Below are 55610 nucleotides of genomic sequence, written 5' to 3'. Positions count from 1 at the left end.
TCGAGCAGGATGCAGTCGACGTCGTCGGTGAGCAGCCGGCCGGCCTCGGTGAGATTGCGTGCGGTACGGACGCGGACCCGTGCACCCGCGGTGGACGACAGCTCGGGGACGGCGATGGTGCCCGCAGGGTCGTCCTCGATCACCAGGAGTGTGAGGTCGGCGCCATGAGTGGTCTCCGCAGCGGGAACGGCACGTTGCTGCGGTACGGGTACGGGCATCGGTTCGGGTTTCCTTCCCTCCCCCCGAGGGCGCGGCGGATCGACGAACGACGAACCGCCGACGGGGACGATAGCGGTCCGCGGCGGAGGAACGGAATGGCGTCGGGCGATCATCGTCCGTCATATGCGCGGCCATAAGCCGCGTCCCGCCACGGATCCGGCGTGATGGGTGCGCGCGAATCGGACATGAGGTCATGACGAACATCACGCGACGGACACGCGTTGCGCACATTCCCCGGGACGCGTCCGGCGAGCTCTGCGGTGTGCGTCACGTGCACCCCGTCGCGGGGTGCCGTTCGCCGGGTTTCTCCGGCCGGGAGTCGCCGGCCGGGGGTCACCGAGCGCGTGCCTCCGGCCGGGTGTCCCGTCTCCGGGCGGCGGGTCCCGGGTCCTCGTCCGGGCGTGCCTACTTGTCCGGCCGGACCACGCCCAGGATCTGCATCGACCCCGCGCCCGCCAGCGTGACGTTCCGGCCGGGCCGCGGCGCGTGCACGATCTGCCCGTCGCCGACGTACATCCCGACATGGCTGGCGTCGCCGTGGTAGATGATCAGGTCGCCGGGGCGCATGTCCTGGACGGGGATGCGGGGCAGTTGCCGCCACTGCTCCTGGGAGGTCCGGGGGATCGGCCGCTTCGCCGCCGCCCAGGCCTGCGAGGTCAGTCCGGAGCAGTCGTACGAACCGGGACCCTCGGCTCCCCATACGTACGGCTTGCCTATCTGACCGGTCGCGAAGGCCACCGCCTGCTTTCCGGCGGCGCTCGCCTCGCGGTTGATGTCCTTCAGCGCGCCGGAGGAGAGCCATGCGGTCTGCGCCGTGTACGCGGCGTTCTGTTCCAGCTCCAGGAGTCTGGCCCGCTCCTCCTTGGCCATCTGCGACTCGAGCTTCTCCGCCGCCTCGATCTTCCCGTCGATGTTCTTCTTGGCCTTGGCCTGCTTGACGCGATTGGCCTCGATCTTCTCCCAGTTGAGGTTGGCGTCCTTGGTGTACGTCTCCAAGTCCTCCTGGGCCTGCTCCAGTTCGGTCAGCATGCCCTTGGTGGCCTGCTGGCCCTGCCTGGCCTGGTTGACGCCGTCCATGAAGAGATCCGGGTCGCCGCTCAGCACCAGCTGGGCACCCGGGGGGAGTCCGCCGTTGCGGTACTGCTCGCGGGCCTGGGCGCCGGCCCTGTCCTTCAGTTCGGCGATCTTCGCCTGGCCGTCGGCGATCGACTTGGTCAGCCGGACGATCTCGCCGGACTGCTTCTTCGCCTGCTCCTCGGCGAGGTTGTACGCGTCCGTGGCCGCCCCGGCCATGCGGTAGAGGGTGTCGATCTCCTGGCGTACCTCGTCGAGGCTCTTGCCCGCGGCGGCGGGCGCGGTGCTTGTCGGGCCGGGCTCCGGTATCGGAGCGGCCATGGCCTGGACCGGCGCGGTCAGCAGGGCCAGAGCGCAGACCAGAGTGATCGCGGCAGTGGCACAGTGGCGTCGGTTCACAAGCTCCCCCTCCGGGCGAAAGGCGCGAAAGCCGTATCGCGGAATTCTGACTTACCGTCAGTAACGTTTGTGTGACGACGCGATCGTGCCATGTCGTCCCGTAAAGCAACAGAGGTTCGCGCCACCCTCCCCGTCACACAGGGGGACGAACGGTGATCCTCCGCCGTTCCCGGATTCTCGACGTTCCCCTTACCCAGCGGTGTCTCATCACCGGGTCCGCGCGGTGCCCGCTCAGCCCGTCGCGGGCCGCAGGGCCGACCAGCGCACCGTGATCTCGCCCTGCCGCCACCGGCGTACGCCGTCCGTCAGGGGCCAGTCGGCCGAGACCGCGCGGGCCGCCGCGATCCAGCGCTGGCGTGCGCCCAGGGACGCGTAAGGGGAGGCCGTGGCCCACGCGCGGTCGAGGTCCCGCAGGAAGGCGTGCACCGGTTCGCCCGGCACGTTGCGGTGGATCAGGGCCTTCGGGAGGCGTTCGGCGAGGTCCGAGGGCCGCTGCAGTGACCCGAGCCGGGTCGCGAAGGTGACGGTGCGCGGACCCTCCGGGCCGAGGGCGACCCAGACGTGCCGGCGCCCGATCTCGTCGCAGGTGCCCTCCACCAGCAGTCCTCCGGGGGCGAGCCGGGCGCACAGCCGCTGCCAGACCGCGGTGACCTCGCCCTCGTCGTACTGGCGCAGGACGTTCGCGGCCCGGATGAGGGCAGGCCGGCCGGCCGTGGGGATCTCGAAGCCGCCGTGCACGAAGGTGAGGCCCTCACGCTCGTACGGCTGGGCCGCCGCGACCCGGCCGGGGTCGATCTCGACGCCCACGACCTCTGTCCGCGGCTCGACGGCACGCAGTCGCTCCAGCAGTTCGACGGCCGTCCAGGGCGCGGCGCCGTAACCGAGGTCCACCGCGACGGGCGAGTCGCTGCGGCGCAGGGCGGGGCCGTGGGTGGCGGCGATCCAGCGGTCCATGCGGCGCAGTCGATTGGGGTTGGTCGTCCCGCGGGTCGCGGTGCCGATGGGGCGCTGGTGCATGAAAGGGAGCGTATGCGACGCACCGGCGGGCAGATGCCGAGCGCAGTGGAGGCCTCGGTGCCCTCCGGCACGCCCGTGAGCATCGCAATGATTTGGCAAAGTGGAAATGAAAGGCTGAGTTCCGCTGTTCTGGAGCTTCGAAGGGGCCGTGTGCCCCGTACGTGTCATGCCCTGAGCGAGGAGGAGCGGACCCGTGAGCCAGTACGTCTCCCGGCTCGGCAGCAGCCGTGCGGCACCCCGTATCCGCTTCCCGGGCGGTTTCGCCGGAAACCGCAAGCCGCGCCGTGTGGCGATGCTCTCCGTGCACACCTCTCCGCTGCACCAGCCCGGTACCGGCGACGCCGGTGGCATGAACGTCTACATCGTCGAGCTGGCCAAGTGCCTCGCCGCCATCGGCATCGAGGTCGAGATCTTCACCCGGGCCACCACCGGCGGACTTCCCCCCACGGTCGATCTGGCGCCCGGGGTGCTCGTGCGGCACGTCGACGCGGGGCCGTACGAGGGTCTCGCCAAGGAGGAGCTGCCCGCTCAGCTCTGCGCCTTCACCCACGGCGTGATGCAGGCATGGGCAGGCCAGCGCCCCGGTTACTACGACCTGGTCCACTCCCACTACTGGCTTTCCGGCCAGGTCGGCTGGCTCGCCGCGCAGCGCTGGGGCGTCCCCCTCGTGCACGCCATGCACACCATGGCGAAGGTCAAGAACGCTGCGCTCGCCGAGGGCGACACCCCGGAGCCCGCCGCCCGCGTCATCGGCGAGACGCAGATCGTGCACGCCTCCGACCGCCTGATCGCGAACACCGCCGGAGAGGCGGAGGAACTCATCCGCTTCTACGAGGCGGATCCGGCGTCCGTCGCCGTCGTGCACCCGGGGGTCAATCTGGACCGGTTCCGCCCCGGCGACGGCCGCGCCGCCGCGCGGGCCCGCCTCGGTCTGCCGCAGGACGCGCTGATCCCCCTGTTCGCGGGCCGTATCCAGCCGCTCAAGGCCCCGGACGTGCTGCTGCGGGCCGTCGCCGTGCTGCTGGACCGTGATCCCTCGCTGCGCTCCCGCATCCTCGTGCCCGTCGTCGGAGGCCCCAGCGGCAGCGGGCTCGCCAAGCCGGAGGGGCTGCAGAAGCTGGCCGCGCGCCTGGGCATCGCCGACGTCGTGCGGTTCCACCCGCCGGTCGGGCAGGACCAGCTCGCGGACTGGTTCCGGGCGGCGTCCGTGCTGGTCATGCCGTCGTACAGCGAGTCCTTCGGGCTCGTCGCCATCGAGGCGCAGGCGGCCGGTACGCCGGTCGTCGCGGCTGCGGTGGGCGGCCTTCCGGTCGCCGTGCGGGACGGAGTCAGCGGCTTCCTGATCCCCGGCCACGAACCGGAGGCGTACGCGCAGGCCCTGGGCCGTTTCGCGGACAGCGCGGAACTCGCCGGCCGGATGGGCGAGGCCGCGGCCGCGCACGCCCAGTCGTTCGGCTGGGACACGGCGGCGTCGGCCACCGCCGACGTGTACACGGCTGCGATGCACGACCACCGGCGCCGGGCCCGCACGCACCACGGCTGACGATCCGGCCCGCACCACGGCCGTTCAGCCCTCCGCACCACGGCCGTCGAGCGCCTGCACCACGGTTGTCGAGCGCCTGGACCACGGCTGTGGAGCCCCCGGCGGCCCGGCCCCCGTGGCCGCACCCCGGCTGAGTGCCCGGGCGGGCTGTCGTACGCTCGCACCATGGCTGACGTATCCGACGAGGCAGCAGCGGCGCAGGTCATCGAGGCGGCGCTGAACGACGCGGAGCTCGAATGGGAGAGCCCCGGGCCCGGCAACTACGTCGTGAAGCTGCCCGGCACCCGCAAGCTGTCCACGACCTGTTCCCTGATCGTCGGGCAGCACTCCCTGTCCCTGAACGCGTTCGTCATCCGGCACCCGGACGAGAACGAAGCCGCCGTGCACCGATGGCTGCTGGAGCACAACCTCCGCCTCTTCGGGGTGAGTTACGCCATCGACCAGCTCGGCGACATCTATCTCGTCGGCAGGCTGCCGCTCTCGGTCGTCACCCCCGCGGAGCTCGACCGGCTGCTGGGGTCGGTCCTGGAGGCGGCGGACGGCGCCTTCAACCCGCTGCTGGAGCTGGGCTTCGCGAGCGCGATCCGCAAGGAGTACGCCTGGCGGACGGAGCGCGGCGAGTCGACCCGCAACCTCGACGCCTTCACGCATCTGACGCAGCGGCCTTCCTGACGTCGACGGCACCGGCCGGCTCGCCGGTGCCGACCGGTTTGCCGGCGCCGGCCGGCTACAGCTCGTCCAGAGCATTGACGAGCCGCGGTGCCACCGCCTCCCACGTCCGGGCCAGAGCCTCGGGGCCGTGACCCCGGGGCACGGTCTCCGTCAGCATGATCAGGTAGAGGTAGCTGCGGTACAGGTCGAGTCTCCGCCGCACCGACGGCGTGAACACGAACGGTGTGCCGGCGGCCGCCGCGTGACCGGCCAGGAAGTCCTCGTCCGCCTCCGGGTCGCCGAACAGGGACGTGGAGACGAGATCGGCGACCGGGTCCCCCCAGAACATCCGCTCACCGTCGACGATCCCCCCGATGCGCCGCGCCCCGGGCCGGCCGGTCACGAGGACGTTCCCCTGCCACAGGTCGAAGTGGACCAGGGCGGGCCGGGTCACCTCGTCCAGCACCTCCGACGCCCCGGCGAGCACCTCACGTATCCGCTCCGCCGGGCGCGGCAGTCGCGCTCGGTACCTCTCGGCGTCCGCGAGCACCGCGTCCGTCATCACGGTGAACGCCTCGCGCCAGGTGGGGGAGAGCGCCCCGAGGGCTCCGCCCGGATATCCGAAGCCGGACGGGCCCGTCACACCGTGCAGGCGGCCGACGAGGGCTCCGAACCCGGCACGCAGCGCCCGTGTCTCGTCGACCGTCAGCTCGCCGGCGACCGTACTCCAGGGGCGCCCCGGACGCGCCGTCATGACGACGTACGCCCCTGCCGGCCCGGCCGGGGCGAACTCGCTGTGCACGACCTGCGGGATCGTGTCGCCGGCTCCGATCGCGGCGTCGTAGAAGGTGACCTCGTTGACGAGCAGGCGCTGTTCGTAGCTCAGTCCGGTGGCGTGCGCCGGAGGGATCTTCACCACCCAGTCCCTGCCGTCCCCGAACGTCACGCGGGTGACGGTGTTGTAGGTGCCGCCGGCGAGTGGTTCGAGAGAGGCGGGCTCGCCCGCCCCGACGGCTTCCAGCACGGAGTGGACCGCGTCGACGGACAAGGGCGGGCTCCCATGGCTGAGCTGCGGAGTCGATCGCCTCACAGGCGCTTCACAGGGTGATCACGACGGAGTCACGATCACATCCCCGGGCCGTCCGGGGCAATCGTCGGACAGGTGACCGATCGTAGAGTGTGGCGGACTGCGACAGCCCCACCGTGCCCGGCCGAATCTGGTGCCGGAGCCGCGCTGTTGCTCCTTTCGTACGGAGAGATGAACCCACCATGCGCGCCACCGTCGTACGTCGTACCGCCCTCGCCGCAGCCGCGGCCTCCCTGACCCTGCTCGCCACCGCCTGCAGCGGCTCGGACTCCGACGCCAAGGGTGACGGCGGCGCCTCGGGGGCCAAGGACGACGCCTCCGCCAAGCCCTCGGCGGTCAAGGCGCTGTCGTCGGCCGAGCTGGAGAAGGTGTCGCTGGAGCAGGGCGACGTCGCCGGCCACAAGGTCACGAAGACCGGCCCTGCGGACATCGCCAAGCCCGGCGAGGTCACCGTGGACAAGAAGGAGTGCGAGCCCATCGGGTTCGCCTTCTACGGCGTGGAGCGCGGAAGCCCGGTCGGCAACGCCGGGCGCAAGGCCGTCCAGGAGCCGAAGAAGGACGAGTCCGCCGACCCCGAGGACCTGCTCGCCGGAATGCTCGACGTGACGTCGTCGCTGGTCACGCTCGCCTCGTACGACGGCGACGGTGCGCAGAAGAGCCTCGCCGAGCTCCGCGAGTCCGCCGCCAAGTGCGCGACCGGTGGGTTCACCCTGTCCATGAAGGGCTCGAAGCAGAAGGTCACCAAGCTCACCGAGGAGAAGGTGACCGGCGGCGAGGAGGCCCTCGCCTGGCGCGTGCAGATGGGTGAGGGGGACGAGGCGGCTCCCTTCAAGCTGGTGAGCCTGCGTCAGGGCGGAACGGTCGCCACGTTCTTCTCCTTCAACCTCGGCAAGACGGGCGCGGACGCCGACTTCGCCCTCCCGACCGCGCTGATCGACGCGCAGGTCAAGAAGCTCGGCTGAGTCGTGCGGGGTGGCGTGTCCGGGCGGGGCGTCCGGGTCACGACGCACGGCTGAACGGCTCGCGGCGTGAGGGCGGGGGCGGGGAGACCCGCTCCCGCCCTTTCCTTGCCCGGGGGAGCGCGAGGGCCACGGCGACGACGACCGTCAGCGCGCCGGCGAGCTGGACCGGGGACAGGGTCTCGCCCAGGAACACGTAACCGAGCGCCATCGCCGCGAGCGGTGAGGCGAATCCTAGTACGGACACGGTCAGTGCCGGCAGCCGCTCAACTCCCCGGAACCACACGGCGTAGGCGAGCAGCGCGCCGACAAGGCCGAGGTACGCGAAGCCTGCGACGTTCCGCCCGTCCACCGAACCGGGCAGGCCCTCGCCGAGCAGCGTGACGGGCAGCAGCAGGAGCCCGCCGGCGGTCAACTGCCACCCGGTGAAAGTCAGAAGCCCCACCCCGGACGGGCGGCCCCAGCGTTTGGTCAGCACGACACCGGTGGCCATGCTCACGGCACCCAGGAGCCCTGCGCCGACGCCCACGGCGTCCAGACCCGCACCGGGGGTCAGGGCGAGCAGACCGACCCCCACGATCCCGAGGGCGCAGGCGGCGGCGTGCGACCTGGTGATGCGCTCCTTCAGCAGCAGCGCCGACAGGACGAGGACGATCGTGGGCTGCACGGCCATCACCAGGGCGGCCACTCCGCCGGGCAGGTGGTAGGCGGCGACGAAGAGCAGATAGAGGAACGCGCCGATGTTCAGCGTCCCGAGGACGGCGGCGCGCCACCACCAGCCGCCGCGTGGCAGGGTCCTGCCGATGGCGAGCAGGATCAGACCGGCGGGCAGTGCCCGGAGGGTCGCGGCGAGCAAGGGGCGGTCCGGCGGCAGCAGTTCGGTGGTGACGAGGTAGGTCGAACCCCAGACCAGCGGCGCGAGCACGGTGAGCGCGGAGTCGGCCGCGATCCGATCGCCCTTCATCGGGTCCCGCCCCTGGGCAGGTGGTGGCGGATGGTGCGGCGTACGCGGATGGTGACGGCCTGCGGCGCGGTCGTGGTGTCTGAGTCAGGGTCCTGCGGCATGGCTGGACCGTAGCGTTATTGCTTAGCGCTAAGCAAGTAGGTATCTCAGCTCTAAGATTCTCACTTCTAAGACAAAGATATGCTGGCGCCCATGAGTGACCATGTGGACCACGTGCTGGCGCAGTGGGCCGAGCAGTGCCCCGAACTGGACTCCTCGTCGATGGCGGTGATCGGCCGCATCAAGCGGCTCGCCCGGATCGTCGAGGCGGAGCAGCGCGTGGTCTTCGGCGCGCACGATCTCGACCCGGCGGCGTTCGACGTCCTCGCCACCTTGCGACGTAGCCCCGCACCCCACCGGCTGACCCCCGCGGAGCTGATGCGGTCCGCCATGGTCACGTCCGGCGCGATCACCCAGCGGCTGGACCGGCTGGAGGAACGGGACCTCGTCGTACGCACCCGACGGGCGGAGGACGGCCGCAGCGTGCACGTCTCCCTCACCCAGGCGGGCAGGGAACTGATCGACCGGGCGCTGGTGGATCACGTGGCCAACCAGAACCGTCTGCTGTCGGGCCTCACGGAGGAGGAGCGGACCCGGGTCGCGGACGACCTGCGCGGACTGCTGGAGTCCCTCGGGGACAACGGCCGCCAGGTCAGACTCGGCTGACCGGCCGCCTCACGATGCGGAGGGCAGGACCGGCGGTGGGCGCTTCACGGTGCGGAGGGCCGGACCGGCGGCGGGTGCCTTACGGCAGTGGTACGAGCCTGACCACGGTGACCGTCAGCACGGACCCGGAGACGTAGTAGAGGACGATGGCCCCGTACACCGTCGCCTCACGCCGGTCGCGTTCACTCTTCACGGGGGTCGAGGCATGTCCGTACGGATCCGAGCCCAAGGTGCGCGCCATCTCGTCGCGGAACGAGTCGGCGTCGCGCATCTTGGCGAGGGTGTCGTCGGCGGGCGGCGCGAAGGAGATGCGGAAACTCAAGCGACGTTCCGCCTCTCGGCCTCGTCCTGGGCGAGCCGGTCCAGGATCCGCTCGGCCTCGGGATCGGGTACGGCCTCGAGCATCCAGTGCCGCATGACGGCCTGGATCTCGTGCACCCCGGCCTCGTTGATCGCGTGGTCGAACTCCTCGCGTCTCTCCTCGGGCAGAGCGGCACGGATCGCGGGAATGCTGTTCGGCACCTCGACCTCGGTACCGCCGACGAAGGTCTTCAGAGACTCGCCCATGATCGCTCTCCCCGATCTCCTTGCTCTCCACACCCCGCCGGCCCGAGCCGCGAGAGGTGCGCCCCGGGGTAACAGGCAGGTGTAAGGCTCACGTTAGCGGTTGCCGCTGCCTTCGTCGCCCGCCTGCGCCCGGCACTTCAGGGCCGGATGGACATCGAGTCCGGCGCCCCGGCCGGCCGGCAGAGCCGGATCACCTCGCCAACAGGGCCGCACATGAACTTCGTTGAGCTCCAACGCGACTTGCCGGTAGCCCGTCAGGTGCAGGATCGTACGACCATGGCTGAGGCTCCTGACGTCGAGACCGCGTGGACATGGCTGCTTGAACGCCGACCGGGGACCCGAGGCTGGTTCGACGACACATTGCCGCCCGTCGCGGCTGCCGCCTACGCGAAGCCCGTGCTGCGCGGCCTGTTCCCCTTCCACACCCACGGCACGCTCAAGTTCATCCGTGAGGCACCTCCGTGGCACGAGCCGCCGATCGACGATCTGCCGTACGTCGTGCTGGGCGAGCCGCCGTACAGTGTCCACACGGCGGGTCGCGCAACCCGCCTCGGCGAGGCGGAGACGGCCGAGGACGCCATCGACCTGGTGATGGCCCACCTGCCCCCGGAACTGAGCGGCGACGCGGCAGGCCGGCATCTCTGAACCCCGGCGTGGCCCCAGGCCGGGATCCAGCTGAAGGACGCCCATCGACTAGGGCCACCCGGGCCGGGTATCCGTCTGGGCATGCTCGCTCTGACCTACACCTCGCGCAGCACTTCAACGACGCTGTGGGCCTTCGCGGTAAGCACCCTCATCGTGCTGGCAGTGGCTTGGTACGTCCGACGACGGAGGTAGGTTCGACGCCCACTTCGGGGCTTTGATCTGAGCGCGTTCCTGCAACTGCGGCTCCACGCCTGCCTCGTGCAGGACACGAGGGTTGAGGACTCGTACGCTCCGAAGCCGAGGGGGAGATGGGCATGGCGGACGACTACTTCCTGCTGGTGTGCGACGACGTGCCCCATGACGTCGTGCTCACCGGCCCCGGGATTCGCGTGCTGGACGTCGCGCAGGTCGTGCGCCGGCTGACCGGCCTGAGTCTCTGGCGGAGCAAAGTCCTGGCGACGCAGGTTCCCGCTCTGATCCTCGACGGCGTACATCGGGCAGACGCTGAGGCGGCTGCCACGAATCTGCGGGCGGCGGGCGCACTGGCCCAGGTGAGGGCACAGCCGGAACCGGACTTCCTCAAGCCTTGAGGCGGAGCCGATCGACCGGCCGACAGCCCACAAAACGGCCCAGCGCACCAAAAAGCCCCCCACCACGCGGAGAACCCGCAGGTGGGGGGCCAGTCCAGCTCTGCTTACTTCTTCTTGCCCTGGTTCTTCACGGCCTCGATCGCAGCCTTCGCCGCGTCCGGGTCCAGGTACGTGCCGCCCGGCTTCAGGGGGCGGAAGTCGGCGTCCAGCTCGTAGGCGAGCGGGATGCCGGTCGGGATGTTGAGGCCCGAGATGGCGTCGTCGGAGATGCCGTCCAGGTGCTTCACCAGGCCGCGCAGGCTGTTGCCATGGGCGGCGACCAGGACGGTCTTGCCGTCGAGTAGGTCCGGGACGATGCCGTCGTACCAGTACGGCAGCATGCGGATGACGACGTCCTTGAGGCACTCCGTGCGCGGGCGCAGCTCCGGCGGGATCGTCGCGTAGCGCGGGTCGGCGCTCTGCGAGAACTCGGTGCCGTCCTCGAGCGCCGGCGGCGGGGTGTCGTACGAGCGGCGCCAGAGCATGAACTGCTCCTCGCCGAACTCGGCGAGCGTCTGGGCCTTGTCCTTGCCCTGGAGCGCGCCGTAGTGGCGCTCGTTCAGGCGCCAGGAGCGGTGCACGGGGATCCAGTGGCGGTCGGCGGCCTCCAGCCCGAGCTGGGCGGTGCGGATCGCGCGCTTCTGGAGCGAGGTGTGTACGACGTCGGGGAGCAGGCCGGCGTCCTTGAGCAGCTCACCGCCGCGGACCGCCTCCTTCTCGCCCTTGTCCGTGAGGTCTACGTCCACCCATCCGGTGAACAGGTTCTTCGCGTTCCATTCGCTCTCGCCGTGGCGGAGGAGGATCAGCTTGTACGGTGCGTCGGCCATGGGTCCGAGCGTAATCGAACCCGCGCGGCCGCCGCGCGCCTGGCCAAGGGGCGGACCGGGACCCGGGCCGGGGGTGCGGCCGGGACCCGACGATTGACGGGGGGCGTCAATTGGGTGGCGACCGGGGAATTCCTCTTCGTAATGTTCGGACCGTCGCCGGGCCACTTACGCAGGACAGGCCGGCGCTCATTCCGTACACGCACGTCGCCCCGGGGGGAACCCATGTCTGTCGCCGGTCTCAGAAAGGCGGCACACGAGACGGTCGCAGGTCTCCCCAGGGAGTTCTGGTGGCTGTGGACCAGCACGCTGGTCAACCGCCTCGGTGCCTTCGTCGCCACCTTCATGGCGCTCTATCTGACCCTGGACCGCGGCTACTCCGCCTCGTACGCCGGTCTCGTCGCGTCCCTCCACGGGCTCGGCGGGGTCGTGTCCTCCCTGGGGGCCGGGGTGATGACGGACCGGCTCGGGCGCCGTCCGACGATGCTGATCGCCCAGCTCTCGACCGCCGTCTCCGTGGCCGTGCTCGGCTTCATGGTCCATCCGGTGGCCATCGCGGGTGTGGCCTTCGTCGTGGGTATGGCCAGCAACGCGTCCCGGCCGGCCGTGCAGGCGATGATGGCCGACATCGTCCGGCCCGAGGACCGGGTCAGGGCCTTCTCGCTCAACTACTGGGCCATCAACCTGGGGTTCGCCGTCTCGTCCGCCGCGGCCGGGTTCATCGCCGAGTACAGCTACCTCGCCGGCTTCATGGGCGAGGCCGCCCTGACGCTGCTCTGCGCGGTCGTCGTCTTCCTCAAGGTGCCCGAGTCCCGGCCCGAGGTTGCACCCCGGGCAGCCGGTACCCCCGCGCCGGACGACGTGAAGCTGACCACGGTCCTGCGCGACGGGCGCTACATGGGGGTCGTCGGGCTGTCGTTCCTGGTCGCGCTGATCTTTCAGCAGGGGTACGTGGGCCTGCCGGTCGCCATGGGCGCGGACGGGCTGTCCAGCTCGGACTTCGGTACGGCGATCGCCGTCAACGGTGTGCTGATCGTGGCCCTGCAGATCCCCGTCACCCGGTTCATCCAGCATCGCGATCCGCGCCTGCTGCTGATCCTCTCGTCCCTGATCGCGGGCTGCGGCTTCGGGCTGACGGCCTTCGCCGGGTCGGTCGGGGTGTACGCGCTGACGGTGTGCGTCTGGACCCTCGCCGAGATCGTCAACGCGCCGACGCAGACGGGCATCGTCGTACAGCTGTCACCGGCCCACGGCCGGGGCCGCTACCAGGGCATGTACACGATGTCCTGGTCGGTCGCGGCGCTCGTCGCCCCGCTGATGTCCGGCTTCGTGATCGACCACTACGGGGCGGCCTGGCTCTGGGGGACCTGCGCGGTCCTGGGCACCGTGGCCGCGTTCGGCTACTGGCTGCTGATGCGGAAACTGGATCTTCCGGAACCGGTCGTCGCCGCGTCGGCGTCGGTCGCCCCCGAGGAGCGGGCGGTCGCAGAGCCCACCGTCTGACGTGCGGAGGGCGGGCGCCGGCCCGCCCTCGCCCGACGTGCGGCGAACAGCTGCAGGCCTTACGCCGCACGGGAGGCGCAGGACGTCGGTGCCCCGGGACGAACACGCGTCCGTCGTGGGGCACCGACGCCCGCCACGGGCTCAGGCCGCTCTCAGCCGCCGCACTGGCAGGGCGCGCCGGACTGGCAGCCGCACCCGCAGCCCGAGCCGCAGCCGCAGGCGCCCAGCAGGGGCAGGTGCACCACTTCGGTCGGGGTCTCCTGCTGGGGTTCGGTCATGGGTGAATCGGCCATGGTTCCTCCTCAGGGCGTACGACTCGACGGCGTACAGCACATGCGTGGGCACACATGCCGACGACGGGGGCCGCGGACATGCCGCAGCGCCCCCGCACCCCTTGCATGCCCAGCAGGGAGGGCGCATCAACGGCGCACAGGCGCTGGAGCTGAGGTGCGGCCGTCGTGACGACTGCGCCCCATGCGCCCCTGCACCGGTGCCGCCCCTTGATCAGGCCCTGTACCGGTGCCACTGCTCCGGCAGGCCCTGGGCCGTTGCCGCCGCCCTGATCAGGCGCCCCGCCGGTACGGCCGTCCCGGTCAGGCGCCCTCCACCGGTGCCGCCGCCTGGATCTCGTCCGCGTGCTCACCCGTGACCAGGTAGACGACCCGCTTGGCGACCGACACGGCGTGGTCGGCGAAGCGCTCGTAGTAGCGGCCGAGCAGGGTGACGTCGACAGCGGTCTCGATGCCGTGCTTCCAGCGGTCGTCCATCAGGTGCTGGAACAGCGTCCGGTGCAGCAGGTCCATCTCGTCGTCGTCCTGCTCCAGCTGGAGCGCCAGGTCGACGTCCTTCGTGATGATCACCTCGGCGGCCTTCGCCATGAGCCGCTGGGCGAGCTGTCCCATCTCCAGGATGGTCGCGTGCAGGTCGTGCGGCACCGCCGACTCGGGGAAGCGCAGCCTGGCCAGCTTGGCCACGTGCTGGGCGAGGTCGCCCGAGCGCTCCAGGTCGGCACTCATCCGCAGGGAGGTGACCACGATCCGCAGATCGGTGGCGACCGGCTGCTGGCGGGCCAGCAGCGCGATGGCGCGGGCCTCCAGGTCGTGCTGCAGGTCGTCGACCTTCTGGTCCGCGGCGATCACGCTCTCGGCGAGCTTGAGATCGGCGTCGAGCATGGACGTCGTGGCCCGTCCGATCGCCGAGCCGACGAGCCGGGCCATCTCGACCAGGCCCTCGCCGATCGAATCGAGTTCCTCGTGATAAGCGTCGCGCATGGAAGTCCCTCTCCAGATCCTTGCTGAGGCCGGGGTCTCTTGGGGCCGACCCCCACGTTGCCACGGTGGGGGGCCAACGCGTCGGGATCCGGCCCCCGAAGTGAACCGTCACTATCCCCTTGGTGAACTCTGGGCGACGAGTGTTCGAGATGGCACCCGGATGGCTGGGAGAGTGTCGGCGAGCCCGCATAACCTTGAAGCATGGACGTGAACGCGGCGGTCGCCGCAGCTGCCGCGATCGCCGGGCTCTGCACCGGTGTGATCGCCATGCTGGCGTTCCGCTGGAGCGAACGCGAGCAGAAGCGCCCGACACGTACCTCCCTGCGCCCCGACGGCAACGCCGCGCTCCCCCCGGGCGTGGACACGGTCCTCTCCGTGCTCAGCTCCTCCGCCGTCGTGCTCGACGAGAGCGACAGCGTGGTCAAGGCCAGCTCCGCCGCGTACGCGCTGGGGCTGGTCCGGGGCGGGCGCCTGGCGGTCGAGCCCATGCTGCACATGGCCAGGGACACCCGGCGTGACGGTGAGATACGACAGGTCGAGCTGGACCTCCCGCGCCGCGGGACGGGCCGGGGCGAGGCGCTGGCCGTCTCCGCCCGGGTCGCCCCGCTGGGCTCACGCCTGGTCCTGCTGCTCGTCGAGGACCTCACGGAGGCCCGCCGCATAGAGGCGGTACGGCGCGACTTCGTCGCCAACGTCAGCCATGAGCTCAAGACCCCGGTCGGCGCGCTCTCCCTGCTCTCCGAGGCCGTCATGGATGCTTCCGACGACCCGGAGGCGGTGCAGCGGTTCGCCGGCCGCATGGAGATCGAGGCGACCCGGCTGACCAACCTCGTGCAGGAGCTCATCGACCTCTCCCGGGTGCAGAACGACGACCCGCTGGAGGACGCCGAGCCCGTACGGGTGGAGGAGCTGGTCGACGAGGCCATCGACCGGTGCCGCCAGCAGGCCGGTTCGAAGCAGATCACCATGGCCTCGGGCGGTACCGCGGACCTCTTCGTCTGGGGGAACCGGAGCCAGCTCGCGGCCGCCCTCGGCAATCTGGTGGAGAATGCCGTCAACTACAGCCCCGCCCGCACCCGTGTCGGCATCGCCGCGCGGAAGATGGCCGCACCCGGCGGGGATCTGATCGAGATAGCCGTGACCGACCAGGGCTTCGGCATCTCCGAGAAGGACCGTGAACGCGTCTTCGAGCGGTTCTACCGCGTCGACCCGGCCCGCTCACGGGCCACCGGTGGCACCGGTCTCGGCCTCGCCATCGTCAAGCACGTGGCCGCCTCGCACGGCGGGGAGGTCACCGTATGGAGCTCTGAGGGACAGGGCTCCACGTTCACCCTGCGGCTGCCCGAGTCGGGCGTCGTACGGGGTCGTACCACCGGCGGACCCCTGGTCGTCAACGACGCTGTTGACGGCGACGGGCCGTACGAGACCGATTCTTTTGAACCATTCCCCGCCCCGGAGGCTCTTCCGTGACCCGAGTGCTTGTCGTCGAGGATGAGGAATCCTTCAGCGACGCCCTGTCCTACATGCTCCGCAAGGAAGGCTTCGAGGTGGCCATCGCGGCCACCGGCCCGGACGGCCTCGACGAGTTCGAGCGCAACGGTGCCGACCTCGTGCTGCTCGACCTGATGCTGCCGGGCCTGCCCGGTACGGAGGTCTGCCGGCAGCTGCGCGTCCGGTCCAACGTCCCGGTGATCATGGTGACCGCCAAGGACAGCGAGATCGACAAGGTCGTCGGCCTGGAAATAGGAGCCGACGACTACGTGACCAAGCCCTTCTCCTCGCGGGAGCTGGTGGCCCGCATCCGTGCGGTCCTGCGCCGCCGCGGGGAGCCCGAGGAGGTCACCCCCGCCGCTCTGGAGGCCGGCCCGGTCCGGATGGACGTGGACCGCCACGTCGTCACGGTCTCCGGCGGCAAGGTCGACCTCCCGCTGAAGGAGTTCGACCTTCTCGAGATGCTCCTGCGCAACGCGGGGCGCGTGCTGACGCGCATGCAGCTGATCGACCGGGTCTGGGGCGCCGACTACGTGGGCGACACCAAGACCCTGGACGTGCACGTCAAGCGGCTGCGCGCCAAGATCGAGCCCGACCCGGGAGCACCGCGCTACCTGGTGACGGTGCGCGGCCTGGGCTACAAGTTCGAGCCGTAGGCCGCGAGCCGCGAGCAACGTGGGGGTGCCTCCGTCGGAGGCACCCCCACGCGCGCGACGTACGTGATCAGCCGGTGGTGGCTTCGCCGGTCGGCGTGGCCGTGCCCGAGGGGCTCTCCGACCCTTCGCCCGGCGTCTCGGAGGCTTCACCCGGCGTCTCCGAGGCGGAGTCCGACGCGGACGTGGAGGGCGTGGGCTTCGGCGACGGCAGCGCGCTCGGGCCGAAGCCCTCGAAGAAGCTGGTCGCCGGGACGATGGCGGCGCCGAGCTCGATGTCGCCCGTCTCGCTGAACGTGAAGGCGACGGCCTGGACGTTGCCGTTGGCCCCGGCCTTGCGGCCGTCCTCGATCACCGCCGAGGCGTTGTTCTTGCCGCCGATGACGACCCGTCCGCCGGCCGGGACCACGAGCGGTCCCTTGCCCTTGGCGGCCTGCAGCTTCACCGTGGTGCCGGTGCCGGGGAGGGCGATCTTCTCCACGACCTCCTGCTTCGTGCCGTCGTTGAAGAGGGTCGCGGCGACGACCGCCGGGCCTTCGGCGTCCGCCTCGGGCTGGGTGATGATGTTCAGGTTCTGGATCTTGATGTTGTCGACAGCGGTGGCTGCGTTGTCCGGCCTGACCTGAAGCGTCTGCGCGTCGTTGCCGGCACTGCACGCGGACAGTGCGGCGATCGGGAACACGAGGGCAGTGGCGGCGAGGGCGCCGTGTCGAAGGCTGCGGCTCACGGCGGCGGCAACTCCTTGAACGTTCGGACTGCGGACTTCGGACTCTGCGGACAGGAGGCCCGAGCGGCCGTAAAGCCGCCCTAAGTGTGTGTCAGCGGGCTCAGGTTACCGAGCCGTCGTCCCGGGCCCGCACCCGACCCGCCCCCTGGCGTCCTCCGACCTGTGGACCGGCACCGTCCGCCGGCGGTTCGGACATCGCTCCGTCGCGTCACGGCCGTCCTTCCCACGGTGCGGATTCGCGCCGCGTTCACAAAACGCGGCTGATCAGTGTGTTGATCGGCCGATGATCGATTTCCGGACCGCGGCGTATTTCCCGCGCATAATCCACCCGCTCCGGCCGTTGATCAATTTCATTGGCCATCGACGCTTAGGGCCGTACGAGTGATCGACGTCCGAACGGAGTACGGAAAGTTCACCACGCGGAAACCGACAAAACGGGACGTTCAGCCCCTTCTGGAGGTCTTCCGGCATGTGTGACGCGTGTGTTTCGGGGTGGCCACGCGCCCGCTCCGACCTGCGAATATCGCCTTCCGGAAGCCTCTCGCAGCACGTTCGTGTCGCAGTTGTCAAGCCCCGAGATATGCCCTGACCTGCGAAAACGCCATTCAGGAGATGCTGTTCTCGTGTTACTCTGGATAGCCACGGAAGGGGTACCTGTCACATGACGTTCAAGGTTGGCGACACCGTGGTCTATCCCCATCACGGGGCCGCGCTGATCGAGGCTATCGAAACTCGCCAGATCAAAGGCGTGGACAAGACCTACTTGGTGCTCAAGGTCGCCCAAGGCGACTTGACGGTCCGCGTACCGGCAGACAATGCGGAGTTCGTCGGTGTGCGCGACGTAGTCGGGCAGGAAGGCCTGGACCGGGTCTTCGAGGTGCTGCGCGCACCGTATGCCGAGGAGCCGACGAACTGGTCCCGTCGCTACAAGGCAAATCTTGAGAAGCTCGCCTCCGGCGATGTCATCAAGGTCGCCGAAGTGGTGCGTGACCTGTGGCGTCGCGAGCGTGAGCGTGGACTCTCCGCTGGTGAGAAGCGCATGCTCGCCAAGGCCCGCCAGATCCTGGTGAGCGAGCTCGCTCTCGCGGAGAACACGAACGAGGACAAGGCCGAGGCCCTGCTCGACGAGGTCCTCGCGTCCTGAACCGGACGACACCGGTGACCGGATGACGCCGGCGAACCGAATCCGGTCCTAGAAGATATGCCGCGGTGCCCGCTGACGAGCCGTATGCACGGTGAGTCGTCGGGCGCTGCGGCATGTTCGGATCCGAACGGAAGATCCACCCGGATCGCACCGGCGGTCCGTCCGGAAAACCGTCCACCCGCGGAGCCGACGCCGCGCCCCCGTCCCTCCAGCCATGTCCACCGAGAGCCATCTCCACCGAGCCCCGCTGCGGCTCGGCCGACCAGGGGTCACGGAAGGGGTCCCGGTCGGGTCGAGCATCGCGCACGGCTCATTCCCCAACCTACGGTCGGGGTACGCCCAGGCCATACCCATGTCGGCGGTGGAAACAAACCTGCCGAAGCTGCGGAGTGCAACCGATGTCATCGATGTCACCGACGCCTGCTGAACCGAGCCCTTCCCGTACCGCCGCGGTGATCCCCGCGGCGGGCCGCGGTGTGCGGATGGGACCCGGTACCCCGAAGGCGCTGCGCGCGCTCGGCGGTACCCCCATGCTGATCCACGCCGTGCGCGCCATGGCGGCCTCACGGGCCGTCACCCTCGTGGTCCTGGTCGCGCCCCCGGACGGCGCGGCCGAGGTCAAGAACCTCATCGACGGGCACGCGCTGCCCGAGCGCACCGACTACGTCGTCGTGCCCGGCGGGGCCACGCGACAGGAGTCCGTGAGGCTCGGCCTCGACGCCCTGCCGGACGACGTCTCCGTCGTCCTCGTCCATGACGCGGCCCGGCCCCTGGTGCCCGTCGACACCGTGGACGCCGTCATCGAGGCCGTGCGGGACGGGGCTCCGGCCGTCGTTCCCGCGCTTCCCCTCGCCGACACGGTCAAGGAGGTCGAGCCGGCGGAGCCGGGAGTGCCGGAGCCGGTCCTCTCGACTCCCGTACGGGCGCGGCTGCGGGCCGTGCAGACGCCTCAGGGCTTCGACCGGGACACGCTCGTCCGCGCGCACGAGAGTGTGGCCGTCGACGGTGAGGGCGCGACCGACGACGCGGGCATGGTCGAGCGGCTGGGCGCGCCCGTCGTCGTCGTGCCGGGCCATGAGGAGGCGTTCAAGGTGACCCGCCCCCTGGACCTGGTCCTGGCGGAGGCCGTTCTCGCACGCCGGAGGGCGAACGATGGATTCTGAGGCGGTGAAGCAGCGTCGGCCGGCCCCCGTGATCCCGCTCGTGGGCATCGGCACCGACATCCACGCCTTCGAGGAGGGCCGCGAGCTCTGGTGCGCCGGGCTGCTGTGGGAGGGCGAGGGGCCCGGACTCGCCGGGCACTCCGACGCCGACGTCGTGGCCCACGCGGCCTGCAACGCCCTGTTCTCCGCGGCCGGGCTCGGCGACCTGGGTCAGCACTTCGGTACCGGCCGCCCGGAGTGGTCGGGAGCGTCCGGCGTCACCCTGCTCACCGAGGCCGCGCGGATCGTGCGTGCCGAGGGCTTCGGGATCGGCAACGTCGCGGTGCAGGTCGTCGGTCTCCGTCCGAAGATCGGCAAGCGGCGCGACGAGGCCCAGAAGGTGCTGTCGGACGCGGTGGGCGCACCCGTCTCGCTGTCGGCCGCCACCTCCGACGGTCTCGGCTTCACCGGCCGGGGCGAGGGCATCGCGGGCATCGCGACGGCTCTGGTCTACCGCGCAGAGGACTGACGCGGGGGAGTCCGAGCGGAGGCGGGGCCTCGTGGTGCGGCGGAGGATCGCCGCGCCACGAGGCCCCGCCTTCTTATTGCACATCGGTTGCACGTACGCTGACCTGGCAGGTGAGGTTCCGTATCGGCGTAGAGCGAGGGTGAGCGTCCGTGATGAGTGCGACCGCCGGGGCGACGAGGGTGCCGGACGTGCCGGCCGGTGCGTCCGGCTACGTCCTGCGGACCGCCACCGCACAGGACGTCGGTGGCGCGCGGGCCGTCATGCTGGACACCGTCTACCACGACCTGCGCTCCGGCTACGTGCCCCGCTGGCACGCCGACATCATCGACCTCGAAGGTTCCTATCTGCGCCCCGCGCGCTGCACGCTCATGGTCGTCGTGCGCGACGGCGAGGTCGTGGCGACCGGTGCGGTGCGGGACCGGGGTCCGCAGTCCCCGCCCAATCCGCGGTGGGTGGCCGACCGCTTCCCCTCCGGTTCGACGGCCCAGCTCTGCCGGATCTACGTACGCCCCGAGCACCGCAGGCACGGTCTGGCACGCATGCTGGTGCGGGAGCTCGGGGAGTTCGCCGCGCGGGCGGGCGGCTACACCTCGCTCTATCTGCACACCGATCCGGCCGTGCCGGGTGCCGAGCCGTTCTGGCGGTCACTCGCCCACGAGGTCTGCGACGAGCGCGCGCTGCCGGACGGGGGTCAGGGCATCATCCACTTCGAACTGCCGATGCCCGCTTCCGCAGGGCTGATCACCGCAAATATCGGATGATAATCGTTTTCATATAGGGTCCTCCTCATGCCTACGTCCCGTCGCACCCCGCTGACGGTGGCCGCCGCCACCGCCGCCCTGCTCCTCCCGCTCGCCGCCTGCTCCTCGTCGAGCGGTTCCGGGGCGTCCGGCGACGCACAGCGGCTCCGGGTCGTCATGGCCTTCCCGCCCGCCCAGGCCATGTCCCCCTACGGCGACGACGCGGTCACCCTCAGCCGGCTCGCCGTCATCGAGGGCCTCACCACCCTCGACAGGAACGGGGCAGCCGAGCCCGCCCTCGCCACCTCCTGGAAGCAGGACAACCCCACCACCTGGACCTTCACCCTCCGCGACGCGGTCTTCCAGGACGGTACGAAGGTCGACGCGGACGCCGTCGTCCGCTCCCTCACCGCCGCGGGCAAGGCGTCCCCGCTGCCCCGGGTGCTGTCCGACACCCCCCTGACGGCCACGGCCGCCGGACCCGGCACCGTACGGATCGTCACCAAGGGCGAGGACCCCCTCCTCCCGCAGCGGCTCGCCAACCCGTCGCTCACGATCCTGTCCGCCGGCGCCTACGAGAACGGCAGGGCGAACCCCGCCGGGCACGCCACCGGGCCGTTCACCCTGACCGGCGTCAAGGGCGCCGTCTCCGCCACCCTCGAGCGCAACGCCGACTACTGGGGCGGCAAGGCGAAGGCCCCCGGCGTCGACGTCACCTTCGCCGCCGACGGCACCGCCCGCGCCAACGCGCTGCGCACGAAGACCGTCGACGTCGCCGAGTACGTACCGATCGCACAGGCGTCCCTGCTCGGTGACTCCTACGTCCACGAGTTCCCCTCCGCCCGGACCAACGGCCTCTCCCTCAACACCGTGCGCGGTGTCTTCGCCGATCCCGCCATGCGCGCCGCCGCCCGCGAGGCCATCGACTCCAAGGCCCTGGTCGACGGGGTGTACGAGGGCCGTGCGGACACCGCCAAGGGGCTCCTCGGCCCCGGCATCCCCTGGGCCGCCGGCAAGCGCACCGCACCCACCGGACGCACCCCGGCCGCGAGCCCCGAGAAGGTGGCGGAGACGAAGAAGATCGTCCTTGCCACCTACACCAACCGGCCCGAGCTCCCCGAGGTCGCGACACTCGTCCAGCAGCAGCTCGAGAAGCGCGGCTTCACCGTCGAGCAGGTGGTCCGCGACTACGCGCAGATGGAAGCCGACGCGCTCGCCGGGAAGTACGACGCGTTCATCCAGGCCCGCAACACCCTCCTGGACACCGCCGACCCCGTCTCCTACCTCGCCTCCGACTTCACCTGCGACGGCAGCTTCAACATCTCCCAGCTGTGCGACAAGGACGTCGACGCGGCCGTCGACAAGGCGGCCTCACTGCGCGCCACCGACGCCCGCCACAGTGCGGGGATGACCGCCGAGGCCGCCGTCCTGGGAGCCGACGCGCTCGTACCGCTCGTCCACGAGCGCTTCGTCCAGGGCTACGACGACGCCCGGGTCGAAGGCGTCGCACTCGACCCGATGGAACGCACCCTCATCACCGCCGACACCCACGTCGGATGACCGGGTGAAGTACCTCGCCGGGCGGCTCGGCGCGCTCCTCGCCGTCGTCGCCCTCATCGGCCTGCTGCCCCGACTGACCCGCACCGATCCGGCGCTGACCATCCTGCACGCCCGCTACGCCGACCGCCCGCCCACGCCCGCCGTGCTCGACGCGATCCGTGCCGAGACCGGACTCGACGGCGGACCGCTGCACGTCCTCGGCGCCTGGGCGTCCGGACTGCCGCGCGGCGACCTGGGGGAGTCCTGGGTCTCCGGACAGCCGGTCGGCCCCGACGTGACGTCCGCGCTCGGCGTCTCCCTCACCCTCATGGCCGCCTCGCTCGCCGTCGCCGTCCTCCTGGCGCTCGCCCTCGCCGCCGGAACGCTCCGGCGCGGCGCCCACCGACGGCTCGTCACCACCCGCGCGGGTGTCGGCGCCGCCGTGCTCGCCGCCCTCCCGGAATTCCTCCTCGCCGCCGTGCTGGCCACCGTCCTCGCCGTACAGCTGGGCTGGTTCCCCGCCCTCGGCTGGGGCGCAGCGAACCAGTTCGTGCTGCCCGCCCTCGCGATGGGCGTCCCCGCCGGCGCGCTGCTCGGGCGGCTCCTGGACGACGCCCTGCCCGCCGTCTTCGCCGAACCCTGGGCGCGCGCCGCCACCGCCCACGGCATGCCCGCCCGCAGGATCGCCGCCCACGCCCTGCACCGCGCCCTGCCCGCACTGCTGCCCCAGACCGGCCTCGTCGTCGTCGGGCTCACCGGCGGGGCCGTCGCCGTCGAGGCGCTGTACGCCATCCCCGGCCTCGGAGGCACCGCCCTCGCCGCCGCCCTGGCCCAGGACCTCCCCGTCCTCCAGGCCTGCGTACTCCTCCTGCTCCTCCTCGGCGTCGCCGCCGGACTCGCCGCCCGGCTCGGCTCCAGGGCCCTGCTCGGCCCCGCACGGACCGACGGCGCCCTGCCCCCGCTCGTCGCACCGAAGCTCCCCGCACGCCGCACCGTGGCCGCCGGAGCGGTGGTGCTGGGCGCGCTCCTCATAGCCGTCGTCCTCACCGGCCTGCTGCGCGACCCCCTGTACGCCGATGCCGCCGCCCGCCTCGCCCCACCCTCCGCGGCCCATCCCCTGGGCACCGACTCGCTGGGCCGCGACGTACTCGCCCGCTTCGGCCACGGCGCGGCCAGGACCGTGCTCACCGCCCTAGCCGTCGGCGCCGTCACACTGCTCCTGGGCCTGCTCGCGGGAGCGGCCCGCGCCGGAGCCCTCACCGAGACCGCCAACGCCCTGCCCGCGGTCCTGGCCGGCCTCGTCGTCGCGGGCATCGCCGGCCCCGGCGCCTGGGGCGCGGCCGTCGCCGTCGCCCTCGTCGCCTGGGCACCGCTCGCCGCCCACACCTCCGCGCTGCTCGCCCAGGAACGCGCCGCCCCGCACGTCACCGTGGCCCTCGCCCTCGGCGCCGGACCGTGGCACCGGCTGCGCCGCCACATCCTGCCGGGCGTCCTGCCACCGGTCGTACGCCACGCGGTCCTGCGCGTCCCCGCCATCGCCCTGGCACTCGCCTCCCTCGGCTTCCTCGGCCTCGGGACCCCCGCCCCCGCACCCGAGTGGGGGCGCATGCTCTCGGAGAACCTGCCCTACGCCGAACGCGCCCCCTGGGCCGTCCTCGGCCCCGCCGCCGCGCTGGCCGCGCTCGGCGCGCTCGCCGTGCTGACCTCCGCCGCCGTACGCGGCCGGGCGCACCGATGACGACAGGCACCACCGGCAGCACGGACACCTCGGACACCGGCGCCGGCCCGGAGCTCAAGCCCTACCTCCGGCTCCTGACCGCCACCCAGTTCGCCTTCAACACCGGCTTCTACGCCGTCCTGCCCTACCTCGCCACCCACCTCGGCGACGGACTCGGCATGGCGGGATGGCTCGTAGGACTCGTGCTCGGGCTGCGCACCTTCAGCCAGCAGGGCCTCTTCGTCGTCGGCGGAGCCCTCACCGACCGCTACGGCCCCCGTCCCGTCGTCCTCACCGGCTGCGTCCTGCGCATCGCCGGATTCTGCTGGCTCGCCCAGGCCGGAACCACCGCCGGCGTCATCGGCGCCGTCCTCCTCATCGGCTTCGCCGCCGCCCTCTTCTCACCCGCCGTCGAATCCGAGACGGCCAGGGCCGCCGTCACCCACGAGCGGGAGACAGGCACACCACGCGCCCAGGTGCTGGCCGTGTTCTCCGCCGCCGGACAGGCCGGAGCGTTCCTCGGCCCCCTCGTCGGCAGCCTGCTGCTGCTCCTGGGAGGTGACTTCCGCACCGCGTGCCTGGCCGGGGCCCTGGTCTTCGTCGGCGTACTCGCCGGACACGCCCGTCTCATGCCCCGCCGGCCGCGCCGCGCCCGGCCCGCCGGAAAGCGGACCCTCCTGCCCCGGGAGGTCTTCGCCAACCGGCCCTTCCTCACCCTCTGCCTCGCGTACAGCAGTTACCTCGTCTCCTACAACCAGCTCTACCTCGCCCTGCCGGCCGAGGTGGAACGGGCCACCGGATCCCAGAGCGCGCTCGGCGCGCTCTTCGCCCTCTCCTCCCTGCTCGTCGTCGTCGCGCAGCTGCCGCTGACCCGCTGGTCCGCACGCCGGATCGCGCCCCGCACCGCCCTCGTCGCCGGACTCGCCGTCGTCGCCGCGGGATTCACGGCCGTACCCCTCGCGCCCGACGGCCCCGCCGGGCTGCTCCCCGCCGCCACGCTCGTCGTCCTGCTCACGCTCGGCCAGATGCTGCTGGCCCCCGCCGCCCGGGGGCTCGTGCCCGACCTGGTCGACGACGACCGCCTCGGGCTCGCCACCGGAGCCCTGTCCTCCGTGTCGGGGCTCGCCGTCCTGGTGGGCAGCGCCGCCACCGGAACCCTCCTCGACACCCCCGGACCCGTCCTGTGGGGGATGCTCGCCGCGGTCCCCCTGGCGGGCGCGGCACTCGCCCTGACCCTGTCCGCGGGACGACGGGCGCCGGAGCCCGGGACCACCGTCACCGATCAGTTGTGACACGTTTTCCACAGGGGGCGCCGGGCACTGGTGCGGGCCCACTACCCTTGAGGGGTGACTATTCGCCTGCATGACACCAACGCCCGGCAGATCCGTGACTTCGTCCCGCTCACCGCGGGCTGTGTCTCGATCTACCTCTGTGGCGCGACTGTCCAGGCCGCCCCGCACATCGGGCACATCAGGTCCGGACTGAACTTCGACATCATGCGCCGCTGGTTCGAATACCGCGGCTACGACGTGACGTTCATCCGGAATGTCACCGACATCGACGACAAGATCATCAAAAAGGCGGCCGAGCAGAACCGCCCCTGGTGGTCCATCGGTTACGAGAACGAGCGCGCCTTCAACGACGGCTACGACGTCCTGGGCTGCCTCCCGCCCACCTACGAACCGCGTGCCACCGGCCACATCACCGAGATGATCGAGATGATGCGCGGCCTCATCGAGCGCGGCCACGCCTACGAGGCCGACGGCAACGTCTACTTCGACGTCCGCTCGTACGAGGGGTACCTGGAGCTCTCCAACCAGGACCTCGACGACCTGCGCCAGCCCTCCGGCGACAACGAGACCGGCAAGCGGGACAAGCGCGACTTCGCCATGTGGAAGTCCGCCAAGCCGGGCGAGCCCAGCTGGGAGACCCCGTGGGGCCGCGGCCGTCCCGGCTGGCACCTCGAGTGCTCCGCGATGGCGCACAAGTACCTCGGCAGCGCCTTCGACATCCACGGCGGCGGCATCGACCTGATCTTCCCGCACCACGAGAACGAGATCGCCCAGGCCAAGGCCTTCGGCGACGACTTCGCGAAGTACTGGGTGCACAACGGCTGGGTCACCCTGTCCGGCGAGAAGATGTCGAAGTCCCTGGACAACTCCGTGCTGGTCAGCGACATGGTCAAGCAGTGGCGCCCGATCGTCCTCCGCTACTACCTCGGCACCCCGCACTACCGCTCGATGATCGAGTACAGCGAGGAAGCCCTGCGCGAGGCCGAATCCGCGTTCGCGCGGATCGAGGGCTTCGTCCAGCGCGTGGTGGAGAAGGCCGGCGGGCCGGTCGAGGCCGCCGCCGAGGTGCCGCCCGCGTTCGCCGAGGCCATGGACGACGACCTCGGTGTCCCGCAGGCGCTCGCGATCATCCACACCACCGTCCGGCAGGGCAATTCCGCCCTCGCCGCCGACGACAAGGAAGCCGCCGTCGCCCGCCTCGCCGAGGTGCGCGCGATGCTCGGCGTCCTCGGACTCGACCCCCTCGACCCGCACTGGGCGGGCGAGAGCGACCGTGGTGAGGACCTGCACGGCGTCGTCGACACCCTCGTACGACTCGTCCTCGACCAGCGCCAGTCCGCCCGTGAACGCAAGGACTGGCCCGCCGCAGACGCGATCCGGGACCAGCTCAACCAGTCCGGCCTCGTCATCGAGGACAGCCCCGCCGGACCCCGCTGGACGCTCGGACCCCGCTGAGCGGGCCTTCGCACCATGCGTGAGCAGCGCAAATGTGCCGCCCGGCCGTCCGGGCGGCACACTTTCACTGACGACGTTTTTCTGAAGCAACGAAACAGGTAGGTCATGGCCGGGAACAGCCAGCGCAGGAACCGCCGCACGTCCAACAAGAAGGGCATGCAGGTCGGCAGCGGCGGTAACCGACGCCGTGCTCTCGAAGGCAAGGGACCGACGCCGCCCGCCTCCGCCCGCAAGGGACACAAGAAGAACAGGGTGGCGAACGCCCAGGCCAAGCAGGCCGCCGCTCGCCGCCCCGCCCCGCGCCGCGGTGGCGTCAAGGGCACGTCGGAGATGGTCGTCGGCCGCAACCCGGTCTTCGAGGCACTGCGCGACGGCGTCCCCGCGACCACCCTCTACGTCCAGCAGTACATCGACAACGACGAGCGGGTCCGCGAGGCCCTCCAGCTCGCCGGCGAGCGCGGCAACATCAACCTCATGGAGGCCCCGCGCCCCGAGCTCGACCGGATGACGAACGGCCTGAACCACCAGGGCCTCGTCCTCCAGGTCCCGCCGTACGAGTACGCGCACCCGGAGGACCTCACCTCCGCCGCGTACGACAACAACGAGGACCCGCTGATCGTCGCCCTCGACGGCGTCACCGACCCCCGCAACCTCGGCGCGATCGTCCGCTCCGTCTCCGCCTTCGGCGGCCACGGCGTCGTCGTCCCCGAGCGCCGGGCGGCCGGTATGACCGCCGGAGCGTGGAAGTCCTCGGCCGGCACCGCGGCCCGTACACCCGTCTCGCGCGTCACCAACCTGACCCGCGCCCTGGAGGGCTACCAGAAGGCGGGCCTCACCGTCGTCGGCCTCGCGGCGGACGGCGAGCACACCGTCGAGGACCTGGAGGCCCTCGCCGGCCCCGTCGTCATCGTCATCGGCAGCGAGGGCAAGGGCCTGGGCCGCCTCGTCGGCGAGACCTGCGACTACCGGGTCCGGATCTCCATGCCCGGCGGTGCCGAATCACTGAACGCCGGTGTCGCCGCCGGCATCGTCCTCTACGAGGTGGCACGCCGCCGGGCGTGACACCCGAGCCGTCGCGTCGGGACCGATGAAGGATCCCGACGCGACCGCCGCCGGGCTCGGCGCCTTCCGCGGAGGCGCGGAACGCCCGCGCGTCCGCCGGACGCACGCCCCCCTGGACGCGGCCGGTGCACGAGGGGCACGAGAGGCGGGGCAGGAGCCGTCGGCCGCCCGCCACAGGCCGCCCCACCAGCGACGAAGCCGTCCCGGTGGGCTCACCGGCTCTCCCGCCGCGTCCCCGGCGTACGCCGCCGGACCCGTGGCCGAGGACGGTTGACGGGTCTCGGACACTCTGGACGTGTCAAGGCAGTGTCCTAATCACACATCACTCGGTTAGATGAGTGTGGACACCAGAACGCCTCGGTTCGACGACCAACCCGCCCTGAGCATGACGAAGGTGGACAGCGACCCCGCGCAGGTCATCGTCAGCCACGCCAGCTTCCGGGTGCAGCTCGCCCCCGGCCAGCGCACCCGTCTGCGCCCCGTGGGCTCCGCCGGACGGGCCAGGATCCCCGCCATGAGCGGCGCTGGCGGCCGCAGGCGAGCCCCCGTCGTCTGGAGCGGCAGGTCGGAGCCGGGCGACCCCGGAGCGACCGGACTCCTGCAGGCCGTACGGAACTCCACCGCCGGCCACCTCGACACCCGCCCCGGCGGCGACTTCGGCGCGGGCCACGAGGACACGGGCGGCGGCACCCAGGTCATCCCGCGCCTCGACGAGACCCAGCCCAACCCCGTGATCCCCGCGCCGCACCGGGACGGAGGCGGCCGCACCGGGCCCCTGCTGCCCCCCATGCGGCAGGCCGTCGGCGCCTACGACACCGTCGGCACACCGGCCCGCGACGCGTACGAGATCACCTACGACGACGACCTCGGGGCCGAGGACCGCGACGACGCCACCGCCGGTGACCGGCGCCAGAGCGGCGACACCGTCCGGCACGCCTACTACCCCGGCCGCCGGATGAACCTCGGCGTCGTCCTCCTCCCGCTGCGCGTCATCCTCGGCTTCCTCGCCATCTACGCCGGGATGGGCAAGCTCTGCGACCCCGCCTACTTCGACGACGGCGACCGCGGCTCCATGGTCAAGTGGCTCACCTCGCTGCACCCGTGGACGGCCGCCGAGCCGCTGCGCGACTTCGCGCTCGCGCACCCCGTCGCGGCGGGCCTCTCCGTCGCCTTCCTCCAGGTCGTCGTCGGTGTGCTCACCGTCCTCGGGCTCTGGCAGCGGGTCGCCGCCGCGTTCGGCGCCCTGCTCTCCGCCGCCGTGCTGGTGGCGGTCAGCTGGCGTACCGACGGGGCCTACGACACCGCCGACATCATCCTGCTGGCCGCCTGGAGCCCTCTCGTCATCGCGGGTGCCCCCGTCTACTCCCTCGACGGGCGCCTCTCCGGGGAGGCCTGGCGCACGCTCGGCCCCCGCTCCGAGATCTGGGACCTGCGGCGCCGGGTACTGCGCCGCGGCACCGTGATCGCCACCGTCGTCGTCGGCCTGACGCTGCTGGTCGGCTCGATGCTCGGCGGTGCGGTCCGCTCCACCCAGGTCGTCACCGTGCCGGGCCCCGACAGCTACCCGACCAACCAGCTGCCCGGCTCCCCGCTCCCCGACAAGTCCGAGGGCAAGAAGCGCAAGCCGTCCAGCACCCCGGAGAACCGCACCCCGGAGACGGCGCCCTCCAGCGCCCCGGGCACCCCGTCGGCCGAGCAGTCCACGCCTGGTGCCGAGTCCGAGCGCGAGTCCGGCCCGACGGCCGGGGCGAGCACGGGGCAGCCCAGCCAGACCCAGGGCACGGGCCAGGCGCCCCCGCAGGAGCCGGCCCCGCAGGAGCCCCCGGCGGGCGACTCGGGCCCCAGCTCGTCGGGCTCCGCCGCGTCCGGTGGTTCCGACGGCGGCTCCGACGGCGGGTCCGACGGCGGTTCCGACGGGGGCTCGTCCGGCGGCGCCGGGCAGAACCCCATCGGCGGCCTCCTCGGCTGACACCGCCGGTTCACACCACGAGGGCGGTCACCGGACACCGGTGACCGCCCTCGCCCATGTCCGGGACGCCGTCAGCCGTCCGACCGGGCGCCCAGCTCCCGCGCCGCCTCCGTGAGGTCCTTCGCGGTGTCGATGGCCCGCCAGTACGCCCCGTGGGGCAGCGGGAACCCTGCCAGGCTGCGCTCACGGGCCAGCCTGGGGAACGTCGTCCGCTCGTGGTCACCGCGGTCGGGCAGCATCCCCGTGAACGCGGGCGCGAAGACGTACACCCCGGCGTTGATCAGATACGGCGAGGGCGGCGACTCGATGAAGTCGGTGATGTGGCCGAACGCGTCCGTCTCCACGGCGCCCCACGGGATCCGCGGGCGGGCCAGCGCGAGCGTCGCGGTGGCGTCCCGCTCGGCGTGGAACGCGGCCATCTCCCGCAGCGAGAAGCGGGTCCAGATGTCACCGTTGGTCGCGTACCAGGGCTCCGACGGATCGGGCAGCCGTGCCGCGGCATGCTTGAGACCGCCGCCCCGGCCCAAGGGCTCGGTCTCGACGACGGTCGTGACACGCAACGGAAGATCGGCCGAGGCCAGCCACTCCTGCAGCACATCCGCGAGATGGCCGCACGAGATCACGGCGTCGGTGACGCCCTCGGCGGCCAGCCAGGACAGCTGATGGCCGATGATCGGGGTCCCGGTCCCCGGGATCTCGACCATCGGCTTCGGGCGGTCATCGGTGTACGGGCGAAGCCGCGAGCCCTGACCACCCGCCAGGATCACGGCCTGCGTCGGAAACGTATGCATGCCAGGCACGATATGCCGTGCCCGGACACACCCGGCTCAGCTGAACTGCGCGACGCCCGAGGCGAAGGACGTGTCGCAGACCGGACGGGAGAAGCGGTGGGCGCGCGTCGGACCGTACTGGTCCACGGCGGCCTTGCCGAGCGCCTTGGCGATCGACATGCAGTGCTTCGCCAGCGAGGGACGCCCCTCGACGGTGCGCTGGAGGCTCGTCAGGGCGGCCCCCGGGTCCTTCTCGCGGAGCTCCAGCAGGAGCTTGTCCCGCAGAACGTCCTGGGGAGCCGGGGCCTTCGCCTGCTTGGACACGGTCTCCGAGGAGGCGGTCAGCAGCTGGGTCTCGGTGTCCTGCCCCGACCACTGCACACGGGTGACCGCGAGGGTCCCGGACAGAACCATGACGACGGGCAGGACGAGGGCTAGGGTTCGGCCGATTCGGCGCGCGGTGTGGGTCACGCAGCGAGCGTAGCGGGCAGTGACCGTGTGGCGACATTTCGTCACCCCTGCGGGGGATGGTTCGAGTGGTCTTTTCGAATCACACATTGACAGGCTGGGGTGAATTGACCGGTGTGCCAGGGTATTTGGAGCCCTTCGGATCCGAAACCCGATTCCGGCCGCGACACGCGAACGGCCCCGCGTCCTCGGGGGACGCGGGGCCGTGACGCCGGGTCCGCTCAGGCGGACCGGACGGATCAGGCGGTCAGACGCTCACCGGTCGAGGTGGCGAAGACGTGCAGCTCGTCCGGGCGCGGCACGACGTGCAGCTCGGTGCCCTTCTCCGGCACGGCACGGCCGCCGACGCGGACGACCAGGTCCTTGTGCTCGCCACCGACCTGCGCGGCACCGTAGACGAAGCCGTCGGCGCCGAGCTCCTCGACGACGTTGACGGAGACGGCGAGACCGGCCGGGGCGTCGGAGGAGGCCTTGGAGAGGCCGGTCGCGGCGGCGCCACCGTGCTCGACGATGTCGAAGTGCTCCGGGCGGATGCCGACCGTGACGGTGGTGTCACCACGGTTCGCGGCGGCGGTGAGCGCCTCGCGGGAGACCGGGACGACGCTGTTGCCGAACTTCACGCCACCGTCGGTGATCGGGACCTCGACGAGGTTCATCGCGGGGGAGCCGATGAAGCCGGCGACGAAGAGGTTCGCCGGGCGGTCGTACATGTTGCGCGGCGAGTCGACCTGCTGGAGCAGACCGTCCTTGAGGACCGCGACGCGGTCACCCATGGTGAGGGCCTCGACCTGGTCGTGGGTGACGTACACGGTGGTGATGCCGAGGCGGCGCTGCAGCGAGGCGATCTGCGTACGCGTCGACACACGGAGCTTGGCGTCGAGGTTCGACAGCGGCTCGTCCATGAGGAAGACCTGCGGCTCACGCACGATCGCACGGCCCATCGCCACACGCTGACGCTGACCACCGGAGAGCGCCTTCGGCTTGCGGTCGAGGTAGTCGGTGAGGTCCAGCATCTTGGCGGCCTCTTCGACCTTCGCCCGGATCTCGGTCTTGTTCACACCGGCGATCTTGAGGGCGAAGCCCATGTTGTCCGCGACGGACATGTGCGGGTAGAGCGCGTAGTTCTGGAACACCATGGCGATGTCCCGGTCCTTCGGGGGCAGGTGCGTGACGTCGCGGTCACCGATGCGGATGGCACCGCCGTTGACGTCCTCGAGACCCGCGAGCATGCGCAGGGAGGTCGACTTGCCACAACCGGAAGGACCGACGAGGACGAGGAACTCGCCGTCCGCGATGTCGATCTCGAGCTGGTCCACAGCCGGCTTCGTGGAGCCGGGGTAGACGCGGGACGCCTTGTCGAACGTGACACTGGCCATGGCGATTCTTCTCCTCCACCGGCAGGAACGTGCCGGACGATCCGAGTAAGGGAGTGGTGTGGTCCACTGGAGTGAACCTGAGGTGACGCTACCTGGCGTTTTCGGATCTGTCAGTAGTCCGAAGGGCATGAAAAAGTCCGAGGCCGTGAGAAATTCGCCGGCAGAGCAACGCACTTTTGACCGTGTGCAAGCCACGGCAGAACTCCGTCTCCGGGTCCGATGCCGTTCGCTGCACTTCCTGCTTCAGCGCCCGCTGCCGGTCGTACGTATCCCTGGGGGATGCGCCCGCCCGGTCCTACACGGGCTCCACGGGCATCACGGCCGACGGCCCGTCGGTCCGTACCGCTCCCTCACGCGGCCGACAGCACCGCCGGCAGCTCCGACGCCTTGATCACAGGCGGAGGCACGCGCCCCGACGGCAGTGCGCACGACACCAGGCGGTAGAGCCGCATCCCTTCCTCCCTGAGGTTTCGCGCCGCGTTCACATCCCGGTCGTGCCACGCGCCGCACTCCGCGCACAACCACTCCCGGACCGACACGTCGAGGGGCGCCCCCTTGGCATGGCAGTCGGCGCACCGCCGTGTCGAGGGGAAGAAGCGGTCGACGATCACCAGCGTGCGCCCGTACCACGCGCACTTGTACCGCAGCTGCCGCAGCAGCTCGCCCCAGGCAGCGTCCTTGATCGAGCGGATGAGTCCGGCCTTACGCCGACGCCCTCTCCCCGTGGCGGGCCGCAGCAGGTTCGTGATGGCCAGATCCTCCACGACGAGCACTTGGTTCTCGCGCACGAGGCGGGTGGTCAACTGGTCCAGCATGTCCTTGCGCGCGTCACTGATCAGCGCGTACAGCCGAGCGATGCGTTCCCGGGCCTTGTCCCGGTTCGCCGAGCCCTTCTTCTTCCGGTGCAGCCCTCGTTGCAGCCGTGCCAGTTCCTTCCCGTACTTCCGCATCAGGCGCGGATGATCAATCTTCGTCCCGTCGTCCAGCGCCACCAGCGCCGCCAGACCCAGGTCGATCCCCACCGCCCTCGGCTCATGCCCACCTGGCAGGAACGCGGCAGGCAACGGCTGGATCCGCTCCTCCACCAGCACCGAGACGAAATGGCGCCCCGCCCGGTCTCGTGTCACCGACAGTTTCACCGGGTCCGCACCCTCCGGCAGCGGTCGCGACCACCGCACGTCGAGCGGCTCCGACTGCTTCGCCAGCGTCAGCCGCCCCGTGCCCGGCAGTTCGGGGTCGTCCACCCAGCGGAATCCGGTGCGCACGTACGTCGCCGAGTTCCGCGAGCGGCGCTTCGTCTTCCGCTGCGGATACTTCGCCGACTGCTTGAAGAAGCGTGTGAACGCTCCGTCCAGATGACGTAGTGACTGCTGCAGCACCGTCGACGACACCTCCCGCAGCCAGCTCGTCCCTGACGCCTGCCGCCACCCCGTCAACGCACGGCACGACTCGGCGAACCCCACCGACACGCGATGCTGCTCCCAGGCGCCGACACGCAGGGTCAGCGCCTCGTTGTAGACCCAACGGCAGGCCCCGAAGGTCTTCTCCAGCTGCTCGGCCTGTGCCGGGCTCGGGTAGAAGCGGTAGCGGTACACACGCTGCTGCGTGCCGGCCTCCTTGGCCCGACTTCTCGGAACCCCGCGTGTGCTGCCGTGGTCCGTCCTGCGGTCGGCGATGCCGAGGGCCTCCCGCTTGATGCGTCTCGCCTCTTCGCCTGTCACCCGTACCGGCTTGTCCACCGTGTCCGTCATGCCCGCCCTCCGACTGTCCGATATACGGAACAGCACGTCAGTCCTTTTAACGCACGGGTGGTCGGAGGGTCACGGCGGTGGCGAAACTTCGTGGATCGCGGCGCGCGCTGCTGTGTAGAGTGAGGGCTTGCGCGCGCGGTTTCGGCGTGCGCTGTGCCGCCTTAGCTCAGTTGGCAGAGCGGTTGCCTTGTAAGCTCCAGGTCGTCGGTTCGATTCCGACAGGCGGCTCGAAACGCCAGGTCAGCATCATGCTGGCCTGGTTTTTTGTTGCCCGGGCCGCGATATCGGATCAGATCCACCACTCCCGGGACGCGGACGTTTCCGCGCGTGTAAGAAATGTGCAGGAAGCGTGGAGACGGGTGGGGAGAGCGATAGATGAGTCGTCGGTCCAACGGTCTGGTCGGTGCGTGGGCGGAGGCCCAGCGGCAGCTTCAGCGCCAGCACGAAGCGCAGCATCGTGCTGCCGTTCAGGGAGCACGCGAGCAGGAGCGGTTGCAGCGGGCCCACGAGCGCGACATGGCGAGGCTGCACCGGGAGCAGCAGGCCGAGTACCGGCGCAGGCGTGAGGCGGACGCGAGACGCCGTACGGAGGAGCTCGAAGCTCGGGTCGGTGTGCTGGAGGGTCTGCTGGCGGCCGGCTCCCGGGTGTCTGCGTTCCGGACGGCGTCGCTGGGGCGCGCTGAGGAGATCGAGCCGTTCGCTCCTGGGCAACTGGCTTGTCCCGTACCCATGCCTGCCGTTAACCGGTACCAGGTGCAGGGCGGCTGGACCGCCGGACGGCGGGCTCAGGCTCAGCAGGAGGCGCACGCGAGGTACCAGCAGGACTGGCGGGCCGCGCAGGCGGCGGAGGCGCAGCGACAGCAGCAGCTCGCGGCATATCGGCGTCAGTACGACGACTGGGCGCAGGGGTAGTTGAGCGAGATCCGGCGGCACAACGCGGGGGTCTCCGAGCTGGCGGTGGCGCTGCGACGAGGTGATGCGGGTGCTGTGGTGGAGTACTTCTCGGCTGCGCTGTACTCGTCGTCGGCCTGGCCGGCGGAGTTTCCCCGTCAGGTGACCGTCGCGTTCGATCCGGCGGGTCGGCAGCTTGTACTGGACTGGGAGCTGCCGGGCTTCACGGTGGTTCCCGAGTCGAAGAGCGTGCGGTATCTGGTGGGCTCGGACACGGAGAAGGAGACGCCGCGGCCCGTGGGCCAGCGAAGGGCCCTCTACCGGGACGTGCTGGCTCAATGCGTGCTCCTCGTGTTGCGGGACGTTTTCGCGGCGGACGAGTTCGAGGTCGTGGAGTCGGTGGCGCTGAACGGCTTTGTGCATGACATCGATCCGGCGACTGGGCGCCAGGCGTCGGTCTGCCTGAGCACGACGATGGTCTCGCGGACGGAGTTCGGCGGGTTGAACCTGGAACAGGTGAATGCGGTGGACTGCCTGACGGGCGCGTTGCGAGGACAGCTGTCGGCTCGTCCCGATCAGCGCCTGGCCGTCCGGCCGGGCAGGATTCCGGCGGAGCTGGAGTCCGGCTCGGTGTCGCACGGCGGCGGTGCTGAGCCGGATCTGCTGGAGATGGATCCCATCGAGTTCGAAGGACTGGTCGCCGAGCTCTTCCGGGCGCGAGGGATGCATGCGGTGACCACGCAGCGTTCCAACGACGGTGGTGTCGATGTCGAGGCCATGGATCCGGACCCGATCAGCGGCGGCAAGATCATCGTCCAGGTGAAGCGCTACCGGAACACGGTTCCTCCGAGTGCCGTGCGTGATCTCTACGGCACGGTCCAGGGAGCTGGGGCCAACAAGGGTGTGCTGGTGACGACGTCAGGCTTCGGCCCCGGCTCGTACACCTTCGCCGAGGGCAAGCCGCTGACTCTCGTGTCGGGTACGGAGCTGGTCGACCTCCTGGGGCGCTGTGGGCTGCGGGGGAGGCTGCCGGGTGCTGGCGGGGCCGGGGTACCGGCTCAACGGTCGTCGCCCGAGGGCGAACCCGCCGGTGAACACAATGTGCTGGGTATGACGTGGTCGGGCGGCGTGGCCCTCGATGTGTGCGCATTGGTGTGCCGGGGCGGGCGGGTGCTGAGTGATGACCACTTCGTCTTCTTCAACAATCCGCGGACTCCCGACGGCGCTGTGCGGGCTGTGCCAGGGTTCGCGGAGGACCGGGCGGCCTTGAGTGTGTCGTTCGACGCGCTTCCCGCTGAGGCCGACCGTGTGGTGCTCGTGGCCGCTGTGGATCCGGAGGCTGAGCCTTCCGGCGATCTCGCGGGTTTCACGCAGGCCTGCATCCGGCTGCGGGATGCCCGGGGCGTGGAGCTCGACCGACTGGAGGTGTCCGACGGCAGGGCGGGGGAGGTGGCGCTGGTCCTCGGCTCGTTCAGACTGCGGGGTTCCGGTGACTGGGAGTTCGTGTCGGGAGGAAGGGGATACCCCGACGGGTTGGGGGCCTTGCTGCGGGAGTACGGCATCGAGGTCGCATAGAGGGCCGCCGCCCCTCGCTGCCCCGTGCCGAAGCCGATCGCGGTGTCCACACGGGTCGGGGCCCGGCGTCCCGGTTCAGACACCCCCAGTCCCGCCGTCCTCCCGGTCCGGGGCGCGTTCGAAGTCCTCCTCCGCCTGGCGCTGGATCTCGTCGGCGTCGGCCAGGAGGCGTTCGATGCGGGCCGCGCCGCCGGGGGCGGGTGGGGGGACGTCCGTGAGGGTGTCGTACAGGTAGTCGCAGGCCTCCGCCTCGGTTGCGAAGCGGGCGATGACTTCCTCCTGGCCCCGCTGGCGCAGCAGGACCGGCCACGTGTCGCCTTCCGGGCGCAGGACGTAGTAAGCGTCCAGCTGTACGGGGACGCCGTGGACTCCCGGGATCTCGTAGAGCGCGTCCGGTACCTCCTCGCGGCGGAGCCGTTCGGTGAGCTCGGTCCTGTTCATCGGTTCCCCTTGCATGCGCCTGGGCGGGCCCGGTCGTGCCGGGCCCGCCCAGGGGAGTGCGGTCGTGATCAGTTCAGGGCTTCGAGTTTCTCGGCGTTGACCAGTTCCGAGACCCGCTGGTCCGTCTTGTACTGGATCCCCAGACCGGGCTGCCCGAACCAGGGGCGGATGCGGCCGGCCTCGACGGTGAACGCCTCCGTGACCCGGTACAGGTGGTAGCTGTTCGGGTAGTCGGTCGTGTAGGTGACGAGGTTGCTCGGCGGGATGGCGCGCTTGGCGTACGGGGTCCCTGCGGGGGCGAGGAAGTTGCCGCGTCCGCTGCCGAAGAGGTCGACCAGCTGTCCCACGCGGAGCGTCAGGTTCTTCTTCACCGGGTTGCCCGCGCGGTCGAGTACGAAGCCGTCGTGGTCCGGGTACCACCAGCCGGACTCGCCGCTGGTCGGGTTGGTCTGCCAGTAGCAGCCGAGGAACCAGTACGCGGAGGTCGGGCCGGTGCGGTGGTAGTCACGCAGCATCGCCCCGATGGCGCCGGTCCTCGGCAGGACCTGTGGACCGAGCCGCCAGTCGTCGAGGTAGTACTCCTCCAGGGGTGTGGTGGGTGCTCCGTTGGTCCCGCGTGTACGGGCGTCCGTCGGGCAGTGGGTCGCGGGGCGGCCATGGTCGCCGGGGTCGGCGTGGGCGGCCGCGGGTGTCAGCCCGACGAGGAGGAGCAGCGAGGCGATGGCGCCCGATGCGATGTTTCGCAGCACCCGCATGGAGGTGGTCCCTTCTCACGGCCCGTGTCGGCCGCGGAGGGCGGCAGGCGGGCTTCGAGGTCGCGTGGAGGCGCCCGTGAGGGGACGCCGTGGTGATGGGCCCTCAGTCAATGGCGGATGCGGTGGTGCGCGAGGACGGGGATACGTGCCGTCACCCGTTCGGAGCCGGGCTTTCTCCTGATCGGCCTAGGACGGGTCTCCGGCGGCGCACAGGGGTGGCCGGCCCGGGCCTGCGACGCCGCGGCCGGTGGCCGACCCGGGCCGGCGGTGCCCGGGTCGGTGGGATGTGGGCCGACGGTGCCCGGGGCGGCGGGAGCCGGGCCGGTGGCCGGCCCGGTCAGTGGCGTCCGGAGATGCGGTCCGCCGCCTTCGCGAGGGGATCCGTGGCGAGGGAGGAGGAGGCGGCTTCGCGGCGGTCGGCGGTGCGGTAGGCGGCGTAGAGGGCGTGGACGCCGAGCCAGCGGAGGGGTTCGGGTTCCCAGCGGCGGACCTTGTGGTTCACCCAGGGGAGGGTGGTGAACTCGGTGGGGCCGGCCTGGCCGGAGTCCTGCTGGATGAGGTCGCGCAGGGTGCGGGCGGCGAGGTTGGCGGTGGCGACGCCGGAGCCCACGTAGCCGCCGGCCCAGCCGAGGCCGGTGCTGCGGTCCAGGGTGACGGTGGCGCACCAGTCGCGGGGGACGCCGAGGACGCCGGACCAGGCGTGGTCGATGCGGGTGCCCGCGGTGGTGGGGAAGAAGCGGACGAGCAGGTCGCGCAGGGCCTCGACGGTGGCGGGCTGGGTCCGGCCGTCGTTGTCGGTCGCGGAGGCGTAGCGGTAGGGGACTCCGCGGCCGCCGAGGGCGATGCGGTCGTCGGCGGTGCGCTGGGCGTACACGTAGGCGTGGGCCATGTCGCCGAGGGTTTCGCGGCCGTCCCAGCCGATGGTGTCCCAGAGGGCGGCGGGCAGCGGCTCGGTGACGATCATGGAGGAGTTCATGGGGAGCCAGGTGCGCTTGTGGCCCTTGAGTCCCGCGGTGAAGCCTTCGGTGCAGCGCAGCACGTAGGGGGCGCGGACGGTTCCGTACGGGGTGACGGCGTGCTTGGGCTTGATCTCGGTGACGGGGGTGGACTCGTGGATCGTGACGCCGAGGGCCTCCACGGCGGCGGCGAGGCCGGTGACCAGCTTCGCGGGGTGCAGGCGTGCGCCGTGCGGGGTCCAGATGGAACCGACGGCGCCGGAGACGCGGATGCGTTCGGCGGTCTCGCGGGCTCCGCGCAGGACGCGGTCGGTCTCGCCGAACGCGATCTCCACGGAGTGGAAGTCCTTGAGCCGGGCGAGCTGGGCGGGGGTGTGGGCGATCTCGAGGACGCCGCCGTGGTGGATGTCGGCGTCGATGTTCTCCTCGTCCGCGACGCGTATGACCTCGCCGACCGTGTCGTTCATGGCCTTCTGCAGGCGGACCGCCGCGTCGTGGCCGTGCAGCTTCGCGTAGCGGTCGCGGCCCGCTATGCCGTTGTAGAGCCAGCCGCCGTTGCGGCCGGAGGCGCCGTAGCCGCAGAACTTGGCTTCCAGGACGGTGATGTTGAGGAAGGGGACGGCCTTCTTGAGGTAGTAAGCCGTCCAGAGTCCCGTGTAGCCGCCGCCGACGATGCAGACGTCGGCTGAGGTGTCACCGGGCAGGGGCTCGCGTGGGGTGGGGGTGCCCTTGTTCGCGTACCAGAACGAAATGCCGCCGTTGACGGTACTGACGGTGCTCATGTGTCCCCTGCTTGTCCGTGTGCAGCCCAGTCGCTGGAGGGACGTTACCTCTAGGCTCGCGCTGTGATCGACGTTCCGGGTGACCTGGTCGTGAATCTGAGGACGCACAGCGGTGCGGTGGGGCGGGAGTTCGCCGACGCGCTGCCCGCTCTCGCGGGGAGGTACCTGGAGGAGTGGGGGCTGCGGCCCGACGGGGCCGCGATGAGCGGGATGTGTGCGCTGGTGCTTCCCGTGCTGCGGGCGGCGGACGGCCGACGGGCGGCGTTGAAGCTGCAGTTGGTGGACGAGGAGACGGTGGGGGAGCCGGTCGCGCTGCGGGTCTGGGGCGAGGCCGGTGCGGGGGTGGTGGGTCTGCTGGACCATGATCCGGCGACCGGGGTGATGCTGCTGGAACGGCTGGACGAGCGGCGTCCGTTGACCGGGGTCGCGGATGCGCGGGCGGCGGTGCGGGTGCTCGCGGAGTCACTGGCCCGGCTGGTCCGGGTGCCGGCTCCGGCGGGGATGCGGACGCTCGGGGACGAGGCCGTCCGGATGCTGGAGGAGGCGCCCGGTGCGGCCGCGAGACTGGCCGACGAGGGCGAGCGGCGGTTGCTCATGGACTGCGCGGCCGCGGTGCGGGAGGTGGCCGGGGAGCCGGGTGACCGGCTGCTGCACTGGGACCTCCACTACGACAACATCCTGGCCGGACGTGCGGAGGACGGCCGGGCGGGGGAGTGGGTCGTGCTCGATCCCAAGCCGCTGGGCGGGGATCCGGGGTTCGAGCTGTTTCCGGCGCTGGACAACAGGTTCGAGGCGTCCGAGGTGCGGTGGAGGTTCGACCTGCTGTCGGGGGCGCTGGGGCTGGACCGGGAGCGTGCGCGGGCGTGGACGCTGGGGAGGGTGCTGCAGAACGGGCTGTGGATCCGGGGCGGGGGGACCCGGCTTCCGGCGGACCACGCGGAGATCGCCCGGCGGTTGCTGGGGCGGGACCGGTAGGCACGGAACGGCCCTTAGGCTGCCCCCATGATTCGTGCAGCCACTTCCGAAGACGTCCCCGCCATCCACGCCATGGTCCGTGAGCTCGCGGACTACGAGAAGGCGCTCGACGAGGCGAACGCCACCGAGGAGCAGTTGCGCGAGGCGCTGTTCGGCGAGCGGCCCGCCGCGTACGCCCATGTCGCGGTGTCGGACGACGACGGCGACGTGGTCGGCTTCGCGCTCTGGTTCCTCAACTTCTCGACGTGGCGCGGGGTCCACGGCGTGTATCTGGAGGACCTCTACGTACGCCCGGAGAGGCGTGGTGGCGGTTACGGGAAGGCGCTGCTGACGGAGCTTGCGCGGATCTGCGTGGAGCGTGGTTACGGGCGTCTGGAGTGGTCGGTGCTGGACTGGAACGCCCCGTCCATCGCGTTCTACGAGGCGCTGGGCGCGCGTCCGCAGGACGAGTGGACGGTGTACCGGCTGACGGACGGGGCGCTCGCGGAGCTCGGGGCGGCCTGAGCGCGGGGCCGCCTGAGCCGGGGGTGGCGCGAGCCGCTTCCAGGGTGCCCGGGGGCGGAGGGCTCAGGCGGTGCGGGACCCGGCGCGCTGCGCTCCGCCCAGGTGGTCGAGGGCCAGGAGCGCCGCCTCCATCCCGCTGTTGAACGCGACCTCGCTGAGGAGTCCCGGGGCGGCGACCTGGTCGCCCGCGAGCAGGATTCCGTCGCCGCGGTCGACGGCGGGCCGGTCCCGCCACGTCGTGCCCGGTCCGTCGACCGCTCCGGTGCGGCCGGACGCGAGTGCTTCCCGGCGCCAGGTGGTGCGGTCGCGCCAGCCGGGGAAGCCGAGGTCGAGGAGGTCCTCGGCGCGGCGCAGGGCGTCGGCGCGCGGGGTGCCGGGGGCGAGGGGGATCTGGGCCTGGAGGAGCTGTTCGCCGGGCGGGGCGAGTGTGGGGTCCTGGGCGGTGAACCGTTCGATCCAGCCGGGGGCGTCGAGGTCGGAGACGATGAACGGGTCGCCGCGCCGGGTCCGCAGGGCCAGGTCGAGCAGGGCGGTCCGGCCGCTGTCCCAGGTCAGGGTGGGGTCCTCCAGGAGGGTGCGGGCGGACTCCAGATGGGTGGCGACGATCACGGGGCCGCCGCGCCGGAGTTCCGCCAGCTCCTGGGGGCCGACGCGTGCGTCGGTCCGGATGCGTACGCCGAGGTCCCAGGCCCGGGCCGCCATCCGGTCGACGAGCCGCGCCCAGCCGCCGACCGGGTAGCGGGCCTCCGGGGGCAGGGCGGTGGCACGGCGCAGCCGTTCCTGGACGAAGGCGGCGGAGAGCGAACCGGGGTCGTGGTGGAAGAGGGCGACGCCCATGTAGTGGGCCGCCGCGCGGGCGCCCTCCTCGCCCACCTGGGTGGTGGCCCAGCTGTGGAAGTCGGTGTCGACGGGCGCGCGGTGGGGGCTGCGGCGGGTGAGGCGCAGCAGGGCGAGGGGCGGGGTCCTGCGCAGTGCGCCGTCGCGGTGGAAGAGGAAGCGGGCGCCTTCGATGGGCGGTACGGAGGCGAAGGGGCCGAGGAGCCCGCGCCGTTCGAGCCAGGCCCAGTGGGGGCCGCGGCGGTAGAGGGCGTGCGGTCCTTCGTTGGTGAGGTAGGGGCCGTCCGAGGTCCTGGCGCGTCCGCCGAGCGTGTGGTGGGCCTCGTGGAGGGTGACCTGTGCCCGGGATTCGGCGGCGGTGATGGCGGCGGTCAGTCCGGCGAGGCCGCCGCCGACGATGTGGATGCGCTGCATGGCTGGGTCTCCTCGCGGTGGGCGCTTCTGACGTGAGGACGGTCGGGCCGGCCGGTTTCGTGACACCGGGCCGGGGCGGTGTCAGTGGTGTGCGTCACGATGGGGGGCATGGCACGTACAGGCAACAGGAGCGGCAGGGGCGCGGGGGCGAAGGACGGGGTGGCTCCGGCGAGGCGGCCGGAGGTCCGGCTGCCGCCGCTGGTGGAGTACGACGGTGAGGGGCTGGAGCCCGACGGGGATTACGACGGGGTGCGGTTCGAGGGGACGGACCTGGCCGAGGCGTCGGGGCCCGGGGCGCGGTTCATGGACTGTGAGCTGCGCGGGTGCGCCCTGGACCGTGCGGAGCTGGTGCGGGCCAGGTTCATCGACTCGGTGCTGACGGGTGTGCGTGGTGTCGGCACCGATCTCGCGGGGGCGTCGCTGAGGGACGTCGAGGTCCTGGACGCGCGGCTGGGCGGGGTGCAGCTGCACGGTGCGGTGCTGGAGCGGGTGCTGGTGCGGGGCGGGAAGATCGATTACCTGAATCTGCGCAAGGCGCGGCTGAAGGACGTCGTCTTCGAGGGGTGTGTGCTCTCGGAGCCGGATTTCGGGGAGGCGCAGCTGGTGCGGGTGGAGTTCCGGGACTGCGTGCTGAAGCGTGCCGACTTCAGTGCCGTGCGGATGGAGTCGGTCGATCTGAGGACGGTTGCCGAGCTCGACATCGCGCGGGGTGTGGAGCGGCTGGCGGGGGCGGTGATCAGCCCGTCCCAGCTGATGGAGCTGGCTCCGGCGTTCGCCGCGCAGATCGGGGTGCGGGTGGAGGCGTAGGCGTACACCCGCAGGCCCGGGCCCGTCCCCGCGTCCCCGTGCTCGGGTGGTGTCAGAGGCGGGGGAAGCGGGCCTGGAGGTCCCAGATGACGGGGTTGTCGGCGAGGCCTTCGTGCATGTCGGCCAGGTCGGCGATCAGGTCGTGCAGGAAGTCGCGGGCCTCACGGCGCAGCAGGGAGTGGTTGAAGGTGAGCGGGGGCTCCTCGCCGGGCATCCAGTCGGCTTCGACGTCCACCCAGCCGAAGCGGCGTTCGAAGAGCATGCGGTCGGACGACTCGGTGAAGTCGAGTTCGGCGTACTGCCGGCGGTGCGAGCGGTTGCCCCGGGGGTCGCGGTCGATCTGCTCGACGATGTCGCAGAGTGCCCAGGCGAAGTCGAGTACGGGGACCCATCCCCAGGCTGTGGACACCTCTCGGTCTTCCTTGGTGTCGGCGAGGTAGACGTCCCCGGAGAACAGGTCGTGCCGCAGGGCGTGGACGTCCGCGCGGCGGTAGTCGGTCTGCGGGGGGTCCGGGAAGCGCCGGGAGAGGGAGTAGCCGATGTCGAGCACGGTTCGATGGTGTCATGTCCGGCGGGCGCCCCGCGCCGAGCGGCGGGCGGGGGGAGGTGACTGGGCCGTCCGGGTGAACGCGGGTGGTGCCCGGCGCCCGGGGAGCGTGGGCTACGGGAGCAGGCGTTGCTCCTTGGCGACGGATACCGCTCCCGCCCTGGTGTCCACGTCGAGCTTCTCGTAGATCCGCCCCAGGTGGGTCTTGACGGTGGCCTCGCTGATGAAGAGGGCTCGTGCGATGTCACGGTTGCCGAGGCCCTGTGACAGCTGGCCCAGGATGTCGAGTTCGCGTTCGGTCAGGGTGGGCCGGGGGCTGCGCATCCGGGCCATGACCCGGCTGGCGACCGGCGGGGAGAGTGTCGTGCGGCCCTGTGCGGCGGCCCGGATCGCGGCGAAGAGTTCTTCCGGGCGTTCGGCCTTCAGCAGGTAGCCGGTGGCTCCCGCCTCGATGGCCCGGGTGATGTCCGCGTCGGTGTCGTACGTCGTGAGGACGAGCACGTTGACCGCGCCGGCCCCGGCGGTGGCGATGCGGCGGGTCGCCTCGACACCGTCGATGCCCGAGCCCAGCTGGAGGTCCATCAGGACGACGTCGGGCGTGAGCTGTGCGGCGAGGGCGACGGCCTCCTCCCCGCTGCCCGCCTCGCCCACGACGTCGATGTCGGGTTCGCCGCCGAGCAGGGCGAGCAGTCCGGCCCGTACGACGGCGTGGTCGTCGCAGAGCAGGATCCGTACGGACGGGGTCATGCGTGTTCCTCCGGGGCGGGTGGGGTGGGCGGGGCGCCCGGTGCAGATGGTGTGACCGGGGCGTCCGGGTGCGTGGCCAGGGGCACGGCGGCGGACAGGACGGTCCCTTCGCCGGGTGCGGATTCGACGGTCAGGGTGCCGCCGAGCTGCTGGACCCGGGCCCGCATCGCGGGCAGCCCGTGACCGCGTACGCCGCCGGCCTGGCGAGGTGTCTGCCGCTCGGGGCTGAAGCCGCGGCCGTTGTCGGCGACGTCGAGGACGACACGGTCGTCGAGGTGGGTCAGGGTCAGCGCGGCGACGGTGGCCTCGGCGTGCTCGGTGACGTTGGCGAGTGCACCCTGTGCGATGCGCAGGAGTGCGGACTGCACCCGGTCGGGAAGCGTGGTGGCCGGTGCGCCCTCCACATGGCAGCGGACGGTGAGGCCTCCGCGCGCCTGTGCGGTCTCCCGGTCGGCGAGGGCGTGCAGTGCCGCCTCCAGCCCGCCTCCCTCGGCCAGGTCGGCCGGCGCGAGGTCGTGCACGAAGCGGCGGGCCTCGGCGAGGTTGCGCTCCGCGATGCCGGTCGCCGTGAGGACGTGGCGGCGGGCGGTGGCCGGGTCGGTGTCCCAGGAGCGGTCGGCCGCCTGGAGCAGCATCTGCTGGCTGGACAGCCCCTGGGCCAGGGTGTCGTGGATCTCCATGGACAGCCGCTGGCGTTCGGCGAGGGTCCCTTCCCGGCGTTCGGTGGCGGCCAGTTCCCGCCGGGTGCGGAGCAGGTCGTCGATCAGCTCGCGCTGGCGTACGGCCAGGTCCCGTTGGCGTACGGCCTGGCGCTGCATGTGGACGAAGACGGCGGTGGCGACGGCCGCGACGGCGGGCGGTGCCAGGACGAGGTTCGGGTCGAAGCCGGTGGCGAGCCGTAGCTGCGCTGCGACGACGAACAGGGTGAGCAGGGCGACGAGCGCCAGGGCGGCGCGCGGCGGCAGGATCCGCAGGCCCGTGTAGAAGAGCGGGACGGCGCACCACGCGAAGCTCGGCGCGAGGACGACCAGGACCATCCACACCACGACAAGGGCGCCGAGCCAGGTCAGCCGGCGGGGTGTGGGGCGCGAGCCGAGTACCGGGCCGAGGAGGTACAGCGCGGCGAGCACGGCCGACAGCCCGATGATCCAGGGGGTACGGGTCTCGCCGGGGTGGCGCATGAGGAAGCGCGCGAGGGAGGCGCCGAGCAGCAGGAAGAACGCGGCGTGCATGAGGAGGGCCAGCCACCGCGCGTCCGGATCGCCGGCCGCACCCGCACGGTGTGCCGCGTCCGCGTCGGACGGCGCCGTTCGCTCCGGGTCCGGCCCGGTTCCGTTCTGCCGCACGTCGTACCCCGCGCTCCCTCGGCCCTGTCCCGTCCTGCGTTCTCGCGTCACCGCGCAGCGGCTGACCTGCGTGGACATCCCATGGTCACCTCTGCGGGCCACCTCCGCATCAACCGATCGGCTGACGGGGCCGTCGTCCGACACGGGTGGGGCTTCGAGCCGGTACGCCGACGGTCCGGGCCTGGTTCCGGCCGGAGGATCGATACCGGAAGCCGAAACCGGCAGCCGCTACCGGAGGCCGAAACCGCAAGCCGCTACCGGAAGCCGGAAGAAGCCGGACCCGAAGCAGGACGGTTCGCAGCCCGAGCCGCCGTTCACCCGAGGAGCCCACCATGAAGAAGCTGTCCCTGCACACCCGTGTCCTGACCGGTGCCGTCGTCGCCGCGGCGCTGGGTGCCGGAACCTTCGGCGCGATGTCCGCGAACGCGTCCACCCCGGCCGCCGCGCCCGCCGCCGCCGTGAAGGCCGACACCGCGGACCGTAACCTCCAGCAGTCCACACACCTGACCGTCGCCGCCGCGACCAAGGCCGCGCAGGCCGCTCTGGACGCCGCGAAGAAGGAGAACCAGCGCGTCTCGGTGGCCGTCGTCGACCGCGACGGCAACACCGTCGTGACGCTGCGCGGCGACGGTGCGGGCCCGCAGTCCCCCGAGTCCGCAGTGAAGAAGGCGTACACCGCCGTCTCCTGGAACGCGCCGACCTCCGAGCTGGTCAAGCGCCTGGAGCAGGCACCGAACCTGAAGGACATCCCCGGCACCCTGTTCCTGGCGGGCGGCTCGCCCGTGCAGGTCAAGGGCGCCCCGGTGGCGGGCATCGGCGTCGCGGGCGCGCCGAGCGGCGATCTCGACGAGAAGTTCGCCGCGGCGGGCGTGGCTGCTCTCGGCCGGTAGTGAGCGGCCCGGCCCCGGGATCGGGCCGCAGGCCGGAGACGCCCGGCGTCCCGTGTTCCGGCGCCTGCGACGGCGGGAGCCGGCCTGCCCGAGGCCGGCCGGCTCCCGCTGTGTCCTGCGTCGTTCGACGCGGACCTCTGACGCGCTACTTGACGTTGACGCCGTTCCAGGCGGCGCCGACGGCGGCGAGTTCGGCGCTGTCGGCACCGAACAGGTCCGTGGCGGCCTTCTCGGTCGCGTCACGGGCGCCGGCGTAGTCGGTGCTCGACGTCATGTAGACGGAGAGCGCCTTGTACCAGATCTGGTAGGCCTTCTGACGGCCTATGCCGGTGACCGTGGAGCCGTCGGAGGTCGGGGAGTCGTAGTCGACGCCGCCGATGGTCTTGGCGCCGCTGCCCTCCGCCAGCAGGTAGAAGAAGTGGTTGGCGACGCCGGAGGAGTAGTGCACGTCGAGGTCGCCGACGCCGGCGTCCCAGTAGTCCGCCGAGCCGCCGTCCTTGCTGGGCTTGTCCATGTAGCGCAGGGGGGTCCCGTCGCCGTTGATGTCGATCTTCTCGCCGATGAGGTAGTCACCGGGGTCGGTGGTGTTGTCGGCGAAGAACTCGACGGAGGTGCCGAAGATGTCGCTGGTCGCCTCGTTGAGACCGCCGGACTCGCCGGAGTAGTCGAGGTTGGCGGTGGCGGCGGTGAGGCCGTGGCTCATCTCGTGGCCGGCGACGTCGATCGCGGTGAGGGCGCTCTTGTCGTCGGCCCCGTCGCCGTAGGTCATGCAGAAGCAGCTGTCGTCCCAGAAGGCGTTGACGTAGCCGGTCCCGAAGTGGACGCGGGAGTACGCGGCCTTGCCGTCCCCGGCTATGCCGTCGCGGCCCAGCTCGTTCTTGTAGAAGTCCCAGGTCGTGGCGGCGCCGTAGTGGGCGTCGACCGCCGCGGTCTGGCGGTCGCCACCGGTCCCGTCGCCCCAGGTGTCGTCGGCGTCCGTGACGAGGTCGCCGGTGCCGGTCTGGCCCTGGCCGAGGTCGTACGTCTTGTGGCCGCCCCGGTCGCCGTCGGTCAGCTCGAAGCCCGAGCCGCCCTTGGTGGTCGACAGCGTCACCTGGCCGCTGTACTGGCTGTTGCCGGTGCCGGTCTCGATGGCCTCGAAGCTGTGGAGCTTCTTGCCGGTCGTGGCGTCGGTGATGAGGTGCAGCCGACTCGGTGTGCCGTCCTTCTGCACTCCCTCGCGCACGGTCTCGAAGGCGAGGGCCGGCTTGCCGTCGCCCGCCCAGACGACCTTGCGGGCGCTCGCCGCGGCCTTCAGCTTCGGCTGCGTCGACGGCACGGATATGCGGGCGTCGGTGGCCTTGTCGACACCCTTGGACCTTCCGTCCGCCGCGGTGTGGGTGACCAGGTCGCCGCCGAGGACCGGGAGGCCGGCGTAGGTGCGCTCGTAGCGGGTGTGGACCGTGCCGTGCGCGTCCTTGATCACGTCACGGACGATCAGTTTCTCCTGGCCGCCCAGCCCGAGGGCCTCGGCGGCGGCCGGGGTGTCGCTCTGCGCGGTGCGCAGGGCGGTGGTGCGCTGGGTGGCGGTGTTCACGCCGAGCGTGGTGGCGCCGGACGAAGAGGCCGTGCTGTCACCGGTTCCGGTGCCGGCCGTGGCCGTACCGGTCTGGACGCCGACGACGACCATCGCGGCAACTGCGGTCAGGGCGGCGGCGCGACGGGTGTTCATGTGGGGGGTCATGCCTTCTCCGTTGCTCGTTCCTGTGGGGGGTTACGAGCGGAGAGCGTGCCACCGAATGAACGCTTTTGACGGGGCGCCGACAATTACCTCACAAGTTTTTGACCAGTTCTTGTCCGACTGGGGCGTGTTCGTGTCCGCTATCTGACGCGTGGAAAGGGGTGCGCGGCGCGGACGCACGGGAGCCCCCGCCGACCGGAGTCGGGCGGGGGCTCCCCTGGAAAAGCCCTCGGGTCAGAGGTTGACGCCGAAGTCCTGGGCGATGCCGCGCAGACCCGATGCGTAACCCTGGCCGACCGCGCGGAACTTCCACTCGGCGCCGTTGCGGTAGAGCTCGCCGAAGACCATCGCGGTCTCGGTGGCGGCGTCCTCGCTGAGGTCGTAGCGGGCGATCTCGGTGCCGCCGGCCTGGTTGACGATGCGGATGAAGGCGTTCCGCACCTGGCCGAAGTTCTGGCTGCGCGCCTCGGCGTCGTAGATGGAGACCGGGAACACGATCTTGTCGATGTCCGCCGGGAGGCCCGCCAGGTTGACGTTGATCTGCTCGTCGTCGCCCTCGCCCTGGCCGGTGATGTTGTCACCGGTGTGGACGATGGTCTGGTCCGGCGTCGCCTTGTTGTTGAAGAAGACGAAGTGGCCGTCGGAGTAGACCTTGCCGGCGTTGTTGACCGCGATCGCCGAGGCGTCGAGGTCGAAGTCGGTGCCGGTGGTGGTGCGGACGTCCCAGCCGAGGCCGACCGTGACGGCGGTCAGGCCCGGGGCCTCCTTGGTGAGCGAGACGTTGCCGCCCTTGGACAGGCTTACAGCCATGGGAAGTCCCTTTCCTCGTCATGTGCGGGCTTCGTGCCATCACGAAAGCTACCGTCACCCGTCCTAACGCAGACAAGAGACCACGAGGTTCCAGCTCGCTTTACTTTCTTTGCCGAACTTCTGGCCGAACGCTCGCAAAACAAGGTGACGAGCGGGCCGTGGTGCGGGGAACATGGGTGTCATGTCCGGGCCCTATGTCATCCGCGGTTCGGTCTCCCTGCCGGAGGCCGAACTCATGTGGCGTTTCTCGCGGTCCTCGGGGCCCGGCGGGCAGCACGTCAACACCAGCGACTCCCAGGTGGAGCTCCGCTTCGACCTCGCGGCGACCGGGTCGCTGCCCGAGGTGTGGAAGGCCCGGGCGCTCGACCGGCTCGCGGGCCGGCTGGTCGGCGGTGTGGTGTCCGTACGCGCCTCGGAGCACCGCTCCCAGTGGCGCAACCGTGAGACGGCCGCCGTGCGGCTCGCGGCGCTGCTGGCGGAGGCGACGGCGCCGCCGCCCAAGCCGCGCCTCAAGAAGAAGATCCCGCGCGGCATCAACGAGCGGCGCCTGCGTGAGAAGAAGCAGCGCGGCGACACGAAGCGCGGACGCTCCGGCCGCGACTGGTAGGAGCCGCGCGGTCCCGCCCCGCCCTCGCGCCGGTCAGCCCAGCTGCCGGTAACGGCCCCTGAACCGGTCGGCCCAGCTGCTGGTAACGGCCCTTGAACCGGTCAGCCCAGCTGCCGGTAGCGGCCCTTGAAGTAGGTGAGCGGCTCGCCGTCCGCGTCCGGCAGCGACGCCGACAGCACGCGGCCGATCACCAGCATGTGGTCGCCGGCCGGGACACGCTGCTCCGTGCGGCACTCCAGGGTGGCCAGCGCCCCGCCCACCAGCGGCGCCCCCGAGATCTCGCCCCGTGTGCAGGGGACGTCCTCGAACAGCAGCCGGTCGCTGATGCGGTTCTTCATGGCGAACCGCGCGGCGACCTGCCGCTGGCCCTCCGTGAGTACGGACACCGCCCACAGGGGCTGTTCGGCCAGCAGGTCGTCCATGCGTGAGTCGTTGCGCAGGCTCACCATGACCAGGGGCGGGTCCAGGGAGACCGACATGAAGGCGGTGGCCGTCATCCCGACGTCCTCGCCCCGGCCGTGGTCGTCGAGCGGTGGCTCCTCGGCCGTGACCAGCACCACGCCCGCGGCCAGGCGGGACAGGGCGGCGCGGAATTCGTCGTTGCTCACCCCCTCAGCATGGGGGACGGCTTCGGTACGCGGGGCGGGGGGAGTCTTCTGCAGCACACCGGGCACGCTAGTGCCGCTGGATGCCGCGTCGCATCGGGCCAGGGGACCAGGCCGGTCCTAGGACTCCGGAACCATGTGCGCCGCTTTGCGTTCGCCATCTGGCAGGGGGCGTCCGGAGGTGCCTGGAGCGACCTTTGCCAACTCTTGTGACTTGAGTCACAGAGAGCAATATTTGTTGACCCTGTGTACCGGGTGCACAGCTCACTGTGATTCAGTGGCCGTGACAGTGCAACAAGTACGTCGATATGAAACCTGGAGTTGCTGTCGAGGTCTCAGGGAGTGCGAGCAATGGAGGCCGAGTCGGAGCCGTACGTCCGTCTTGCGACCATGCGGCAGCTGCACCAGGCCGTCGCTGATCTCAACACGGCGCGGAGCCTGGCGGACACGCTGCAGTCGGTGGCCGACGGCATCGTCGGCGGCCTCGGTTACGAGCTGGGCTGCGTCAACCTCGTCCGTCCCGACGGCGACCTCGTCGTCGCCGCGTTCGCCGGCAACAGCGCCGCGGAATCCCTGATCACCGGCCGTGTCGGCTCCCGCGCGTCCTGGGAGCGCAGGCTGTCGATGGGCGAGGCCTGGGACGAGCTCCGGTTCATACCCCACACCGAGGGCTGGGTGCTCCTCGACGACGACGTGCCGCAGTGGCACACCGAGGGGCCGGAGCCCCGCTTCGAGGACGAGTGGCACCCCCTGGACCGCCTCTACGCCCCCATGTACGCCTCCGGCGGAGGTCTGGACCTCCTGGGGGTCATATCGGTCGACAGGCCGCGCAACGGCCGCCGCCCCGGTGCCTGGGGCCGCGAGGCGCTCCAGATGTACGCCTCCCAGGCCGCCATTGCGATCAGTAACGCTCGCCTCCGAGCAAACATGCAGCGCGCCCTGGTCAGGCTCGAACGCGAGCAGCAGGCGCTGCGGGCCAGTGAGGAATCCTTCCGCCAGGCATTCGAGTACGCCCCCAGCGGCATGGCCATCGCCGAGATGGGCGGTGACCAGCACGGCAGGCTGCTGCGCACCAACGACGCGCTCTGCCGGCTCCTGGGGCGCCCCGCCTCCGTCCTGCGCCGCTACTCCTTCGCGGATCTCGTCCACCCCGAGGACATCGGCACGCTGCTGCGCACGTCCGCCGAGGGCGGGCGGGCGGAGCTCCGGCTCGGGCGCCGGGACGGCACCTACCTCTGGGTCTCCCTGCGCAACTCCGTCGTAGCCGACACCACCGACGGGCCGCGCTTCCTCCTCACGCACGTCGAGGACATCGAGGAGCGCAAGCGCAACGAGCTGAATCTCGCGCACCGCGCCTCGCACGACGCGCTCACCGGTCTCCCCAACAGTGCCGAGCTGCGCTCCAGGCTCGGCGCGCGGCTGTGTGAGAGGCCTCACTCCGTCACCTCCTCCGCGATCGAGGCGCTGGACGCCGCGTACGGCGACGTCGAGAGCGCGGTGCACGGCTACCGGGCGGACGGCTACGAGGGCGAGGTCGCGCCGGGCATCGGCCCTTACGACCACCACGTGCACACCGTCGCGCCGGACCCGGACCGTGACGACGGGACCAAGGGGCTCGCGGTCCTCTTCTGCGACCTCGACGGCTTCAAGTCCATCAACGACCGCTTCGGGCACCACGCGGGTGACGCGGTTCTCATCGAGGTCGCCCGGCGGCTGACGACCTGCGTACGGGACGGTGACACGGTCGCGCGGCTCGGGGGTGACGAATTCGTCGTCCTCGCGGACGGCCTCGGGGCGGCAGATGCCGCGGACCTGGCCGTACGCTTGCGTAACGCCATCATTCCGCCCATCCGGGTGGACGGCCGGGCAGTCAGGGTCGGGGCGAGTTTCGGTATCGGCTGGGCCGAGTGCGGAATGACCGAGGAAGAGGTCCTGCACTCCGCGGACCAGCGGATGTATGTGGAGAAGCGGTCCCGATCGAAGGTTCACCGCAGAGCCGGCTGACGTTCACGGCCTGGCTGTCCCCGTACACCGCCCGGGTTTTCCGGGGGACCGAGGGCAATTCGACGCGTGCTCCGTTCGGGGTAGGCTCGGCCGGTCGGCGACGGCTGGCGACATGGTGAGGAGTGACCCAGGGATGACGGCCGGGAACAACGGCGCGAGCAAGCCCGAGGACGACGATCCGTTCGGCTATCTGTACGCGGACGGGCAGGCGGCGGGCGCACAGCCGCCCGGACAGGGTGGCTACGGCTACCCGGGTCCGGCAGCGCAGCCCGGCAGGCCCAGAACGTCGTACAACCAGGTGCGGGCGGTCGGAGAGCGCCAGTACGGGCAGGTGCCGCAGCAGCAGCAGTACGGCCAGCCCCAGCAGCAGTACGGCCAGCCGAACGCGCAGTACGCGGCGCCGGAGACCTACCCGGGTGGTGCGGTCACCGCGCAGTCGCCGTCCGTGGGCCACGGCGGCGGCAGGAGCGGCGGCCCCGGCCGGGGCGGACCTAATACCAAGGCGCTGCTGATCGCGGCCGTCGCCGTGGTGGCGGTGGTGCTCATCGGTATCGGTGTCGCGCTGACGACGGGCGACGACAGCGACACCAAGAAGGACGAGGCCGGTTCTTCGCAGGGCCCGGCCGACGAGGTCGAGGAGTCCCCGAAGCCGGAGAAGTCCTCGAAGGAGTCCGACGAGCCCGTCCAGCTGCCCGAGCAGGACGCGGCGACGCTGACCCTCGGTGGCACGGCGTCGCTGGACAACTCGGTCAAGGGCGCCAAGAGCGCCAACGGCCAGTACATCAGCCTCAACGAGGTCGGCCGTTCGGCCACCTGGACGGTCGACGTGCCGGAGAGCGGCCCGTACACGCTGTACGTGACGTACGGCGTCCCGGGCAGGGACGCCAAGACGTCCCTCACGGTCAACGACCAGGACCCGCGCTCGATCAACATGAAGAACTTCGCGCACGCCGCCGAGGGCGACCTGGAGAAGGGCTGGACGAACACCTACGCGTACGTCCAGCTCGAGAAGGGGTCGAACAAGCTGATGCTGTCGTGCAACGAGGGTGACTCGTGCGACGCGAACCTCGACCAGCTGTCGCTGAAGTCGGGTCACGTCAAGAACTGACCCGTCCCCGCAGGAATCAGGCACCGTCCCGGCTTCGCCCAGCGAGCCGGGGCGCGGTGTTTCCCGGGGCCGGTCAGGCGGCCGGTGTGTGCTGTTCGACGGCGACGCGGGGCAGCAGGTCCTCGTACGCCTCACGGTCGAACTCGCCCGCCGCCGGGGCCAGTACGGTCGCCGTCGACAGGGCGACCGCGCGGGCCAGCCGGTCCTGCCAGCCCAGTCCCTCGGCGAGGGCGGACAGCAGCCCGGCCACGGCGGAGTCGCCCGCGCCGGTCGGGTTGCCCCGCACGGTGGCCGGCGGCGCGGCCCGCCAGATGCCGTCGGGGGTGACGGCGAGGAGCCCGTCCGGGCCGAGCGACGTGACGACGCTGTGCGCGCCGCGGCGGCGGGCGTCGCGGGTGGCGCGCAGCGGCTCGCGTGCACCGGTGAGCTGGGCCAGCTCCTCGGCGTTCGGCTTGACGAGGTCCGGCCGGGCGGCGATCCCGCGGCGCAGGGGCTCGCCCCCGGTGTCCAGGAGGACGGGCACCCCGGCGGAGCGGGCGAGCCGTACGAGTTCCGCGTACGCGCCGACGTGGACGCCGGGAGGGAGGCTGCCGCAGAGGGCGACGGCCTCGGCCCGGGGGAGCAGGTCCCCGAACGTCCCCAGGAAGGCGGCCCATTCGCCGGCGCCTATGTGCGGGCCCGGCTCGTTGAGCTGGGTGGTGTCGCCGCTGGAGCGGTCGACGACGGCGAGGGTGCGGCGGGTGTTCCCCGCGACGGTCACGAGCGCGTCGGTGGGGCCGTGGGGGAGTGCGCCGAGGAGTTCGCGCAGGACGGTTCCGGTGGAGCCGCCGGCGAAGCCGGTGACGACGGTGTCGTGTCCCAGCGCGGAGAGCACCCGGGCGACGTTGACGCCCTTGCCGCCGGGGCGTTCGGTCACTTCGTTCACGCGGTGGCTGGAGTGCGGGACGAGGGCGGGGACGGCGTACGTCAGGTCGAGTGCCGTGTTCAGCGTGACGGTCAGTATCACCTGTACCGGCCCCCGGTTCCTTGGTAGTCCGCTTCCGCGCCGTCTCCCCGCGGCGCCGTCCCCGGTGATCATGCCAAAGAGGCGGCGGCCGTCCCAGGGCTCCCGGACAACCGCCGTCTCTTCGTTATTTGTTCACCCGGGGGTGACGCGCCGTCAGCCGAGGGCGGGTTCCACGATCCATTCGCCCCGGCGCATGACGCCCTTGAGCACGAAGTCCGCGTCCAGGACGACCAGGTCGGCGTCCTTGCCGGGGTCCAGCGAGCCGACCCGGTGGTCCAGGCCGAGGAGCCGTGCGGGGTTGGCCGAGATGGACCGGACGACGTCCTCGACGGGGATCCTGTCGATCGTCACCGCCCTGCGGAAGGCGGTGTCGAGCGTGAGGGTGGAGCCCGCGATCGAGCCGCCCTCGACCAGGCGCGCGACACCGTCCCTGACCTCGACGGCGAGCGGCCCGAGCTCGTAGAAGCCGTCGCCCGCACCGGCCGCGTCCATGGCGTCGGTGATCAGGGCGACCCGGTCGGAGCCCGCGTGGTGGTAGGCCAGCTCCAGGGCGGCGGGGTGCAGATGGGTGCCGTCGTTGATCAGCTCGACGGTGATCCGCTCGTCCTCCAGGAGGGCCGTGACCGGTCCCGGGTCGCGATGCCCGATGGCGGGCATCGCGTTGTAGAGGTGCGTGGCGACGGTGGCGCCCGCGTCGATCGCCTCGACGGTCTGCTCGTACGTCGCGTCGGTGTGGCCCACCGCGGCGATCACACCGTGCTCGGCCAGCAGCCGTACGGACTCGATGCCGCCGGGGAGTTCGGTGGCGAGGGTGACCATCCTGGCGCTGCCGCGCGCCGCGTCGAGCAGTTTGCGGACCTCGGCGGGGTCGGGGTCGCGGAGCAGCTGCTCGCTGTGGGCGCCCTTGCGGCACGGTGAGATGAACGGGCCCTCGAAGTGGATTCCGGCCAGCTCGCCCTGCTCGACCAGCTCGGAGAGCAGGCCGGCCTGGCGGGCCAGGAAGTCCATCTCGCCGGTGACGGTGGAGGCGACGACGGTCGTCGTGCCGTGGGCGCGGTGCGCCCGCACCCCGGTCAGGACGTCCTCGGCGGTGCCGGTGGCGAAGGACGCGCCGCCGCCTCCGTGGTTGTGGATGTCCACGAATCCGGGGACCACCCAGTGGCCCGAGAGGTCGACGGTCCGGGCGTCCTCGGCCGTGCTGCCGGCGATCCGGGTGCCCTCGACGATCACCCGGCCGTTCTCGACGGTCCCGGTGGGAAGCACCACGCGGGCACCTGCGAGAACCGTGCTGTCTGCGCGTCCGGCCATCAGGCGGATACCTCCGTGGAGAGTAGATCCCAGGCGAGCAGCCCTGCGCCCAGGCATCCGGCGGTGTCCCCGAGGGCCGCCGGGACGATGTGG

General features: G+C 71.4%; 54 protein-coding genes, 1 tRNA gene and 1 pseudogene (2 of these 56 running past the window's edge). 28 read left to right on the top strand and 28 right to left on the bottom strand.

The genetic code is table 11. The annotated features are described in order from the left end of the window. The 3 genes from IA22_RS0116790 to IA22_RS0116780 form a co-directional block, all read right to left on the bottom strand. A protein-coding gene (locus tag IA22_RS0116790) for a PP2C family protein-serine/threonine phosphatase (protein ID WP_030124031.1) crosses the window boundary here: on the bottom strand, nucleotides 1-218 show its start. Its footprint begins 1132 nt before the window's first position; 218 of the gene's 1350 nt are visible here — the first part of the coding sequence; its start codon is at nucleotides 216-218; the stop codon falls past the left edge of the window. A 406-nt stretch (nucleotides 219-624) separates the two neighbouring features. After that, nucleotides 625-1692 (bottom strand): C40 family peptidase, encoded by a 1068-nt coding sequence (locus tag IA22_RS0116785; RefSeq protein WP_030124030.1) that lies wholly within the window; start codon nucleotides 1690-1692, stop codon nucleotides 625-627. A gap of 231 nt (nucleotides 1693-1923) precedes the next feature. Then, on the bottom strand, nucleotides 1924-2709 hold the full coding sequence (locus tag IA22_RS0116780) for a class I SAM-dependent methyltransferase (RefSeq protein WP_030124029.1): 786 nt from the start codon (nucleotides 2707-2709) through the stop codon (nucleotides 1924-1926). Between the two features lie 193 nt (nucleotides 2710-2902). Between IA22_RS0116780 and mshA the strand changes: the two genes are divergently transcribed. Then, complete coding sequence (mshA, locus tag IA22_RS0116775; RefSeq protein WP_030124028.1) at nucleotides 2903-4252, top strand: D-inositol-3-phosphate glycosyltransferase; 1350 nt, start codon at nucleotides 2903-2905, stop codon at nucleotides 4250-4252. 165 nt (nucleotides 4253-4417) lie between these two features. Then, nucleotides 4418-4924, top strand: coding sequence for a type III secretion system chaperone family protein (locus IA22_RS0116770; RefSeq protein WP_015578165.1), 507 nt, complete (start codon nucleotides 4418-4420; stop codon nucleotides 4922-4924). Between the two features lie 55 nt (nucleotides 4925-4979). On the opposite strand, the gene IA22_RS0116765 is transcribed toward IA22_RS0116770, so the two are convergent. Next, on the bottom strand, nucleotides 4980-5951 hold the full coding sequence (locus IA22_RS0116765; protein WP_030124027.1) for a phosphotransferase family protein: 972 nt from the start codon (nucleotides 5949-5951) through the stop codon (nucleotides 4980-4982). Between the two features lie 221 nt (nucleotides 5952-6172). On the opposite strand from IA22_RS0116765, the gene IA22_RS0116760 reads away from it, so the two are divergent. Further along, nucleotides 6173-6952: a hypothetical protein gene (locus IA22_RS0116760; protein ID WP_014154906.1), complete on the top strand. Its 780-nt coding sequence runs from the start codon at nucleotides 6173-6175 to the stop codon at nucleotides 6950-6952. Between the two features lie 37 nt (nucleotides 6953-6989). Here IA22_RS0116760 and IA22_RS0116755 read toward each other — a convergent pair whose 3' ends face one another. Then, entirely contained in the window at nucleotides 6990-7913 is a 924-nt protein-coding gene (locus tag IA22_RS0116755; protein WP_014154905.1) for an EamA family transporter, read from the bottom strand. Between the two features lie 192 nt (nucleotides 7914-8105). Between IA22_RS0116755 and IA22_RS0116750 the strand changes: the two genes are divergently transcribed. Continuing rightward, a complete protein-coding gene (locus IA22_RS0116750; protein WP_033248205.1) occupies nucleotides 8106-8618 on the top strand; it encodes a MarR family winged helix-turn-helix transcriptional regulator in 513 nt (170 codons plus the stop codon). A 79-nt stretch (nucleotides 8619-8697) separates the two neighbouring features. Here the strand turns inward: IA22_RS0116750 and IA22_RS0116745 are convergent, their stop codons facing one another. Continuing rightward, complete coding sequence (locus tag IA22_RS0116745; RefSeq protein WP_014154903.1) at nucleotides 8698-8940, bottom strand: hypothetical protein; 243 nt, start codon at nucleotides 8938-8940, stop codon at nucleotides 8698-8700. Further along, a complete protein-coding gene (locus IA22_RS0116740) occupies nucleotides 8937-9185 on the bottom strand; it encodes a hypothetical protein (protein ID WP_014154902.1) in 249 nt (82 codons plus the stop codon). Before IA22_RS0116740 ends, IA22_RS0116745 begins: the two co-directional genes overlap by 4 nt. A 276-nt stretch (nucleotides 9186-9461) precedes the next feature. Here IA22_RS0116740 and IA22_RS34130 point away from each other — a divergent pair, with 276 nt between their 5' ends. Together IA22_RS34130 and IA22_RS0116730 are read left to right on the top strand one after the other, a co-directional pair. Next, nucleotides 9462-9830, top strand: a complete 369-nt coding sequence (locus IA22_RS34130) for a DUF6193 family natural product biosynthesis protein (RefSeq protein WP_038272334.1) — start codon at nucleotides 9462-9464, stop codon at nucleotides 9828-9830. A gap of 314 nt (nucleotides 9831-10144) precedes the next feature. Further along, complete coding sequence (locus IA22_RS0116730; RefSeq protein ID WP_030124024.1) at nucleotides 10145-10420, top strand: ribosomal protein L7/L12; 276 nt, start codon at nucleotides 10145-10147, stop codon at nucleotides 10418-10420. Between the two features lie 104 nt (nucleotides 10421-10524). Here IA22_RS0116730 and IA22_RS0116725 read toward each other — a convergent pair whose 3' ends face one another. Then, on the bottom strand, nucleotides 10525-11286 hold the full coding sequence (locus IA22_RS0116725; RefSeq protein ID WP_014154899.1) for a phosphoglyceromutase: 762 nt from the start codon (nucleotides 11284-11286) through the stop codon (nucleotides 10525-10527). 222 nt (nucleotides 11287-11508) lie between these two features. Between IA22_RS0116725 and IA22_RS0116720 the strand changes: the two genes are divergently transcribed. Then, nucleotides 11509-12786 (top strand): MDR family MFS transporter, encoded by a 1278-nt coding sequence (locus IA22_RS0116720; RefSeq protein ID WP_030124023.1) that lies wholly within the window; start codon nucleotides 11509-11511, stop codon nucleotides 12784-12786. A 152-nt stretch (nucleotides 12787-12938) separates the two neighbouring features. On the opposite strand, the gene IA22_RS37130 is transcribed toward IA22_RS0116720, so the two are convergent. After that, a complete protein-coding gene (locus IA22_RS37130; RefSeq protein WP_014154897.1) occupies nucleotides 12939-13079 on the bottom strand; it encodes a hypothetical protein in 141 nt (46 codons plus the stop codon). 300 nt (nucleotides 13080-13379) lie between these two features. After that, a complete protein-coding gene (gene phoU, locus IA22_RS0116710; RefSeq protein WP_014154896.1) occupies nucleotides 13380-14057 on the bottom strand; it encodes a phosphate signaling complex protein PhoU in 678 nt (225 codons plus the stop codon). 201 nt (nucleotides 14058-14258) lie between these two features. Here phoU and phoR point away from each other — a divergent pair, with 201 nt between their 5' ends. Then, complete coding sequence (gene phoR, locus IA22_RS0116705; RefSeq protein ID WP_014154895.1) at nucleotides 14259-15527, top strand: two-component system sensor histidine kinase PhoR; 1269 nt, start codon at nucleotides 14259-14261, stop codon at nucleotides 15525-15527. 5 nt (nucleotides 15528-15532) lie between these two features. Further along, nucleotides 15533-16204 (top strand): two-component system response regulator PhoP, encoded by a 672-nt coding sequence (gene phoP / locus IA22_RS0116700; protein WP_465269737.1) that lies wholly within the window; start codon nucleotides 15533-15535, stop codon nucleotides 16202-16204. 67 nt (nucleotides 16205-16271) lie between these two features. Here the strand turns inward: phoP and IA22_RS0116695 are convergent, their stop codons facing one another. After that, the gene (locus IA22_RS0116695; protein ID WP_014154894.1) at nucleotides 16272-16928 is read right to left on the bottom strand and encodes a hypothetical protein; all 657 of its coding nucleotides are present in this window, start codon (nucleotides 16926-16928) and stop codon (nucleotides 16272-16274) included. 661 nt (nucleotides 16929-17589) lie between these two features. Here IA22_RS0116695 and IA22_RS0116690 point away from each other — a divergent pair. From IA22_RS0116690 to IA22_RS0116645, 10 genes are all read left to right on the top strand, one after another. Further along, entirely contained in the window at nucleotides 17590-18072 is a 483-nt protein-coding gene (locus IA22_RS0116690) for a CarD family transcriptional regulator (protein WP_006380568.1), read from the top strand. 398 nt (nucleotides 18073-18470) lie between these two features. Further along, complete coding sequence (ispD, locus tag IA22_RS0116685; RefSeq protein ID WP_030124022.1) at nucleotides 18471-19235, top strand: 2-C-methyl-D-erythritol 4-phosphate cytidylyltransferase; 765 nt, start codon at nucleotides 18471-18473, stop codon at nucleotides 19233-19235. Beyond that, entirely contained in the window at nucleotides 19225-19743 is a 519-nt protein-coding gene (ispF, locus tag IA22_RS0116680; protein WP_014154892.1) for a 2-C-methyl-D-erythritol 2,4-cyclodiphosphate synthase, read from the top strand. The genes ispD and ispF overlap by 11 nt, the downstream gene beginning before the upstream one ends. Nucleotides 19744-19895: 152 nt before the next feature. Further along, the gene (locus IA22_RS0116675) at nucleotides 19896-20504 is read left to right on the top strand and encodes a GNAT family N-acetyltransferase (protein ID WP_030124021.1); all 609 of its coding nucleotides are present in this window, start codon (nucleotides 19896-19898) and stop codon (nucleotides 20502-20504) included. Between the two features lie 27 nt (nucleotides 20505-20531). Next, a complete protein-coding gene (locus tag IA22_RS0116670; RefSeq protein WP_030124020.1) occupies nucleotides 20532-22043 on the top strand; it encodes an ABC transporter substrate-binding protein in 1512 nt (503 codons plus the stop codon). 4 nt (nucleotides 22044-22047) lie between these two features. Beyond that, complete coding sequence (locus tag IA22_RS0116665) at nucleotides 22048-23760, top strand: ABC transporter permease subunit (protein WP_030124019.1); 1713 nt, start codon at nucleotides 22048-22050, stop codon at nucleotides 23758-23760. Then, complete coding sequence (locus tag IA22_RS0116660; RefSeq protein ID WP_030124018.1) at nucleotides 23757-25031, top strand: MFS transporter; 1275 nt, start codon at nucleotides 23757-23759, stop codon at nucleotides 25029-25031. The genes IA22_RS0116665 and IA22_RS0116660 overlap by 4 nt, the downstream gene beginning before the upstream one ends. Nucleotides 25032-25085: 54 nt before the next feature. Further along, nucleotides 25086-26486: a cysteine--tRNA ligase gene (cysS, locus tag IA22_RS0116655; RefSeq protein ID WP_014154887.1), complete on the top strand. Its 1401-nt coding sequence runs from the start codon at nucleotides 25086-25088 to the stop codon at nucleotides 26484-26486. Nucleotides 26487-26591: 105 nt separating this feature from the next. After that, nucleotides 26592-27548: a 23S rRNA (guanosine(2251)-2'-O)-methyltransferase RlmB gene (gene rlmB, locus IA22_RS0116650; RefSeq protein WP_014154886.1), complete on the top strand. Its 957-nt coding sequence runs from the start codon at nucleotides 26592-26594 to the stop codon at nucleotides 27546-27548. Between the two features lie 334 nt (nucleotides 27549-27882). After that, a complete protein-coding gene (locus IA22_RS0116645; protein WP_030124017.1) occupies nucleotides 27883-29517 on the top strand; it encodes a DoxX family membrane protein in 1635 nt (544 codons plus the stop codon). Nucleotides 29518-29588: 71 nt separating this feature from the next. On the opposite strand, the gene IA22_RS0116640 is transcribed toward IA22_RS0116645, so the two are convergent. The 4 genes from IA22_RS0116640 to IA22_RS0116625 all read right to left on the bottom strand — a co-directional run bounded on the left by IA22_RS0116640 (nucleotide 29589) and on the right by IA22_RS0116625 (nucleotide 33882). Continuing rightward, a complete protein-coding gene (locus IA22_RS0116640; protein WP_014154884.1) occupies nucleotides 29589-30308 on the bottom strand; it encodes a nucleotidyltransferase family protein in 720 nt (239 codons plus the stop codon). Nucleotides 30309-30344: 36 nt separating this feature from the next. Then, nucleotides 30345-30758, bottom strand: a complete 414-nt coding sequence (locus tag IA22_RS0116635; RefSeq protein WP_014154883.1) for a hypothetical protein — start codon at nucleotides 30756-30758, stop codon at nucleotides 30345-30347. 236 nt (nucleotides 30759-30994) lie between these two features. After that, nucleotides 30995-32131 carry an ABC transporter ATP-binding protein gene (locus tag IA22_RS0116630; RefSeq protein WP_014154882.1) on the bottom strand — a complete coding sequence of 379 codons (1137 nt, stop codon included), beginning with the start codon at nucleotides 32129-32131 and terminating at the stop codon, nucleotides 30995-30997. Between the two features lie 350 nt (nucleotides 32132-32481). Beyond that, nucleotides 32482-33882, bottom strand: coding sequence for an RNA-guided endonuclease InsQ/TnpB family protein (locus IA22_RS0116625; RefSeq protein ID WP_030124016.1), 1401 nt, complete (start codon nucleotides 33880-33882; stop codon nucleotides 32482-32484). 155 nt (nucleotides 33883-34037) lie between these two features. Here IA22_RS0116625 and IA22_RS0116620 point away from each other — a divergent pair. Next, nucleotides 34038-34110, top strand: a tRNA-Thr gene (locus IA22_RS0116620). A 147-nt stretch (nucleotides 34111-34257) separates the two neighbouring features. Then, nucleotides 34258-36348, top strand: a pseudogene (locus tag IA22_RS34125) (restriction endonuclease). A 75-nt stretch (nucleotides 36349-36423) separates the two neighbouring features. On the opposite strand, the gene IA22_RS0116610 reads toward IA22_RS34125, so the two are convergent. The 3 genes from IA22_RS0116610 to IA22_RS0116600 form a co-directional block, all read right to left on the bottom strand. Continuing rightward, nucleotides 36424-36789 (bottom strand): hypothetical protein, encoded by a 366-nt coding sequence (locus IA22_RS0116610; protein WP_033248226.1) that lies wholly within the window; start codon nucleotides 36787-36789, stop codon nucleotides 36424-36426. A 68-nt stretch (nucleotides 36790-36857) separates the two neighbouring features. Next, the gene (locus IA22_RS0116605) at nucleotides 36858-37544 is read right to left on the bottom strand and encodes a TNT domain-containing protein (RefSeq protein WP_015578185.1); all 687 of its coding nucleotides are present in this window, start codon (nucleotides 37542-37544) and stop codon (nucleotides 36858-36860) included. 337 nt (nucleotides 37545-37881) lie between these two features. Then, nucleotides 37882-39282 carry an NAD(P)/FAD-dependent oxidoreductase gene (locus IA22_RS0116600; protein WP_030124014.1) on the bottom strand — a complete coding sequence of 467 codons (1401 nt, stop codon included), beginning with the start codon at nucleotides 39280-39282 and terminating at the stop codon, nucleotides 37882-37884. 63 nt (nucleotides 39283-39345) lie between these two features. Between IA22_RS0116600 and IA22_RS0116595 the strand changes: the two genes are divergently transcribed. Continuing rightward, nucleotides 39346-40257 (top strand): aminoglycoside phosphotransferase family protein, encoded by a 912-nt coding sequence (locus tag IA22_RS0116595; protein ID WP_014154877.1) that lies wholly within the window; start codon nucleotides 39346-39348, stop codon nucleotides 40255-40257. A gap of 27 nt (nucleotides 40258-40284) precedes the next feature. Then, nucleotides 40285-40761 carry a GNAT family N-acetyltransferase gene (locus IA22_RS0116590; RefSeq protein ID WP_014154876.1) on the top strand — a complete coding sequence of 159 codons (477 nt, stop codon included), beginning with the start codon at nucleotides 40285-40287 and terminating at the stop codon, nucleotides 40759-40761. 63 nt (nucleotides 40762-40824) lie between these two features. On the opposite strand, the gene IA22_RS0116585 is transcribed toward IA22_RS0116590, so the two are convergent. Continuing rightward, the gene (locus IA22_RS0116585) at nucleotides 40825-42012 is read right to left on the bottom strand and encodes an NAD(P)-binding protein (protein ID WP_030124013.1); all 1188 of its coding nucleotides are present in this window, start codon (nucleotides 42010-42012) and stop codon (nucleotides 40825-40827) included. Between the two features lie 99 nt (nucleotides 42013-42111). Here IA22_RS0116585 and IA22_RS0116580 point away from each other — a divergent pair, with 99 nt between their 5' ends. Then, entirely contained in the window at nucleotides 42112-42819 is a 708-nt protein-coding gene (locus IA22_RS0116580) for a pentapeptide repeat-containing protein (RefSeq protein WP_078640136.1), read from the top strand. A gap of 52 nt (nucleotides 42820-42871) precedes the next feature. Here the strand turns inward: IA22_RS0116580 and IA22_RS0116575 are convergent, their stop codons facing one another. The 3 genes from IA22_RS0116575 to IA22_RS0116565 form a co-directional block, all read right to left on the bottom strand. Beyond that, nucleotides 42872-43369, bottom strand: coding sequence for a hypothetical protein (locus IA22_RS0116575; RefSeq protein ID WP_014154873.1), 498 nt, complete (start codon nucleotides 43367-43369; stop codon nucleotides 42872-42874). A gap of 111 nt (nucleotides 43370-43480) precedes the next feature. Further along, nucleotides 43481-44113, bottom strand: a complete 633-nt coding sequence (locus IA22_RS0116570; RefSeq protein ID WP_015578190.1) for a response regulator — start codon at nucleotides 44111-44113, stop codon at nucleotides 43481-43483. After that, complete coding sequence (locus IA22_RS0116565) at nucleotides 44110-45537, bottom strand: sensor histidine kinase (RefSeq protein WP_030124011.1); 1428 nt, start codon at nucleotides 45535-45537, stop codon at nucleotides 44110-44112. Before IA22_RS0116565 ends, IA22_RS0116570 begins: the two co-directional genes overlap by 4 nt. A gap of 254 nt (nucleotides 45538-45791) precedes the next feature. Between IA22_RS0116565 and IA22_RS0116560 the strand changes: the two genes are divergently transcribed. Beyond that, a complete protein-coding gene (locus IA22_RS0116560; protein ID WP_030124010.1) occupies nucleotides 45792-46349 on the top strand; it encodes a GlcG/HbpS family heme-binding protein in 558 nt (185 codons plus the stop codon). A 145-nt stretch (nucleotides 46350-46494) separates the two neighbouring features. Here IA22_RS0116560 and IA22_RS0116555 read toward each other — a convergent pair whose 3' ends face one another. Then, nucleotides 46495-48072, bottom strand: coding sequence for a M4 family metallopeptidase (locus IA22_RS0116555; RefSeq protein WP_030124009.1), 1578 nt, complete (start codon nucleotides 48070-48072; stop codon nucleotides 46495-46497). Between the two features lie 231 nt (nucleotides 48073-48303). Next, the gene (locus IA22_RS0116550; protein ID WP_014154868.1) at nucleotides 48304-48879 is read right to left on the bottom strand and encodes a TerD family protein; all 576 of its coding nucleotides are present in this window, start codon (nucleotides 48877-48879) and stop codon (nucleotides 48304-48306) included. Nucleotides 48880-49051: 172 nt separating this feature from the next. On the opposite strand from IA22_RS0116550, the gene arfB reads away from it, so the two are divergent. Continuing rightward, nucleotides 49052-49486 (top strand): alternative ribosome rescue aminoacyl-tRNA hydrolase ArfB, encoded by a 435-nt coding sequence (arfB, locus tag IA22_RS0116545; protein WP_030124008.1) that lies wholly within the window; start codon nucleotides 49052-49054, stop codon nucleotides 49484-49486. 101 nt (nucleotides 49487-49587) lie between these two features. Here arfB and IA22_RS0116540 read toward each other — a convergent pair whose 3' ends face one another. Beyond that, nucleotides 49588-50094, bottom strand: a complete 507-nt coding sequence (locus IA22_RS0116540) for a flavin reductase family protein (protein WP_015578194.1) — start codon at nucleotides 50092-50094, stop codon at nucleotides 49588-49590. A gap of 348 nt (nucleotides 50095-50442) precedes the next feature. Here IA22_RS0116540 and cdgB point away from each other — a divergent pair, with 348 nt between their 5' ends. Both cdgB and IA22_RS0116530 read left to right on the top strand, forming a co-directional pair. Further along, nucleotides 50443-52095: a diguanylate cyclase CdgB gene (gene cdgB, locus IA22_RS0116535; protein ID WP_014154865.1), complete on the top strand. Its 1653-nt coding sequence runs from the start codon at nucleotides 50443-50445 to the stop codon at nucleotides 52093-52095. A 133-nt stretch (nucleotides 52096-52228) separates the two neighbouring features. After that, on the top strand, nucleotides 52229-53203 hold the full coding sequence (locus IA22_RS0116530) for a carbohydrate-binding protein (protein ID WP_014154864.1): 975 nt from the start codon (nucleotides 52229-52231) through the stop codon (nucleotides 53201-53203). A 73-nt stretch (nucleotides 53204-53276) separates the two neighbouring features. Here the strand turns inward: IA22_RS0116530 and IA22_RS0116525 are convergent, their stop codons facing one another. From IA22_RS0116525 to IA22_RS0116515, 3 genes are all read right to left on the bottom strand, one after another. Next, a complete protein-coding gene (locus tag IA22_RS0116525) occupies nucleotides 53277-54209 on the bottom strand; it encodes a 1-phosphofructokinase family hexose kinase (RefSeq protein WP_030124007.1) in 933 nt (310 codons plus the stop codon). Nucleotides 54210-54362: 153 nt separating this feature from the next. Then, complete coding sequence (gene nagA, locus IA22_RS0116520; RefSeq protein WP_030124006.1) at nucleotides 54363-55517, bottom strand: N-acetylglucosamine-6-phosphate deacetylase; 1155 nt, start codon at nucleotides 55515-55517, stop codon at nucleotides 54363-54365. Then, on the bottom strand, nucleotides 55517-55610 hold the final stretch of the coding sequence (locus tag IA22_RS0116515; RefSeq protein WP_030124005.1) for an ROK family protein. Its footprint extends 839 nt past the window's final position; 94 of the gene's 933 nt are visible here — the last part of the coding sequence; its start codon lies beyond the right edge, outside the window; the stop codon is at nucleotides 55517-55519. The genes nagA and IA22_RS0116515 overlap by 1 nt, the downstream gene beginning before the upstream one ends.

The sequence above is a fragment of the Kitasatospora papulosa genome, from assembly GCF_000717245.1.
GTDB classification, from domain to species: domain Bacteria; phylum Actinomycetota; class Actinomycetes; order Streptomycetales; family Streptomycetaceae; genus Streptomyces; species Streptomyces papulosus.
The sequence above is the reverse complement of the archived record's forward strand: the minus strand, read 5'-3'. Positions and strand labels throughout refer to the sequence as shown.

Coding starts and splice junctions, on each gene's coding strand:
- IA22_RS0116780 (WP_030124029.1), bottom strand. CDS start 2,709: ATGCACCAGCGCCCCATCGGCACCGCGACCCGCGGGACGACCAACCCC.
- IA22_RS0116770 (WP_015578165.1), top strand. CDS start 4,418: ATGGCTGACGTATCCGACGAGGCAGCAGCGGCGCAGGTCATCGAGGCG.
- IA22_RS0116760 (WP_014154906.1), top strand. CDS start 6,173: ATGCGCGCCACCGTCGTACGTCGTACCGCCCTCGCCGCAGCCGCGGCC.
- IA22_RS0116755 (WP_014154905.1), bottom strand. CDS start 7,913: ATGAAGGGCGATCGGATCGCGGCCGACTCCGCGCTCACCGTGCTCGCG.
- IA22_RS0116750 (WP_033248205.1), top strand. CDS start 8,106: ATGAGTGACCATGTGGACCACGTGCTGGCGCAGTGGGCCGAGCAGTGC.
- IA22_RS0116740 (WP_014154902.1), bottom strand. CDS start 9,185: ATGGGCGAGTCTCTGAAGACCTTCGTCGGCGGTACCGAGGTCGAGGTG.
- IA22_RS34130 (WP_038272334.1), top strand. CDS start 9,462: ATGGCTGAGGCTCCTGACGTCGAGACCGCGTGGACATGGCTGCTTGAA.
- IA22_RS0116730 (WP_030124024.1), top strand. CDS start 10,145: ATGGCGGACGACTACTTCCTGCTGGTGTGCGACGACGTGCCCCATGAC.
- IA22_RS0116725 (WP_014154899.1), bottom strand. CDS start 11,286: ATGGCCGACGCACCGTACAAGCTGATCCTCCTCCGCCACGGCGAGAGC.
- IA22_RS0116720 (WP_030124023.1), top strand. CDS start 11,509: ATGTCTGTCGCCGGTCTCAGAAAGGCGGCACACGAGACGGTCGCAGGT.
- IA22_RS37130 (WP_014154897.1), bottom strand. CDS start 13,079: ATGGCCGATTCACCCATGACCGAACCCCAGCAGGAGACCCCGACCGAA.
- phoU (WP_014154896.1), bottom strand. CDS start 14,057: ATGCGCGACGCTTATCACGAGGAACTCGATTCGATCGGCGAGGGCCTG.
- phoR (WP_014154895.1), top strand. CDS start 14,259: ATGGACGTGAACGCGGCGGTCGCCGCAGCTGCCGCGATCGCCGGGCTC.
- IA22_RS0116690 (WP_006380568.1), top strand. CDS start 17,590: ATGACGTTCAAGGTTGGCGACACCGTGGTCTATCCCCATCACGGGGCC.
- ispD (WP_030124022.1), top strand. CDS start 18,471: ATGTCATCGATGTCACCGACGCCTGCTGAACCGAGCCCTTCCCGTACC.
- ispF (WP_014154892.1), top strand. CDS start 19,225: ATGGATTCTGAGGCGGTGAAGCAGCGTCGGCCGGCCCCCGTGATCCCG.
- IA22_RS0116675 (WP_030124021.1), top strand. CDS start 19,896: ATGAGTGCGACCGCCGGGGCGACGAGGGTGCCGGACGTGCCGGCCGGT.
- IA22_RS0116670 (WP_030124020.1), top strand. CDS start 20,532: ATGCCTACGTCCCGTCGCACCCCGCTGACGGTGGCCGCCGCCACCGCC.
- IA22_RS0116660 (WP_030124018.1), top strand. CDS start 23,757: ATGACGACAGGCACCACCGGCAGCACGGACACCTCGGACACCGGCGCC.
- rlmB (WP_014154886.1), top strand. CDS start 26,592: ATGGCCGGGAACAGCCAGCGCAGGAACCGCCGCACGTCCAACAAGAAG.
- IA22_RS0116645 (WP_030124017.1), top strand. CDS start 27,883: ATGAGTGTGGACACCAGAACGCCTCGGTTCGACGACCAACCCGCCCTG.
- IA22_RS0116640 (WP_014154884.1), bottom strand. CDS start 30,308: ATGCATACGTTTCCGACGCAGGCCGTGATCCTGGCGGGTGGTCAGGGC.
- IA22_RS0116630 (WP_014154882.1), bottom strand. CDS start 32,131: ATGGCCAGTGTCACGTTCGACAAGGCGTCCCGCGTCTACCCCGGCTCC.
- IA22_RS0116625 (WP_030124016.1), bottom strand. CDS start 33,882: ATGACGGACACGGTGGACAAGCCGGTACGGGTGACAGGCGAAGAGGCG.
- IA22_RS0116610 (WP_033248226.1), bottom strand. CDS start 36,789: ATGAACAGGACCGAGCTCACCGAACGGCTCCGCCGCGAGGAGGTACCG.
- IA22_RS0116605 (WP_015578185.1), bottom strand. CDS start 37,544: ATGCGGGTGCTGCGAAACATCGCATCGGGCGCCATCGCCTCGCTGCTC.
- IA22_RS0116600 (WP_030124014.1), bottom strand. CDS start 39,282: ATGAGCACCGTCAGTACCGTCAACGGCGGCATTTCGTTCTGGTACGCG.
- IA22_RS0116590 (WP_014154876.1), top strand. CDS start 40,285: ATGATTCGTGCAGCCACTTCCGAAGACGTCCCCGCCATCCACGCCATG.
- IA22_RS0116585 (WP_030124013.1), bottom strand. CDS start 42,012: ATGCAGCGCATCCACATCGTCGGCGGCGGCCTCGCCGGACTGACCGCC.
- IA22_RS0116580 (WP_078640136.1), top strand. CDS start 42,112: ATGGGGGGCATGGCACGTACAGGCAACAGGAGCGGCAGGGGCGCGGGG.
- IA22_RS0116570 (WP_015578190.1), bottom strand. CDS start 44,113: ATGACCCCGTCCGTACGGATCCTGCTCTGCGACGACCACGCCGTCGTA.
- IA22_RS0116565 (WP_030124011.1), bottom strand. CDS start 45,537: ATGTCCACGCAGGTCAGCCGCTGCGCGGTGACGCGAGAACGCAGGACG.
- IA22_RS0116560 (WP_030124010.1), top strand. CDS start 45,792: ATGAAGAAGCTGTCCCTGCACACCCGTGTCCTGACCGGTGCCGTCGTC.
- IA22_RS0116555 (WP_030124009.1), bottom strand. CDS start 48,072: ATGACCCCCCACATGAACACCCGTCGCGCCGCCGCCCTGACCGCAGTT.
- IA22_RS0116550 (WP_014154868.1), bottom strand. CDS start 48,879: ATGGCTGTAAGCCTGTCCAAGGGCGGCAACGTCTCGCTCACCAAGGAG.
- arfB (WP_030124008.1), top strand. CDS start 49,052: ATGGGTGTCATGTCCGGGCCCTATGTCATCCGCGGTTCGGTCTCCCTG.
- cdgB (WP_014154865.1), top strand. CDS start 50,443: ATGGAGGCCGAGTCGGAGCCGTACGTCCGTCTTGCGACCATGCGGCAG.
- IA22_RS0116530 (WP_014154864.1), top strand. CDS start 52,229: ATGACGGCCGGGAACAACGGCGCGAGCAAGCCCGAGGACGACGATCCG.
- nagA (WP_030124006.1), bottom strand. CDS start 55,517: ATGGCCGGACGCGCAGACAGCACGGTTCTCGCAGGTGCCCGCGTGGTG.